General features: G+C 75.5%; 45 protein-coding genes. 24 read left to right on the forward strand and 21 right to left on the reverse strand.

All coding sequences use genetic code 11. The features are described 5' to 3' along the window. Positions 1–719: molybdopterin-binding protein (locus ACFSBI_RS14040; protein ID WP_377935983.1), on the forward strand; the 719-nt coding region annotated here is incomplete at its 5' end. 79 nt (positions 720–798) lie between these two features. Here ACFSBI_RS14040 and ACFSBI_RS14045 read toward each other — a convergent pair. After that, positions 799–3144: an FdhF/YdeP family oxidoreductase gene (locus ACFSBI_RS14045; RefSeq protein ID WP_377935985.1), complete on the reverse strand. Its 2346-nt coding sequence runs from the start codon at positions 3142–3144 to the stop codon at positions 799–801. Between the two features lie 69 nt (positions 3145–3213). On the opposite strand from ACFSBI_RS14045, the gene fdhD reads away from it, so the two are divergent. Next, complete coding sequence (gene fdhD, locus ACFSBI_RS14050) at positions 3214–4035, forward strand: formate dehydrogenase accessory sulfurtransferase FdhD (RefSeq protein ID WP_377935987.1); 822 nt, start codon at positions 3214–3216, stop codon at positions 4033–4035. 27 nt (positions 4036–4062) lie between these two features. Here the strand turns inward: fdhD and ACFSBI_RS14055 are convergent, their stop codons facing one another. From ACFSBI_RS14055 to rsmI, 8 genes are all read right to left on the reverse strand, one after another. Then, positions 4063–5310, reverse strand: coding sequence for an MFS transporter (locus ACFSBI_RS14055; RefSeq protein ID WP_377935989.1), 1248 nt, complete (start codon positions 5308–5310; stop codon positions 4063–4065). 61 nt (positions 5311–5371) lie between these two features. Next, the gene (locus ACFSBI_RS14060) at positions 5372–5866 is read right to left on the reverse strand and encodes a hypothetical protein (protein ID WP_377935991.1); all 495 of its coding nucleotides are present in this window, start codon (positions 5864–5866) and stop codon (positions 5372–5374) included. A gap of 66 nt (positions 5867–5932) precedes the next feature. Beyond that, positions 5933–6928: a class I mannose-6-phosphate isomerase gene (locus ACFSBI_RS14065; RefSeq protein WP_377935993.1), complete on the reverse strand. Its 996-nt coding sequence runs from the start codon at positions 6926–6928 to the stop codon at positions 5933–5935. A 5-nt stretch (positions 6929–6933) separates the two neighbouring features. Beyond that, entirely contained in the window at positions 6934–7098 is a 165-nt protein-coding gene (locus tag ACFSBI_RS14070) for a hypothetical protein (protein ID WP_377935995.1), read from the reverse strand. Between the two features lie 135 nt (positions 7099–7233). Next, positions 7234–8097: a TatD family hydrolase gene (locus ACFSBI_RS14075; RefSeq protein WP_377935997.1), complete on the reverse strand. Its 864-nt coding sequence runs from the start codon at positions 8095–8097 to the stop codon at positions 7234–7236. 59 nt (positions 8098–8156) lie between these two features. Next, positions 8157–9731 (reverse strand): methionine--tRNA ligase, encoded by a 1575-nt coding sequence (gene metG / locus ACFSBI_RS14080; protein WP_377935999.1) that lies wholly within the window; start codon positions 9729–9731, stop codon positions 8157–8159. Positions 9732–9773: 42 nt separating this feature from the next. Beyond that, positions 9774–10694 (reverse strand): NADP-dependent oxidoreductase, encoded by a 921-nt coding sequence (locus ACFSBI_RS14085; protein WP_465252519.1) that lies wholly within the window; start codon positions 10692–10694, stop codon positions 9774–9776. A gap of 121 nt (positions 10695–10815) precedes the next feature. Further along, complete coding sequence (gene rsmI, locus ACFSBI_RS14090) at positions 10816–11634, reverse strand: 16S rRNA (cytidine(1402)-2'-O)-methyltransferase (protein ID WP_377936003.1); 819 nt, start codon at positions 11632–11634, stop codon at positions 10816–10818. Positions 11635–11687: 53 nt separating this feature from the next. Between rsmI and ACFSBI_RS14095 the strand changes: the two genes are divergently transcribed. From ACFSBI_RS14095 to ACFSBI_RS14105, 3 genes are read left to right on the forward strand one after another with little or no spacing between them, the layout of a single operon-like run. Further along, a complete protein-coding gene (locus ACFSBI_RS14095; protein ID WP_377936005.1) occupies positions 11688–13301 on the forward strand; it encodes a dolichyl-phosphate-mannose--protein mannosyltransferase in 1614 nt (537 codons plus the stop codon). A 37-nt stretch (positions 13302–13338) separates the two neighbouring features. Next, positions 13339–14493 (forward strand): MalY/PatB family protein, encoded by a 1155-nt coding sequence (locus tag ACFSBI_RS14100; RefSeq protein ID WP_377936007.1) that lies wholly within the window; start codon positions 13339–13341, stop codon positions 14491–14493. A gap of 1 nt (position 14494) precedes the next feature. Continuing rightward, positions 14495–14752, forward strand: a complete 258-nt coding sequence (locus ACFSBI_RS14105) for a hypothetical protein (RefSeq protein ID WP_377936009.1) — start codon at positions 14495–14497, stop codon at positions 14750–14752. Between the two features lie 70 nt (positions 14753–14822). Here ACFSBI_RS14105 and add read toward each other — a convergent pair whose 3' ends face one another. Continuing rightward, positions 14823–15806 carry an adenosine deaminase gene (add, locus tag ACFSBI_RS14110; protein ID WP_377936011.1) on the reverse strand — a complete coding sequence of 328 codons (984 nt, stop codon included), beginning with the start codon at positions 15804–15806 and terminating at the stop codon, positions 14823–14825. A gap of 123 nt (positions 15807–15929) precedes the next feature. Between add and ACFSBI_RS14115 the strand changes: the two genes are divergently transcribed. The 5 genes from ACFSBI_RS14115 to ACFSBI_RS14135 all read left to right on the forward strand — a co-directional run bounded on the left by ACFSBI_RS14115 (position 15930) and on the right by ACFSBI_RS14135 (position 21148). Continuing rightward, a complete protein-coding gene (locus ACFSBI_RS14115) occupies positions 15930–16916 on the forward strand; it encodes an aldo/keto reductase (RefSeq protein ID WP_377936013.1) in 987 nt (328 codons plus the stop codon). 144 nt (positions 16917–17060) lie between these two features. After that, the gene (locus ACFSBI_RS14120; RefSeq protein ID WP_377936015.1) at positions 17061–18728 is read left to right on the forward strand and encodes an ABC-F family ATP-binding cassette domain-containing protein; all 1668 of its coding nucleotides are present in this window, start codon (positions 17061–17063) and stop codon (positions 18726–18728) included. Between the two features lie 106 nt (positions 18729–18834). Next, a complete protein-coding gene (locus ACFSBI_RS14125) occupies positions 18835–19170 on the forward strand; it encodes a TraR/DksA family transcriptional regulator (protein ID WP_377936017.1) in 336 nt (111 codons plus the stop codon). 101 nt (positions 19171–19271) lie between these two features. Then, positions 19272–20780: a sulfatase family protein gene (locus tag ACFSBI_RS14130; protein WP_377936021.1), complete on the forward strand. Its 1509-nt coding sequence runs from the start codon at positions 19272–19274 to the stop codon at positions 20778–20780. A gap of 50 nt (positions 20781–20830) precedes the next feature. Next, positions 20831–21148 (forward strand): hypothetical protein, encoded by a 318-nt coding sequence (locus ACFSBI_RS14135; RefSeq protein WP_377936023.1) that lies wholly within the window; start codon positions 20831–20833, stop codon positions 21146–21148. A gap of 129 nt (positions 21149–21277) precedes the next feature. On the opposite strand, the gene ACFSBI_RS14140 is transcribed toward ACFSBI_RS14135, so the two are convergent. After that, entirely contained in the window at positions 21278–22150 is an 873-nt protein-coding gene (locus ACFSBI_RS14140) for an alpha/beta fold hydrolase (protein WP_377936025.1), read from the reverse strand. Between the two features lie 95 nt (positions 22151–22245). Between ACFSBI_RS14140 and ACFSBI_RS14145 the strand changes: the two genes are divergently transcribed. The 8 genes from ACFSBI_RS14145 to ACFSBI_RS14180 all read left to right on the forward strand — a co-directional run bounded on the left by ACFSBI_RS14145 (position 22246) and on the right by ACFSBI_RS14180 (position 29103). Next, positions 22246–23427, forward strand: a complete 1182-nt coding sequence (locus ACFSBI_RS14145) for a sensor histidine kinase (RefSeq protein ID WP_377936027.1) — start codon at positions 22246–22248, stop codon at positions 23425–23427. A 1-nt stretch (position 23428) separates the two neighbouring features. Next, positions 23429–24091, forward strand: a complete 663-nt coding sequence (locus tag ACFSBI_RS14150) for a response regulator (protein WP_377936070.1) — start codon at positions 23429–23431, stop codon at positions 24089–24091. Positions 24092–24337: 246 nt separating this feature from the next. Continuing rightward, positions 24338–25123, forward strand: coding sequence for an ABC transporter ATP-binding protein (locus ACFSBI_RS14155; RefSeq protein WP_377936029.1), 786 nt, complete (start codon positions 24338–24340; stop codon positions 25121–25123). Continuing rightward, positions 25120–26517: an FtsX-like permease family protein gene (locus ACFSBI_RS14160; RefSeq protein WP_377936031.1), complete on the forward strand. Its 1398-nt coding sequence runs from the start codon at positions 25120–25122 to the stop codon at positions 26515–26517. The genes ACFSBI_RS14155 and ACFSBI_RS14160 overlap by 4 nt, the downstream gene beginning before the upstream one ends. Beyond that, the gene (locus tag ACFSBI_RS14165) at positions 26517–26942 is read left to right on the forward strand and encodes a hypothetical protein (RefSeq protein ID WP_377936033.1); all 426 of its coding nucleotides are present in this window, start codon (positions 26517–26519) and stop codon (positions 26940–26942) included. Before ACFSBI_RS14160 ends, ACFSBI_RS14165 begins: the two co-directional genes overlap by 1 nt. Positions 26943–26978: 36 nt before the next feature. After that, positions 26979–27332 carry a nuclear transport factor 2 family protein gene (locus tag ACFSBI_RS14170; RefSeq protein ID WP_377936035.1) on the forward strand — a complete coding sequence of 118 codons (354 nt, stop codon included), beginning with the start codon at positions 26979–26981 and terminating at the stop codon, positions 27330–27332. After that, the gene (locus tag ACFSBI_RS14175; RefSeq protein ID WP_377936037.1) at positions 27329–28540 is read left to right on the forward strand and encodes an FAD-dependent oxidoreductase; all 1212 of its coding nucleotides are present in this window, start codon (positions 27329–27331) and stop codon (positions 28538–28540) included. The genes ACFSBI_RS14170 and ACFSBI_RS14175 overlap by 4 nt, the downstream gene beginning before the upstream one ends. Positions 28541–28584: 44 nt before the next feature. Then, on the forward strand, positions 28585–29103 hold the full coding sequence (locus ACFSBI_RS14180; RefSeq protein WP_377936039.1) for a GNAT family N-acetyltransferase: 519 nt from the start codon (positions 28585–28587) through the stop codon (positions 29101–29103). Positions 29104–29131: 28 nt separating this feature from the next. Here the strand turns inward: ACFSBI_RS14180 and ACFSBI_RS14185 are convergent, their stop codons facing one another. From ACFSBI_RS14185 to surE, 5 genes are all read right to left on the reverse strand, one after another. Further along, a complete protein-coding gene (locus ACFSBI_RS14185) occupies positions 29132–29557 on the reverse strand; it encodes an organic hydroperoxide resistance protein (protein WP_377936040.1) in 426 nt (141 codons plus the stop codon). A gap of 83 nt (positions 29558–29640) precedes the next feature. Beyond that, positions 29641–31191 carry a DEAD/DEAH box helicase gene (locus tag ACFSBI_RS14190; protein ID WP_377936042.1) on the reverse strand — a complete coding sequence of 517 codons (1551 nt, stop codon included), beginning with the start codon at positions 31189–31191 and terminating at the stop codon, positions 29641–29643. A 165-nt stretch (positions 31192–31356) separates the two neighbouring features. Continuing rightward, entirely contained in the window at positions 31357–32295 is a 939-nt protein-coding gene (locus ACFSBI_RS14195) for a DUF389 domain-containing protein (RefSeq protein WP_377936044.1), read from the reverse strand. Between the two features lie 21 nt (positions 32296–32316). After that, the gene (locus ACFSBI_RS14200) at positions 32317–33159 is read right to left on the reverse strand and encodes an aminoglycoside phosphotransferase family protein (protein WP_377936046.1); all 843 of its coding nucleotides are present in this window, start codon (positions 33157–33159) and stop codon (positions 32317–32319) included. Between the two features lie 137 nt (positions 33160–33296). Further along, entirely contained in the window at positions 33297–34043 is a 747-nt protein-coding gene (gene surE / locus ACFSBI_RS14205) for a 5'/3'-nucleotidase SurE (RefSeq protein WP_377936047.1), read from the reverse strand. A gap of 73 nt (positions 34044–34116) precedes the next feature. Between surE and ACFSBI_RS14210 the strand changes: the two genes are divergently transcribed. Beyond that, positions 34117–34566 carry a GNAT family N-acetyltransferase gene (locus ACFSBI_RS14210; protein WP_377936049.1) on the forward strand — a complete coding sequence of 150 codons (450 nt, stop codon included), beginning with the start codon at positions 34117–34119 and terminating at the stop codon, positions 34564–34566. Positions 34567–34635: 69 nt separating this feature from the next. Next, entirely contained in the window at positions 34636–34830 is a 195-nt protein-coding gene (locus tag ACFSBI_RS14215; RefSeq protein WP_377936050.1) for a hypothetical protein, read from the forward strand. A 4-nt stretch (positions 34831–34834) separates the two neighbouring features. On the opposite strand, the gene ACFSBI_RS14220 is transcribed toward ACFSBI_RS14215, so the two are convergent. Further along, the gene (locus ACFSBI_RS14220; RefSeq protein WP_377936052.1) at positions 34835–35611 is read right to left on the reverse strand and encodes a dienelactone hydrolase family protein; all 777 of its coding nucleotides are present in this window, start codon (positions 35609–35611) and stop codon (positions 34835–34837) included. Between the two features lie 55 nt (positions 35612–35666). Next, positions 35667–36347 carry an SDR family oxidoreductase gene (locus tag ACFSBI_RS14225; protein WP_377936054.1) on the reverse strand — a complete coding sequence of 227 codons (681 nt, stop codon included), beginning with the start codon at positions 36345–36347 and terminating at the stop codon, positions 35667–35669. A 50-nt stretch (positions 36348–36397) separates the two neighbouring features. Here ACFSBI_RS14225 and ACFSBI_RS14230 point away from each other — a divergent pair, with 50 nt between their 5' ends. Beyond that, on the forward strand, positions 36398–37108 hold the full coding sequence (locus ACFSBI_RS14230) for a DUF427 domain-containing protein (RefSeq protein ID WP_377936056.1): 711 nt from the start codon (positions 36398–36400) through the stop codon (positions 37106–37108). A gap of 9 nt (positions 37109–37117) precedes the next feature. Here the strand turns inward: ACFSBI_RS14230 and ACFSBI_RS14235 are convergent, their stop codons facing one another. Both ACFSBI_RS14235 and ACFSBI_RS14240 read right to left on the reverse strand, forming a co-directional pair. Continuing rightward, a complete protein-coding gene (locus tag ACFSBI_RS14235; RefSeq protein WP_377936058.1) occupies positions 37118–37609 on the reverse strand; it encodes a hypothetical protein in 492 nt (163 codons plus the stop codon). A 37-nt stretch (positions 37610–37646) separates the two neighbouring features. After that, entirely contained in the window at positions 37647–38021 is a 375-nt protein-coding gene (locus ACFSBI_RS14240) for an HNH endonuclease (RefSeq protein WP_377936060.1), read from the reverse strand. A 205-nt stretch (positions 38022–38226) separates the two neighbouring features. On the opposite strand from ACFSBI_RS14240, the gene ACFSBI_RS14245 reads away from it, so the two are divergent. Genes ACFSBI_RS14245 through ACFSBI_RS14255 form a run of 3 tightly spaced genes read left to right on the forward strand, consistent with a single transcriptional unit; the run spans position 38227 to position 40951 of the window. Further along, a complete protein-coding gene (locus tag ACFSBI_RS14245; protein ID WP_377936062.1) occupies positions 38227–38874 on the forward strand; it encodes a M15 family metallopeptidase in 648 nt (215 codons plus the stop codon). Further along, a complete protein-coding gene (gene alr / locus ACFSBI_RS14250; RefSeq protein ID WP_377936064.1) occupies positions 38871–39962 on the forward strand; it encodes an alanine racemase in 1092 nt (363 codons plus the stop codon). The genes ACFSBI_RS14245 and alr overlap by 4 nt, the downstream gene beginning before the upstream one ends. Before the next feature lie 8 nt (positions 39963–39970). Further along, complete coding sequence (locus ACFSBI_RS14255; RefSeq protein WP_377936066.1) at positions 39971–40951, forward strand: D-alanine--D-alanine ligase family protein; 981 nt, start codon at positions 39971–39973, stop codon at positions 40949–40951. Here the strand turns inward: ACFSBI_RS14255 and ACFSBI_RS14260 are convergent. Further along, on the reverse strand, positions 40941–41645 hold a 705-nt coding region (locus ACFSBI_RS14260; RefSeq protein WP_377936068.1), incomplete at its 5' end, for a S1C family serine protease. The genes ACFSBI_RS14255 and ACFSBI_RS14260 overlap by 11 nt on opposite strands.

Raw genomic sequence — 41645 nt, forward strand, 5'->3', positions numbered from 1 at the left:
CCGCGGGCACGCGGCTCACGCCGGCGCACGTCGCCGTCCTGGGGGTGGCAGGGCTCGACGCGGTGCGGGTGCGGCGCCGGCCGACGGTCGCGCTCGTCCTCACGGGCGACGAGGTCGTGGGCGCCGGTCGCCCCACGCCGGGCCGGGTGCGGGACGCGTTCGACCCGATGCTGCCGGCCGCGGTGCACGCGCTCGGCGGCGACGTGGTGCGCGTCGTGCGCATCGGCGACGACCACGCCGCGATCGCCGCGGCGGTCGCGGGCCCGGAGGACGTGGTCGTGATCGTCGGCGGGACCGGCCGCAGCCGCGTCGACCTGCTGCGGCGGGCGCTGGGCGACGCGCCCGTCGCGTTCGACGGCGTCGCGATGCGGCCCGGGCACCCGACGCTGCTGACCGCGACCGTGCGGCCGGTGCTCGGCCTGCCCGGCAACCCGCTGGCGGCCGTCGCCGCGCTGCTGTCGTTCCTGCCGCCGATCCTCGACGGGCTCACCTCGGCGACGGCTGCCCCGCTGCCGACGGCGCCCGCGGCGGAGCCCCTGCTCGGCTGGCGCGGCACGTCGCTGGTGCCCTGCGCCCGCACCGCCGACGGCCTCGTGCCTGCGGCGGGTGCCCGCCCGAACATGCTGCGCGGGCTCGCCGCGAGCGACGTCCTCGCGGTCGTGCCGCCGGAGGGCGCCGAGCCGGGGACGAGCGTGCGGGTGCTGCCCCTCCCCTGGTAGCGCGGCCGGTGGTCCCGGGCTCGGCCGGCGGGCGGACGGCGCCCGCCGGTCGAGCCGGCCGAGCCGGCCGAGCCTGTGATCAGACCGCGGCGGGGACGGGCGCCTCCGACCGGGCCGGGACCTCGACGCGGATGACGACCGCCTTCGCCGCGGGGCTGTTCGACTCCTTCGCCGTGTGGTGCAGCGGCAGCAGCACGTTCGCCTCCGGGAAGTACGCGGCGGCGTTCCCGCTCGGCATGCGGTAGGGCACGGCCCGCCAGCCCACGGCGCGGCGCTCGACGCCGTCCGCGTCCGTCGAGACGAGGTCGACGACGTCGCCCTCGTGGAGGCCCCGCTTCACCATCTCCTTGCGGTTCATGAGCACGACGCGTCGGGCGTCGTGGATGCCGCGGTAGCGGTCCTCCTTGCCGTAGATGGTCGTGTTGAACTGGTCGTGCGAGCGGAGCGTCTGCAGCACCAGCCCGTCCTCCGGGATCTCCGGGTACTCCAGCTCGTTCACGGTGAACATCGCCTTGCCCGTCTTCGTCGGGAACTCGCGCTTGTCGCGCGGCGGGTGCGGCAGCACGAAGCCGCCCGGCACGTCGAGCTTCTCCTCGTAGGCCTGGAAGCCGTCGACCACGTGCTCGATGTGCTTGCGGATCAGGCGGTAGTCGTCCTTCAGCGCGCTCCAGTCGACCTGCGCCGAATTCTCCCGCCCCTCGAGCACCGCCTCCGCGATGCCGCAGATGATCGCGACCTCGCTGCGCAGGTGCGGCGACGCCGGCTCGAGGTGCCCGTGGGACTCGTGGACGGCGAGCACCGTGTCCTCGACGGAGACGCGCTGCGGCCCGGTGGCCTGCACGTCGCGCTCGGTGCGGCCGAGGCAGGGCAGGATCAGGGCCCGCTTGCCGTGCACGACGTGGCTGCGGTTCGGCTTCGTCGAGATCTGGACCGTCAGGTCGAGCTCGCGCATCGACGCCTCGGTGCGCTCGGTGTCCGGTGTCGCACGGGTGTAGTTGCCGCCGAGGCCCATGAAGACCTTGACCTTCCCGTCGCGCATCGCCTGCAGCGCCTTCACGGTGTCGTAGCCGTGCTCCTTCGGCGAGGTGAAGGAGAACTCCTCCGAGAGCCGGTCGTGGAACGCGTCCGGCATCTTCTCCCAGATGCCGACCGTGCGGTCGCCCTGCACGTTCGAGTGCCCGCGCACCGGCATCAGCCCGGCCCCCGGCCGGCCGACGTTGCCGGTCAGCCACGCGACCGAGGCCATGTCGCGGATCGTCGCGACGCCGTTCACGTGCTGCGTGATCCCCATCGCCCAGCAGATGATCATCGACTTCGCGTCCGCGATCATCCCGGCGAGCCTGCGGATCTGCGCCTCGGGCAGGCCGGTCGCGCGCTCGACCTCGGCCCAGTCGAGCCGCGCGACGTGGTCCCGGTAGTCCTCGAAGCCGGAGGTGTAGCGGGCGATGAAGTCGTGGTCGAGCACCGTGCCGCCGCGCTCCGCGTCCAGCTCGATCAGCGTCGCGCCGAGCGCCTGGAACAGCGCCTGGTCGCCCGCCAGCTTGATCTGGAGGAACTCGTCGGCGAGCTGCGTGCCGCGGAACACGAGGCCCTTGACGCTCTGCGGGTTGTCGAAGTGCAGCAGCCCCGCCTCGCGCAGCGGGTTGATCGCGACGATGCGGCCGCCGTTCTTCTTCGCGTTCTCGAGGCGGGTCAGCATCCGCGGCGCGTTGGTGCCCGGGTTCTGGCCGGCGATCAGGATCAGGTCGGCGTGCTCCAGGTCCGTGAGCGACACGGACGCCTTGCCGACGCCCATCACCTGCGCGAGACCGATGGAGGTCGACTCGTGGCACATGTTCGAGCAGTCCGGCAGGTTGTTCGTGCCGAAGGAGCGGGCGAACAGGCCGTAGGTGAAGGCGGCCTCGTTGGACGCGCGGCCGGAGGTGTAGAAGACCGCCTCGTCCGGGCTCTCGAGCTTCTGCAGCTCCTCCTTGACGATCGCGATCGCGCGGTCCCAGGTGACCGGCCGGTAGTGGGTGTCGCCCGCCTCGAGCAGCATCGGGTGGGTGATGCGGCCCTGCTTGCCGAGGGCGAAGTCGTCCCACGTCTCCAGCTCGGCGATCGAGTGCGCGGCGAAGAACTCGGGGGTCGCGCGCTGCTTCGTCGCCTCCTCGGCCACCGCCTTCGCGCCCGACTCGCAGAACTCCGCGGGGCTGCGGCGCTTGGGATCAGGGTCGGGCCAGGCGCAGCTCATGCAGTCGAAGCCGCGGGTCTGGTTGATGTCGAGCAGCGTCCGCATGGTGCGGACCGCGCCCATCTCCTCCTCGCCCATCACGAGCGACTGCCGGATCGCCGGCCAGCCGGTCGCGTGCGTGCGGGGCTTCGTCACCCGCAGCTGCGCGTCGTCGATGTTCTGCTCGGCGCGCGCCGTCGTGTCCTCGCCCATGAGGCCTCCCTCGATCCGTGAGCGGATCGTACGACCGGACCCTGACCGCGGCGGTGCGATCATCGGCGCGTGAGGGCGATCGCCAGACGACGGGTGCGGACCGTGCGGCCGGGCGACGCGCCGCGGGCGCGGGAGGACCTGCTGGCGGTCGAGGAGCCGCTCGAGGTGCGGGTGAACGGCTCCCGGTTCAGCGTCACCATGCGCACGCCCGGAGACGACTTCGACCTGGTCGCGGGCTTCCTCGTGTCGGAGGGGGTCGTCGCCGCGGTTGACGACCTGCCGGCGATGCGGGTGGTGACCGGACTCGCCGCCGACGGGGAGCCGACCTTCAACATCGTCGACGCGAGCGTCACGGGCCCGGGCGTCCGGGCGGCGGCCGATCGCGCGCGGACCCTGTACACGACGAGCGCCTGCGGCGTGTGCGGCCTCGCGTCGATCGACGCCGTCACCACGTCCTCCTCCTACCCGGTGCTGCCGGTCGGGCTGACCGTGCCGGAGGCGGTCGTCGCCGCGCTGCCGGACCGGCTGCGGGCGGCGCAGCGCCTGTTCGACTCCACCGGCGGCGTGCACGCGGCGGGGCTCTTCGACGCCGGCGGAGACCCGCTCGTCGTGCGGGAGGACGTGGGGCGCCACAACGCGGTCGACAAGGTGGTCGGGCACGCGCTGCGCGAGGGCCGCCTGCCGCTGTCGCACGCCGTGCTGCAGGTCTCCGGCCGCGCCTCGTTCGAGCTGGTGCAGAAGGCGCGGATGGCCGGGATCCCCGTGCTCGCCGCGGTCAGCGCGCCCTCCTCGCTCGCCGTCGAGCTGGCGCAGGAGGCCGGCATCACGCTCGTCGGCTTCAGCCGCGGCCGCTCCTTCAACATCTACGCGCACCCGCACCGCATCGTCTGAGCCGCGTCGGACCCGGCCGGGCGCCGCTCAGGTCGCCGCGGCGGGACGGGCGGCGCCGGGGTCGCTGTGCGCGATGTGCCCGAGCTGCCGCCACAGCACGACGACGAGCACGGCGGAGCCCGCGAAGCCGAACCAGAACGGCGCGACGACGCCGAACGCCTCCGCGAGCGCGCCGCCGACGCCCGAGCCGAGCACGAGGCCGCCGTAGGTCGCGACGGTGTTGACGCTGCCCACGCGCCCCTGGAGCGCCGCCGGCACGGCCCGCTGGCGGACGGTGATCGAGGTCGTGCCCCACACGAAGGCATGGGCGCCGAACACGAAGAACACCGCGAAGGCGACCCACGGCACGCGGGTCAGGGCGAGGGCGAGGTGGGTCAGCGTCTCGACGACGAGGCCCACCCGCATGAGCCCGGCGAGCGAGACGCGGCGGGTGAGGGCGCCGTAGCCGACGGTCGCCACGATGCCGCCCGCGGCGATGACGGCGGTGATCGCACCGTAGCCGACCGGGCCGAGGCCGAGCCGCTGCGAGGCGTACAGCACGAGCACCGACCAGGCGGCGCCGTAGGTGACGTTGAACAGCAGGATCGTGAGGACGAGGGTGCGCACGTTCGCGTGCGCCCAGGCCCACCGCAGCGCCTCCCCGACGTCCTGCAGCGGCGCGGATGCGGCCCGCGGGGCGGAGCGCGGCAGGACGATCCGGGCGAAGAGCACGGCGCCGCCGGCCAGCAGCACCGCCTGCGCCGCGAACGGCCAGAGGGCCCCGACCGCGAAGAGCAGGGCGCCGAGCGGCGGGCCGACGAGGTTCTGCATGGTGATGAACCCGCCGAGCAGACGCGCGTTGCCGATCACCAGGTCGTCACGCGCGACCAGCGCGGGTAGCAGGGTGGTCTCCGCGCTGTCCCCGAAGACCTCCGCGACGCCCAGCAGGAACAGGGCGACGAGGACCATCGCGATCCCGACGACGTCCGTCAGCACCGCCGCGACGAGCACGCCGAGCACGACGACCCGCACCGCCGCGGCCACGACGACGACCCGGCGCCGATCGAGCCGGTCCGCCACCACGCCCGCCGCCAGGCCGAGCGCGAGCGGAGGCAGCCACTGGAGCGTCGCCGCGAGCGCGACGAGGGCCGGCGAACCGGCCAGCCGCGCCACGAGCAGCGGCCCGGCGGCGAGCGCGAGGCCATCGCCGAGGTTGGACGTCCAGCTCGCGCCGAGCAGCCAGCGGAACGAGCCGCCGAGCCGCGCGGGGGCGACGACGTCCAGCACGCGGCCCACGGCCGGTCACCCTAGGACCGCCGGGCGACAGGCGTCCGCGGGTCGCCCGCGGCGGGTGGGCTCAGCCGCCCGTGACCGGTGCCGCGGGAGCGGTCGCGACCGGCGTGACCGTCCGGACGAAGGCGGTGGCCGTGACGGCGAGGGCGATCGCCTCGACCGCGATCGCGGCGGTGTGGACGGCGACCGGACCGCCGTCGTACATGGTGATCCCGACCGCGACGAGGCCGACGGCGTTCACGGCGACGGCGATCGGGTGCAGGCGCCGGATCCCGAAGAGCAGCACGGCGGCCGGCAGCACGTACAGGATCGCGCTGGCGACCCCGAGGTCGTTGATCACGGGCGCGAGCGCAACCCCGCCCGGGACCGCGCGACCGAGGTCCGGGAAGAACATCGTGACGCAGTGGAAGACGAGGGCGAGCGTGCCGATGTACGCGACGAGGGCGTCGACGCGGGTCAGCGGCCGCGCCGCGGCGAGCACCGGGAACAGGCCGATCAGCCGCAGCGCGACGAGCGCGAGGACGATGAGCGCGACGGAGACGACGAAGTACGGCGACACGACGCCCGACCGTAGAGGGCGCCCCTGCGCGGCCGGTGCTCGTCGAGGGCGCGGTCGTCCCCGTTCTCAGGCCGAGGGGTCGGGCGGCCGGCAGACGAGGAGGACGCCGTCGCCCTCCACGGGCAGCTCCCCTGCGGCGGCCGGCAGGACCGCGGTGGCGCCGCGGGCCAGCGCGTGGCCGCCGAGCACGATCGGCCCCTCCTCGACGAGGAGGACGCAGTACCCGCCGATCCGCGGGCCCGTCCCCGCCGGGCGCAGGCGCTCGACGCGGAAGAAGGGAGCGGCCTCCTCCGGCAGCACCGGGCCGTCGGAGCGGCCGCGCACGACGAGCCCGGCCAGCCGCTGCCGCGACATGGCCTCGTGCGCCACCGCGCCGAGCGCCCGGTCGAAGCCGAGGCCCAGGTGGCCGTCCGCGGCGCCGTCGAGCGCGAAGCCCGACCACTCCAGCAGGATCGAGAGGTCCTCCGGCTCCTGCACCTCGAGCAGCAGGACGCCCTCGCCGATCGCGTGCAGCTGGCCGGCCGGGACCAGCACGGCGTCGCCGGGCCGCACCTCGACGGCGTGGAGCAGCTCGAGCAGCTCGGTCGTGCGCTGGTCGTCGACCAGGGCGCGGAGGCGCTCTGGCGCGACGTCCTCCCGCAGCCCGAGGTGGACGGTGCCGGCCGTGAGCACGACCCACGCCTCCGTCTTCCCGTGCACGTGCCCGAGGTGCTGCTGCGCGAAGGCGCCGTCGGGGTGGGCGTGGACGGGCAGCCGCTGCCCGGCGTCGAGCAGCTTGGTCAGGAGCATCGCGTCGGCGCCCCAGCGCGCCGCGTGCGTCTCGCCGAGCCAGCCGACCGGATCGGCCGCGATCGCCTCGACCAGCCGTCGCCCGTCGGGCAGCACGGTCTCGCCGAGCCCGGGCCGGCCGAACACGTGCGTCGTGCTCGCGACCCAGTCCTCCGGCTCGTGCTCGGCCGCCGGGTCGTCGCCCCGCAGGTCGGTGATCCGCCGGCCGCCGCGGTAGAAGCGGTCCGCGGGCCGGTTCGAGGGCAGGAGGACGGGCTCGCGTGGCGCGGTCATGCGCCTCAGTCCCGGCGGCTGAAGCGGTCGCTGATCGCGAGGACGCCGAGCGCGATCAGGAAGGCGAGGACCGTCGAGAGCGCGACGACGCCGCCGGACACCCCCGCGATCAGCTGCGCGATCAGCACCAGCAGGGCGAGCAGGGCCGAGATGATCAGGTTGCGCTTCATGGCGGCACCAGTATGTCGGCGCGGCACGGGCGGGCTCGAGCGGCGCCCTCCCCTCGTGCGGTCCGCAGGTGCAGATGCGGCGCCGCGTGCGGCCGCAACTGCACCTGGGGGCCGCAGGAGCGCGTCGCCGGCTGCTCAGGGCAGGTCGGTGCTCCAGCTGCCGTAGACGGCCTCCGTGCTCGCGGCGACCTGCGCGCCCAACTCGCCGACGTCGACGCCGAGCTCCTGCGCGACGAGGCGGAGGGTGTGCGGCACCAGGTAGGGGCTGTTCGGGCGGCCGCGCACGGGCGTCGGCGCGAGCCACGGCGCGTCGGTCTCGACGAGGATCCGGTCGCGCGGCACGAGCGCGAGCGCCTCCCGCAGGCGCGTCGCGGACTTGAACGTCACGGTGCCGGCGAACGAGCAGTACCAGCCGTGCTCCGCCGCCGTGCGCGCGAGCTCCGGGCCGCCGCTGAAGCAGTGGAAGACGGTCCGCTCGGGCGCGCCGACCCGCAGCAGCGTCGCGACGACGTCGTCGTGCGCGTCGCGGTCGTGGATCTGCAGCGCGAGCCCGTGCCGCTTCGCGATCGCGATGTGCGCCTCGAAGGCGGCCAGCTGCTGCGCCCGGCCGTCCTCCGCGGTGCGGAAGAAGTCGAGCCCGGTCTCCCCCACCGCCCGCACCCGAGGCCGCGCGGCGAGGTCGTCGATCACCGCGAGCGCCTCGTCGAGCTCCGCGTCCGTCATCCGCGCCGCGTCGTTCGGGTGGATCGCCACGGCGGCGAGCATCCGCGGCTCGACCGCTGCGGTCTCGGCCGACCAGCGGCTCGACTCGACGTCGGTGCCGACCTGGACGACGCCCTGCACGCCCGCGGCCTCCGCCCGGTCCAGCTGCTCGCGCCAGTCGAGCGGCTCGCCCTCGTCGAACCAGCCCGCCGCGGAGTACGGGTCGATGTGCGTGTGGTCGTCGTAGACCGGCACCGGCAGTCGCTCGGGCAGGGGCGGATAGCTCACGTCGGGCACGGGACTTCATCTTGTAGGCAGATCTCGGCGCTGACCGCAGATCTGCCTACAAGATGAATTCAGGCGGGGTCGATGCGCGGGAACAGCGGGGCGAGCGCGGAGACGCGGGTGCCGGCGGGCAGCAGGCCCCACGCGCCGGCCTCGCGGAGCGGCTGCTCGTGCAGCGCGCCCAGTGCGCCCTCCGCGCCGAGCGCGGACCAGAGCAGCGCCGTCGTCCGGGTCAGCACCGGCGACAGCAGCACCGCGAGCGCGCGCAGCCCCTCGGCCGCGGTCGCCAGCACCGAGTCGAGGCGCTCCGCCTGGGCGGGATCTTTGGCGAGCGCCCAGGGCTCCTCGAGCGTCAGGTAGCCGTTCAGCTCCTCGACGATCCGCCAGATCGCCGCGATCGCCTCGTGCGGCGCCATCCGCTCGATCGCCGCGTCGGCGTCGCGGGCGGCGGACGCGACGACCTCGCGCACCGCCAGGTCGCGCTCCGTCGGCTCCCCTGCAGCCGGCACGACGCCGTCGCGGTAGCGGGTGATCATCGCGATCGTGCGGGAGGCGAGGTTGCCGAAGCCGTTCGCGAGCTCCGCCTGGTAGCGGGCCGCCAGGTCCTCCCACGAGAACGAGCCGTCCTGCCCGAACGGGATCGCGCGCATGAAGTAGTAGCGGAACGCGTCGGACCCGAAGGTGTCCGTGATCTGCGACGGCGCGATGCCGGTCAGCTTGGACTTCGACATCTTCTCGCCGCCGACGAGCAGCCACCCGTGCGCGAAGACCTGCTTCGGCACCTCCAGGCCCGCCGCCATGAGCATCGCCGGCCAGATCACCGCGTGGAAGCGGAGGATGTCCTTGCCGACCAGGTGCACCGCAGGCCAGCGCTTGGCCAGCGTCGCCTCGTCGGTGTCGAAGCCGATCGCGGTGATGTAGTTGAGCAGCGCGTCGAACCAGACGTAGACCACGTGCCGCTCGTCCCACGGCACGGGGACGCCCCAGTCGAAGGTGCTGCGGCTGATCGACAGGTCGTCGAGGCCGCGGCGCACGAACTGCACGACCTCGTTGCGGGCGCTCTCCGGCTGCACGAAGTCCGGCCGCTCCTCGTAGAGGCGCAGCAGGTCCTCGGCGAACCGGCTCATCCGGAAGAAGTAGTTGCGCTCCTTCAGCAGCTCCACCGGGATGGAGTGGATCGCGCAGACCAGCTCGCCGTCGTACTTCCCGGTGCCGGTGACGAGGTCGGCGGTCTGCTTGTACTCCTCGCAGCCGACGCAGTAGAAGCCCTCGTAGTCGCCCGCCTCGATGAAGCCGGTGTCGTAGAGGCGCTGGATGAAGGCGGCGACGCCCTGCTCGTGGCGGGGCTGCGTGGTGCGGATGAAGTCGTCGTTCGCGATGTCGAGGGTCTCGAGCAGCGGGATCCACGACTCGCGCACGAGCTTGTCCGCCCACTCGCGCGGCCCCATGTCGTTGGCCGTGGCGGTGCGGAGCATCTTCTGCCCGTGCTCGTCCGTGCCGGTCAGCGACCAGGTCTCGTCGCCCGACTGGCGGTGCCAGCGGGCGAGCACGTCGGCCGCGACCTCCGTGTAGCCGTGGCCGATGTGGGGCACGTCGGACGGGTAGAAGATCGGCGTGGTGATGGTGAACGACCGGTCCTCGGGCACGACCGGCGAGTGTAGTGAAGCGCCCGCCGACGCCCCGCCCTGTTACGGCGCGGAGACCTCGAGCACGACCTCCCCGAGCCCCGAGCGGCCGGACAGCGCGCGATACGCCTCCTGCACCTGCTCGAGCGGGAAGCGCCCCTTGATCGGCACCTCGAAGCCGCCCTGCGAGGCGATGGACGCCAGCTCGCGGACGGCCTCGGCCGGGTCGTCCAGCGCCGCCATGCCCGCGCCCTGGACGCCGAGCCGCTCGACCGCGCCGAAGTCGATGATCGTGTCGACCCGCTGCGGATCGACGCCGAGCGCGACCGCGAGGTCCGTGTACCCGCCGCCGAAGCAGTCGTAGAAGGCGCTGATCCCGTCCGGGGCGGCCTCGCGGAGGCGCTGCTCCAGCCCGTCGCCGTACGCGACCGGCTCGGCGCCGTGGGCGCGGAGCCAGTCGTGGTTCGCCTCGCTCGCGACCGCGATCACGCGGGCGCCGGTGCCGACGGCGAGCTGCGTCAGGAGCGCGCCCACGCCGCCCGCCGCACCCGCGACCACCGCGACGTCGCCCCGCTGGACCGGCACGGCGCGCAGCATCGCGACCGCCGTGGTCCCCGCGACGTAGAGGGAGCCGGCTGCGGCCCAGTCGAGCGCCTCCGGCTTCGGCACGATCCGCCCGACGGGCAGCACCGCCAGCTCGGCCTGCGCGTTCCGGCCGTCGGAGAGCCCGATGACCGGGTCGCCGACCTCCGCCGTCGAGACGCCGGGACCGACCGCGGCGACGACGCCCGCGAGGTCGCTGCCCTGCCCCTCCGGGAGGTCGGCGGGGAACATCTCGTGCATCGCGCCGGAGCGGATGGCCGCCTCCCCCGGGTTGAGGCCAGCGGTGACGACGCGGACCAGGACCTCGCCGTCGCCGGGTGCCGGGTCCGGCACCTCCTCGATCCGCAGGACCGACTCGTCGCCGTACTCGTGGAACCGCACCGCTCGCATCAGAAGGAGAACGCGGAGGAGCGGGCCGGTGTTCCGCGGGTGGGGGGGGGGTGGTCTCGAGGCTCGCTGCGCTCGCACCTCGACCAGCGGCGGTGGTGGGTGCGGGTCGGGGTCAGGAGCGCGCGGCGAGGGCGGCGTCGTACAGGGCCTTGCGGGAGAGGCCCGTCGCCGCCGCGACCTCCGCCGTCGCCTCCTTCAGCCGCGCGCCGCCCGCCACCCGGTCGCGCACCGCCGCGAGCGCGTCGTCGAAGGAGGCCGGCGCCGGCTCCGCGCCCGCGAGCACCACCACGACCTCGCCGCGCACGCCGTCCGCCGCCCAGGCCGCGAGCTCGGCGACCGTGCCGCGGACGACCTCCTCGTGCAGCTTCGTCAGCTCGCGCGCGACCACAGCCCGCCGGTCCGGCCCGAACGCCTCGATCATCGCGTCCAGGAGCGCCGCGGTGCGGTTCGGGGACTCGAACAGCACGACGGTGCGCGGCTCGGCCGCGAGGGCGCCGAGGAAGCGGGCCCGCTCCCCCGCCTTCCGCGGCGCGAAGCCCTCGAAGACGAAGCGGTCGGTCGGGAGGCCCGAGAGCGCGAGCGCCGTGAGCACCGCCGACGGGCCCGGCACGGCGGTGACCTGCACGCCCGCGTCGATCGCGGCGCGCACCAGCGCGTAGCCCGGGTCCGACACCGTCGGCATCCCGGCGTCGGTGACGAGCACCACGTCCTGCTCGCGCGCGGCCGCCACCAGCTCGTCGACGCGCCCGCGCTCCGTGTGCTCGTTCACGACGACCACGCGGGGGCGCGCCTCCACGCCGAGCCCGGCGAGCAGCCGGTGCGCCACCCGGGTGTCCTCGGCGGCGAGCAGCGCCGCGCCCGTCAGCGCCTCCACGAGCCGCCTGCTCGCGTCGCCGAGGTTGCCGATCGGGGTTCCGGCGAGCACGAGCACGGACCCCAGTCTGCCGCCGCGGCAGGACGCCGCCGCCTGCGTATCCTTCCCCCGTGACGCGCGCCACGGACCTCCTCGAGCGCGCGCGCCCGGTCCACCGCCGGGTCCTCGACCGCCTGGCGGCGCTGCCGTGGATCGGCCCGGCCGTCGTGCTGGTGATCGCCGCGCTGACCCGGCTCATCGGGCTCGCCTACCCGCCGGTGCTCGCGTTCGACGAGACCTACTACGTCAAGGACGCGTGGACCATCTGGCACCTCGGCTACGAGGGCACGTGGAACCAGGCGGACGTCCCCAAGGGCTACACCGATGTGAACGCGGCCTTCCAGGCCGGCCTCGTGAACTTCTACTCGCACCAGGCCCAGTACGTCGCGCACCCGCCGCTCGGCAAGTGGATCATCGGCTTCGGCGAGCTGCTCGCCGGCGGCGCGCAGAACCCCTACGGCTGGCGGCTGTCCGTCGCCGTCGTCGGGATCCTCGCCGTCGCGCTCGTGATGGTCGTCGCGCACCGGATGTTCGCGACGACCTCCGTCACCGTCATCGCCGGCGGCCTGTTCGCGATCGAGAACCAGGCGATCACGATGTCGCGCATCGGGCTGCTCGACAACATGGTGATGCTGTTCGCGCTCGCCGCCTTCGCCTGCGTGCTGGAGGACCGGTTCTGGACCGAGCGCCGCCTCGGCGAGTGGCTGATGCGCCGACGACGCGGCATCGGCGACTGGGGGCCGGCGTTCCTCTGGCGCCCGTGGCTGATCGCCGCGGGCGTCGCCTTCGGCCTGTGCTGCGGCGTGAAGTGGTCCGGCCTCTACTTCATCGCGGCGTTCGGCCTCTACGTCGTCGGCACGGAGGTGCTGCTGCGGCGCCGCGCGGGCGTGCGGTTCTGGCTGCCCGCGGGCCTGCTGAAGCAGGGGCCCGTCACCGCGATCCTCCTGCTCGTGCCCGCGCTCGGGACCTACCTGGCCACCTGGACCGGCTGGTTCGTCACCACCGGCGGCTGGAACCGGGAGGGCGGGCAGGACGGCACGCGGCTCACCGGGGTGCTCGCCTGGCTGCCGGCGCCGCTGAAGAACCTGTGGGACTGGCACCACGACATCTACATCTTCCACACGACGCTCGACAGCCCCCACGCCTACGCCGCGCCGGCGATCGGCTGGCCGATCATCGCCCGGCCGACGTCGATCTTCTACGACGGCGACATCAAGGGCTGCCCGTGGGCCGGCCAGTGCGTCTCCGCGATCACCGACCTGCCGAACCCGCTGATCTGGTACGCGGGATGGGCCGCGGCGGTCTACCTCGTCGTGCGCTTCGTGCGGCACCGCGAGTGGCAGGCCGCGCTGATCCTCATGGGGTTCGTCGCCGGCTACCTGCCCTGGCTGCTGTACCCGAAGCGGACGATGTTCTTCTTCTACACGATCGCCTTCGAGCCCTACCTGCTGCTCGCGCTCGCCGCGACGATCGGGCTGATGCTCGTGCGGCCGCCCGCGCTCGACGGACCCGACGAGCTCGCCGCCGCGGAGGCGGCGTACGGGCTCCGCGTCCGCCGGCGGATCGTGGTCGGCTTCCTCGCCGTGGCGGTGCTGCTGAGCATCTTCTACCTGCCCCTGTCGACCGGCATCCCGACCCCGCAGTGGTTCTGGCAGATCCACATGTGGTCGCGCTCCTGGATCTGATTCGTCGTCCGTCGGAGCCGCGCGGCACGATGGCTGCGTGACCCGGCTGTTCGAGACCCCGTCCGTCGACGAGCTGCGGCGGCGCGGCAGCGCCAAGTGGACCGCGTTCCCCGGCGCGATCGGCGCCTTCGTCGCGGAGACCGACTTCGGCCTCGCCCCCGTCATCCAGGAGGTGCTGCGCGACGCGATCGCCGACGGCCGCCTCGGCTACCTGCCGCAGTCCGTCGTGCGGGACCTGCAGCTGGCGACGGCCGGCTTCGTGGAGGACCGCTACGGCTGGTCGGTGCCGCCCGAGCACGTCCGGCCGGTCGGCGACGTGCTGACCGGCCTCGACGTCTTCCTGAAGCAGTGGACCGACCTCGCCCGGCCGGCGATCGTGCCGACCCCCGCGTACATGCCGTTCCTGCGGCTGCCGCAGGCGGTCGGCAAGCCGATCGTCGAGGTGCCGAGCCCCGTGGTCGACGGCCGCTACGAGCTGGACCTGGACGGGATCGCGGCCGCGTTCGAGGCCGGCGCCGACACGCTGATCCTCTGCAACCCGTGGAACCCGACCGGCCGCGTGCTGACCCGCGAGGAGCTGCTGGCGGTCGCCGAGGTCGTGTCGGCGCACGGCGGCCGCGTCTACTCCGACGAGATCCACGCGCCGATCGTCTTCCCCGGCCACAGCCACGTCCCGTACGCCTCGGTCAGCGAGGCGGCGGCCGCCCACACCGTCACGGCGGTGAGCGCCTCGAAGGCCTTCAACCTGCCCGGCCTCAAGTGCGCGCAGCTGCTGTTCACCTCGGACGACGACGCGGAGCGCTGGGACCGGCAGGCGGGGTTCGCAGCGCACGGCGCCGGCATCCTCGGCGTGCTCGCGAACACCGCCGCCTACACCGACGGCGGCCCCTGGCTGGACCAGGTGCTCGCCTACCTCGACGAGGGCAGGCGCCTGGTCGAGCGGCGCCTCGCCGAGCGGCTGCCGCAGGTCGGCTTCCGAGCGCCGGAGGGCACCTACATCGGCTGGCTCGACGTCACCGCGCTCGACCTCGGCGAGCAGGCCTCGACCGCGGTCGTGGAGCGCACGGGCGTCGCCCTCACCGACGGGCTCGCGTGCGGCGCGGCCGGCGCGGGGCACCTGCGGCTGATCATGGCGACGCCGCACCCGGTGCTCGACGAGATCGTCGACCGCCTCGCGGGCGCCTACGCCTGAGATGGTCGTGCTGACCAGCCGCCGCGCGGTGCTGGTCGGCGCCGAGGCGAGGCCGGGACGGCTGCGCCTCAGCGAACGCAGCCTCCGCTTCGAGCCGCTGGAGGGCGACGGGCTCGCGATCCCGCTCGCGGACGTGCGCCGCGTCGCGCTGCGCCGCCGGGTGCTCGTGGTCGAGCACGCGGGCGGGGAGGTGCGGCTGCGCTGCTTCGGCGTCCGCGGCGTCGCCGGGCTGCTCGTGCAGGCGTGCGCGCGCCGCTGAGCGCACCCTGAGCAGCCCGCAGCATCACGGGCGGCGTTGCGCAACGCCGCCCGTGATGCTCAGGGCTGCACTACGCGGCGAGCCAGGCGTCGATGTCCGCGAGCGCGCGCCGCTTCACCTCGTCGGGGGCGCCGGAGGCGGTGAAGGAGGCGCGGGCGCAGGCGGCGAGCCGCTCGTCGTCGAGCCCGAGCGCCGAGCGGCACAGCTCGTACTCCTCGAGCAGGCCCGGCCCGAACTGCAGCGGGTCGTCGGCGTTGATCGAGCAGGTGACGCCGGCGGCGAGCAGCGCGGGCAGCGGGTGGTGCTCGAGGTCCGGCACGACGTGCAGCCGGAGGTTCGAGGACGGGCACACGTCGAGGCAGGTGCCGAGCTCCGCGAGCCGCGCGACGAGGCCCTCGTCCTCGATCGCCCGGACGCCGTGCAGGATCCGGTCCGCGTGCAGCAGCTCGACCGCCTCCCGCACCGACTCCGCGCCGACCAGCTCGCCCGCGTGCGGGGTGATCAGCAGCCCGGCGTCCCGCGCGATCGCGAAGGCGTCCCCGAAGGGCGCGGCGGGCGCGCCGCGCTCGTCGGCGTGCAGCCCGAAGGAGACGACCCCGCTGCCCGCCCACGCCGCCGCGAGGCGGGCGTCCTCGAGCGCGAGCTCCACCGGGAACGTGCGCGCGGAGGCGATCATCGCCCGGATCGTGACGCCGGTCCGCACCTCCGCCTCGGCGGCGAGCTGCAGGAGGTGCTGCAGCGCCGCCTCCACGTCGCCGTCGAAGAGCGCCGCGTGGAGCACGGGCGCGAGGGTGACCTCGACGTAGCGGGCGCCCTGCGCGGCCGCGTCGTCGGCGAGGTCGTCCATGATGCGCGCGAGGTGCCGCCGCGACCGGATCAGGCCGAGCACGTCGCCGTACGCCGCCTCGAAGTCCTGGAAGTCGTCGAACGGCGCCCACCGCGGCACCGGCTGGTCCGCCTCCGCGGCGAGCTCGGCGAGCGTCGAGGGGCGCATGGCCGCCTCGAAGTGCAGGTGCAGGTGGGCCTTCGGCAGGGCGGCGAGATCGCGGGTCACGGCACCATCCTCCCGACTCGACGTGTCGCGCGGATGACGGAGTCCTCGAGGCGGTCGCCCCCGGCCTCCGCGCATCGCGGCGCGCTCAGCCCGCACGCACGACCGCGGCGCAGTCTGGCGACCATGCAGTACACGCATCTGGGCCGCTCGGGCCTGTCCGTCTCCCGCCTGGTGCTCGGCACCATGAACTTCGGGATGGAGGCGGAGGAGGCCGACAGCCACGCGATCATGGACGCCGCGCACGACGCCGGCATCAACTTCTTCGACACCGCGAACCGGTACGGCGGGAGGACCGGACCGGGCGGCACCGAGTCGATCATCGGCCGCTGGTTCGCGCAGGGCGGCGGCCGCCGCGAGCGCACGGTGCTCGCGACGAAGCTCTATGGCGACATGCCGCTCGGTGAGCGGGACTCGTGGCCGAACGGCGGGAAGCTCTCGGCGCTGAACATCCGGCGCGCGCTCGACGAGAGCCTGCAGCGCCTGCAGACCGACCACGTCGACCTGTACCAGTTCCACCACGTCGACCGGGACACCCCGTGGGACGAGATCTGGCAGGCGATGGAGGTCGCGGTCGCCCAGGGCAAGGTGCTCTACGCGGGCAGCAGCAACTTCGCCGGCTGGCACCTCGCGACCGCGCAGGAGGCCGCGCGGAAGCGCGGCTTCACCGGGCTCGTCTCGGAGCAGTCGCTGTACAACCTCCTGGCGCGCACCGTCGAGCTCGAGGTGATCCCGGCCGCGGAGCACAACGGCATCGGGATCATCCCGTGGTCGCCGCTGCAGGGCGGGCTGCTCGGCGGGGTGCTGAGGAAGGAGCGCGACTCGAGCCGACGCACCTCCGGCCGCGCGAAGGAGTCGCTCGAGGCGCACCGCGAGCAGATCGAGCAGTACGAGGACTTCGCGGACGAGCTCGGCCACGAGCCCGGCGACGTCGCGCTCGCCTGGCTGCTGCACCAGCCCGCGGTGACCGGGCCGATCATCGGGCCCCGCACCCGCGAGCAGCTCGACGCCGGGGTCCGCGCGCTCGACGTGCACCTCGACGCGGACGCGCTCGCCCGCCTCGACGAGATCTTCCCCGGCCACAAGCCCGCGCCGGAGGACTACGCCTGGTAGCCCCTTCCATCTCGTAGGCACATCCCTCGCCGGAGGCGGGGGTGTGCCTACGAGATGAAGAGTTGCAGGGCTGGTCGCTGCTCGGGCACCCTGGCCGGCTGCGATCTGCGGCCGGCCACCGCGCCGCGACTTCCGGAGGCCCCCGTGGCGCACCTCGAGCTCGCGCACGTCGACCACGCCCTCGACGACGGGCGGCCGCTGCTGCGCGACGTGTCGCTCCGAATCGGCGAGGGCGCGAAGGTCGCGCTCGTCGGCCCGAACGGCATCGGCAAGACGACCCTGCTCGGGCTGCTCGACGGGCGGATCCCGCTGCAGGAGGGCACCCGCGGCCTGTCCGGCCGCCTCGGGGTGATGCGCCAGTTCATCGGCTCCGTCGGCGGCGACGCGACCGTGCGGGACCTGCTGCTCACGACCAGCCCGGCCGCGATCCGCGCCGCCGCCGAGGCGGTCGACGCGGCCGAGGAGAGCGTGGTGCTCGACGACTCCGAGCGGACGCAGATGGCGTACGCCCGCGCGCTCGCCGACTGGGGCGACGCGGGCGGGTACGACGAGGAGGTCCGCTGGGACGCGGCCACCGTGCAGGCCCTGCACGTCCCGTTCGAGCAGGCCCGGTACCGCCGGGCGTCGACGCTGTCGGGCGGCGAGCAGAAGCGCCTCGTGCTCGAGTGCCTCTTCAGCGGCCCGGACGACGTGCTGCTGCTCGACGAGCCCGACAACTACCTCGACGTGCCCGGCAAGGAGTGGCTGGAGCAGCAGGTGCGGGACTCGGCGAAGACCGTGCTGCTCGTCACCCACGACCGCGAGGTGATCGCCCGCTGCGCGACCGCGATCGCGACGCTCGAGCGCGGCGGCGCGGGCGCGACCCTCTGGCTCCACGGCGGCGGTCTCGACACGTACCGGCAGGCACGGGTCGACCGCAACGACCGGCTCGACGAGGTGCGGCGCCGCTGGCTCGAGGAGGAGCAGAAGCTGAAGGACCTCGTCGCGATGTACAAGGTGAAGGCCGCGTACAACTCGGACATGGCCTCGCGGCTGCAGGCGGCCCGCTCCCGGCTGGACCGGTTCCGCGCCGAGGGCATGCCGGAGGCGGCACCCGTGCCCGAGAAGGTCGCGATGCGCCTCACCGGCGGCCGCACCGCGAAGCGGGCGATCACCTGCGAGCGCCTCGAGCTGACCGGGCTGATGCGCCCGTTCTCGACCGAGGTGTGGTTCGGCGACCGCGTCGCGGTGCTCGGCAGCAACGGTTCCGGCAAGAGCCACTTCCTGCGCCTGCTGCGGCAGCTCGACGACGCCCGCGTCGACCAGGAGTCCGTCGGCGACCCCGTCGCGCACACCGGGGTCGTCCGGCTCGGCAGCCGCGTGCGCACGGGCTACTTCAACCAGACGCACGACCAGCCGCAGTTCACCGGCCGGACGCTGCTGCAGATCCTGGACGCCGGCGACGCCGACCGCGCCGGGATGGACCGGGGCGCGGCGAGCGCGGTGCTGAACCGCTACGGGCTCGTGAAGAGCGCCGAGCAGCGGTTCGAGAGCCTGTCGGGCGGCCAGCAGGCGCGCTTCCAGATCCTGCTGCTGGAGCTGGAGGGCGCGACGCTGCTGCTGCTGGACGAGCCGACCGACAACCTCGACTTCGAGTCCGCTGAGGCGCTGGAGCAGGCCCTCGACCGCTTCGAGGGAGCCGTCCTCACGGTCACCCACGACCGCTGGTTCGCGCGCACCTTCGACCGCTTCCTCGTGTTCGACTCGGACGGGCGGGTGCGGCAGTCGGACGTGCCGGTCTGGGACGCCGGTTTCGTGCAGCGGGCCCGTTGACCACCTCCGTCTCCAGGGCCTTGCCGCTCTCGTCCCCGTCCGCGGCCCGGAGGGGGACGGAAGCGGCAAGGCCCGACCGGAGGTGCGCCGGAGGCATGCTGGAGGCGTGGAGGACGAGGCGCGGCGCCGGGTGCTCGCGGTGCGCGAGGACGCGCTGCGCACCGTCGCCGAGCTCGACCGGCGAATCCACGACGTCGTGACCGCTCGGGCGGACGCGAACTCGGACGACGAGCACGATCCCGAGGGCGCGACGCTCGCGTTCGAGCGGTCGCAGGCGGACGCGATCCGCGCGGCGGCCCTCCGCCGGCTGGACGACGCGGAGCAGGCGATGCGGCGGCTCGACTCGGGCGAGTACGGGCGCTGCGCCGTCTGCGGGGAGCCGATCCCCGAGGGGCGGCTCGAGGCCCGGCCGCTGACGGACCGCTGCGTCCGGCACGCCTGAGCGACACTCCCCCGGCCGGCGTCCCCGGATCGCGCGCCGATGATGCAGAATCCCCCGGTGATCGCGCCCCGCCGCCTCCCCGCACCATTCGGATCCGAGGCGTGAGGCGCGCGATCGCCACGGTCGCCGCGCTCGCGTCCGTGCTGCTCCTCGGCGCCTGCTCGAGCCCGACGCCCGGCCCGTCGACGACCGCGGCGCCCGTGACGATGTCCGCGCCGCAGCAGGTGCAGCGCCCCGTGATCAAGGCCGGTGCCGAGCACCCGAACTTCGTCTTCGTGCTGGCGGACGACTACGCGATGAACCTCGTGAAGCACATGCCGCAGCTGCAGAAGATGCAGGTCGACGGCCGGACGATGAACAAGCACTTCGTCGTCAACTCGCTGTGCTGCCCGTCGCGCTCCTCGATCTTCACGGGCCGCTACCCGCACAGCACGGGCGTGTTCACGAACGCGGGCACCGACGGCGGCATCTCGGGCTTCCACCACTACGGCGACCAGAAGCACTGCTTCGCGGTCGCGATGCAGAAGGCGGGCTACCGCACCGCCTTCATGGGCAAGTACCTGAACGGCTACATCCCCCAGACGATGAAGCCGGAGCCCGGCTGGGACGAGTGGGTCACCGGCGGGGGCGGCGGCTACGCCGAGCTCGGCTACACCCTGAACGAGAACGGCGTCCCGCGCCACTACGGGCACCGCCCGCAGGACTACATGGTCGACGTGCTGAGCCGGAAGGCGGCGGGCTTCATCCGCGACACCGCCCCGACCGGTCAACCCTTCATGCTCGAGGTCGCGACCTACGCGCCGCACGACCCCTACGTGCCGCCGAAGCGGTACGTCGGCACGATGGCGCACGTCCCGTACCCGCGGACGCCCGCGTGGAACGCGACCGTGCAGGACGCCCCGAAGTGGCTGCGCGGCCACTACCCCCTGACCAGCCGCGAGAAGGCCGAGATCCGCCGCGACTGGGAGCGGCGGCTCGAGGCCGACCTCGCGATCGACGACCTGATCGGGAACCTCCGCAAGCAGGTCGCCGCGTCGGGCATCGAGCGGGACACCTACGTCGTCTTCACCTCCGACAACGGGCTCCACATGGGCGAGTACCGCCTGACGCCCGGCAAGGAGACCGCGTTCGACACGGACGTGCAGGTGCCGCTCGTCGTCACCGGGCCCCGGGTGCCCGCCGGCACGAGCACGGACCTGATGTCGTCGAGCATCGACATCGCGCCGACCTTCCTCGACCTCTCCGGCGTCGGGACGGACCCGAAGGCGGACGGGGTCAGCGCCGCGCCGCTCTGGCTCGGCCAGCAGCCGAAGCACTGGCAGCAGGCCGTGCTGCTCGAGCACCACCACCGGCAGGGCGTGCCGGGCGACCCCGACCTGCAGAACAAGCGCGGCGCGGACCCGCCCGGGTACGCCGCCGTGCGGACGAAGGACTCGCTCTACGTGCGCTACGCGGACGGCGAGCAGGAGTACTACGACCTGCGGCACGACCCGTACGAGCTGCACGACCGGGTGAAGGCAGGGGTGCCGTCGAACCTCGTGCGCGCGCTGCACCGGTTGACGACGTGCAGCGGCCGGGCCCAGTGCCAGGCCGCCGCCAGGCTGGGTTAGGCAGGATCGCTGCAGGCCGCACCCCGCGGCGTCGAGGGAAGGAGCCCTGCATGCTGCGTGCGATCTACGTGAGGACGCTGAAGGAAGGCGTCAGCGACGACGACTACATCGCCGCCTGGATGCCGGAGGGGGTCTCCCGCGAGGACTACCAGGCGAAGGTGACCGTCTCGCACTCCACGGTCCACGAGCGCCAGACGGTGACCGTGTTCGAGTTCGAGGGCGACCCCGACGACGTGCTGGAGGAGCTGGGCGGGCTGGTCCGCCCCGACTGGCGCGACCGCGTCGCCGAGGTCGTCGAGGGCACGGACGTCGAGACGATCTACGTCGACACCACGTCCTACGGCACGGCGGGCCGCCCGCAGGGCTGACGCCGCCGCGAGCCTCGCGACCGCCCCCACGCGCGATCCGGGGCGGTCGCGAGGCTCCTCGCCGCACGTCGACCGCCCCGCTGGTCGAGGTGCGAGCGCAGCGAGCCTCGAGACCGCTCCCGCAGACCGCTACTTCGCGCGGAGCAGGTCGTCCAGCATGCGGCCGATGCCGCTCTGCACGAGCGACATGTGGCCCTCGCCCGGCACGATCCGCAGCTTCGCGCCCGGGACGTGGGCGCCGAGCCACGTGGCGTGGTCGGCGGGCACGGACTTGTCCAGCTCGCCCTGCCAGAGGTGCACCGGCACCGCGATGTCGTCCATCGCGAAGCCCCACTCGTCGATGAAGGCCAGGTCGTCGTCGATCCAGCCCTCGACGCCGTGCCGCAGCGCCTCCTTGAACGAGGCGGCCGTGTCGTCCCCGAACTCGCCGGAGAGCGCCTCGCGGTCGACCGCCGGCAGCAGCGACGACAGCGCGTTCGTGATGCCGCCCGCGTCCGTGTTGCTCAGCTGCTCCCCCGCCTCGAGCAGGTAGGCGCGGAGGGCGGACTCGCCGCCCCGGGCGGCGCCGAACTCCTGCAGGTTGTCGGTGCCCATGCCGGCGTAGAAGTCGAGGTCGGCCGCCGAGTGCGGCCCGACGCCCGCCATCACGAGCGCCGCCTGCACGCCCGGCAGCAGCGCGGCGCACGCCAGCGCGTGCGGGCCGCCGCCGGACCAGCCGGCGACGAGGCTGCGATCGGCCTTCAGGTGCTGGAGCACCTGCGTGGTGTCCTCGACCACCTGGGCGACCGCGCGGTCGGGCCGCCGGGTCGAGTCGCCGTAGCCCGGCCGGGAGAACGACACGAGGCGCAGCCCGCGGCCCGTCACCTCGCGCTCGAGGAAGCGCGGCGGGGTGGCGCCGCCCGGGGTGCCGTGGTGGTACACGAGCGGCAGGCCCCGTGCGGGCCCGAGGACGCTGACCTCGAGGACGCGGCCGTCGGCGAGGGTGAGGTGCTCGATGGACATGCGGCGAGTCTCGCAGCGTCCCCCGGACTCATCCTGCAGACGGAACTCCGCCCGGATCCGTCGCTGCTGCGCCGGGCCGCCCCTACCGTGGTGCCGTGCTGCGCGACCTGACCCGGACGGAGCGCGCCGTCGACCTGCTGATCGCGCTGGCCTACGCCGTCGTGTTCGCCGCCGGGCCCGTCACGAGCGGCGCGTGGGATCCGGGCGCGGTGGTGCCGGCCCTGCTGCTGGCCGGTGCGCTCGCGCTCCGGCGCCTGTCGCCGCCCGTCGCCCTCGGGATCGCGTGGGCCGCGGCCCTGGTCCAGATGGCGCTCGACACCGACCCGAACCTCCTCGACGCGGCGATCCCGCCCGTCGTCTACGCCTGCGCCGCCTACGGGTCCCGCGCCACCCGATGGAGCGCCTTCGTCTCCGCCCTCGTCGGCGGCGGGATCGCGGGCGCGTTCGCCGCACGGCACTCCCTCGGCCAGCTGCTGCGGGGCGACCCGACCGAGGCGCTGCGCTCCTTCCTGATCATCGGCTCCCTCGCGGCCGTCACGCTGCTGCTGGCTTGGACGATCGGCGTGCTCGTCGCGACCAGCCGGCAGTCCCGCAGCAACCGGCAGCGGGCGGTCGAGGCCGACCAGCAGACCGCGGCGGAGCAGGAGCGGACCCGGATCGCCCGCGACATGCACGACGTCGTCGCCCACTCGCTGGCCGTGGTCATCGCGCAGTCCGACGGCGCGCGGCTGCTGCGCCGCACCGACCCGGAGGCGGTCGACGAGGCGCTCGAGACGATCGGCGGCGTCTCGCGGGCGGCGCTCGCCGACGTGCGGGTGCTGCTGCAGCAGCTGCGGTACGAGGGGACGACGAGCGTGCAGCCGGGGCTCGCGGACCTGCCGGCGCTGCTCGACCAGTTCCGGACCTCCGGGCTCGACGTGGAGGCGCACCTGGACGAGGCCGCGTCGCAGACCTCCACCTCGGTGCAGCTCGCGGCGTTCCGCATCGTGCAGGAGTCGCTGACGAACGCGCTGCGGCACGGCGACCGCGGCCGGCCCGCATCCGTCGTGCTGACCCGCACCGGGCACGGCCTCGAGGTCGAGGTGCGCTCCGCCCTCGACCCGGAGCGCCCGCCGCGACCGTCCTCCGGCGGTCACGGCCTGATCGGGATGCGGGAGCGCGCCTCCGCGGTGCAGGGCGACCTGAAGGCGGGGCCGGACGGCGAGCACTTCCGGGTGCGGGCCTTCCTGCCCGCCGGGGCGACCGCCGCGCTGCCCGTGGTGGGCGCCCGTGGCTGACGTGATCCGGGTCGTCCTCGTCGACGACCAGGCGATGTTCCGGCGCGGGGTCTCGATGATCGTGCGGTCGCAGCCCGACCTGCAGGTCGTCGGCGAGGCCGGGAACGGCGAGGAGGCGATCGCGCTGGTGGAGCGCGAGCGGCCGGACGTCGTGCTGATGGACGTGCGCATGCCGGTGCTCGACGGGGTGCGGGCGACGGAGCGGATCCTCGAGGCCGCGCGCCGCCGCGGCGAGCCCGGCCCCCGGGTGATCGTCGTCACGACCTTCGACCTGGACGCCGACGCGGCCGCGGCGATCCGCGCGGGCGCGAGCGGGTTCGTGCTGAAGGACGCCGACCCCGACTTCCTGATCGCCGCGATCCGCACCGTGCACGCGGGCACCGCGGTGGTCGCCGCGTCGGCGACGCGAGCGCTGCTCGAGCACTACGAGCCGCGCCGGTCGCGACCGGTCCCGGAGGAGTTCGAGTCGCTCACCCAGCGGGAGCGCGACGTCTTCGCGCTGGCGGCGAAGGGCCTGTCGAACAGCGAGATCGCCCGCACGGAGTACGTGTCCGAGGCGACCGTGAAGACGCACATCAGCAACGTGCTCGCGAAGCTCGGCCTGCGCGACCGCGTGCAGCTGGTGGTCTTCGCCTACGAGAACGACCTCACCGACCGCGCGTAGTCCGTTTCGAAGGTGATCCGGCGCAACCGGATCACCTTCGAAACGGACTACGCGGGTGGTCTCGAGGCTCCTCCGTCGCACCTCGACCGGCGGAGCAGGTGGCCGGTGGTCTCGAGGCTGCTCCGTCGCACCTCGACCGGCGGAGTCGGCCTGGCGGGGTGCGGGGTGCGACTCCGCCGGGAGGCGGAGGCGGTTCAGCCGCTCGCGGGACGCGCGCTGAGGATGCCCGTTCCTAGCGTCGAGCGCATGACCACCGCACTCCCGATCCCGCCCGGCGCCGAGGCGCCGTCCGCGCACCCCGTCGTCGCCGCGCGAGGGCTCACGAAGCACTACGGCGCCGGCGACGGCACCGTCCACGCGCTCCGCGGCGTCGACCTGACGGTCGCGCGCGGCGAGTTCGTCGCGATCATGGGCCCGTCCGGCAGCGGCAAGAGCACTTTGATGCACCTGCTCGCCGGGCTGGACGCCCCGAGCGGCGGCGACATCCGCCTCGGCGGCCGCGACATCCGCGGGCTGGACGACGACGCGCTGACCGAGCTGCGCCGCGAGCGCATCGGCTTCGTGTTCCAGGCCTTCAACCTCGTGCCGACGCTCGACGTGATCGGCAACGCGCTGCTGCCGTTCGAGCTGCGCGGCCGGAAGCCGTCGCGGGAGGAGCGCGCCTTCATCGGTGCCCTGCTCGACGAGCTCGGCCTCGCCGACCGGCTCGGCCACCGGCCGCGCGAGCTGTCCGGCGGACAGCAGCAGCGCGTCGCGATCGCCCGCGCGCTCGCCGGACGGCCCGAGCTGGTCGTCGCGGACGAGCCGACCGGCAACCTCGACGGCCGCACCGGCCGCGAGGTGCTCTGCCTGCTCGAGGGCGCCTCGGCCCGGTACGGGCAGGCGATCGTCATGGTCACCCACGACCCGGTCGCCGCGTCCTTCGCGGACCGCGTCGTGTTCCTCGCCGACGGGCGCCTGGTCGCCGAGCAGGGCCGCATGTCGCCCGAGGCCGTCGCCGGCTTCATGCTCTCGCTCGAGGCCGGACGATGAGCGCCGGGTCGCGGCTGCCGGTCTCCGGCGTCCTGGTGACGTCGCTCGCCGCCGCCTTCGGCGTCGCGCTGCTGCAGGGCGTCGGCCTGCTCGCCGCGACGCTGCGGGCGGATCCCGTCGCGGGCGGCAGCGGCACCGTCGCCGTGCTGCTGCAGACGGTCGGGCTCGTCTTCGTCGTCGTCGCGGTCTACGCGAGCGCGGTCGTGACGACCAACACCTTCGCGGTCGTCGTCGCGGGCCGCGTGCGGCAGATCGCCCTGCACCGCCTGCTCGGCGCGACGGCGCGGGCGGAGCGGCGGGCCGTGACGCGGGACGGCCTCGTCGTCGGCGCCCTCGGCGCCGGGATCGGGCTCGTCACGGGCACGGCGCTCGTCGCCGCGCTGCTCGGCGCCGGGCGGGCGCTCGGGCGGTTCGAGTCCGTGACCTACTCGTTCGCGAACCCGGTCGTGCTCGTCCCCGCCGCGGCGGTGCTGCTGACCACCTGGCTCGCCGCGCGCATCGGCTCGCGCCGCGTCCTCGACGTCACGCCCGTGCAGGCGCTCGGCGGCGCGGAGGAGGCGTCCGAGGAGGAGACCCGCGCCTCGAGGGTGCGCAGCGCCGCCGCTGCCGCGCTCGTCGGCGTCGGCGCGCTGCTGCTCGGCGGCGGCGTCGTGCTCGGGACCGTGTCGGAGCAGGGCCTGCTGGTCGCGTTCTGCGGCGGCGTCACCTCGTTCACCGGGATCGTGCTCGGCGCGCACCTCGTGATCCCCCGCGCGCTGCGGCTCACCGGGCGGCTGCTCGGCACCTCGCCGACCGCGCGGCTCGCGGCGGAGAACGCCGTCCGCCACCCGCTGCGCAGCACCCGCTCGACCGTCGGCCTGCTCGTGTCGGTCACGCTCGTCGTCACCTTCGGCACGGCGCTGACCACGTTCAGCGCGATGGTGAAGGCCGCGGCGGGCGACGACCCCGCCTACTACGCGGGCATCGACGCCGCCCTCGCGACCACCATCGCGGTGTTCTCGGCCCTCATCGGCTTCAGCGCCGTGATCGCGGGCGCGGGCCTCGTCAGCTCGCTCTCGCTCGGCGTGCTCCAGCGCACCCGCGAGCTCGGGCTGCTGCGCGCCCTCGGGTTCAGCGCCCGGCAGCTGCGGCGGATGGTGCTGGCCGAGGCCGGCCAGCTGGTGATGACCGCGGCCGCGCTGGGCCTGCTGCTCGGCACCGTGTACGGGTGGGCCGGCGCGCACGCGCTGCTCGGGTCGGCGCCGGAGATGCCGGGCCCGTGGTTCGTCGCGGTGCCGTGGGGCGTGCTCGTCGCGGTCGTCGGCGGCGGCCTGCTGCTCACGCTCGTCGCCTCCGTCGCGCCCGCCGGCCGTGCGACCCGCGTGTCGCCGGTCGAGGCGCTGGGGGCGGAGTGATGCGCGCCGCACCCGTCGCCGCGGCCCTCGCCCTGGCGGTGGCGCTCGCCGGCTGCAGCGCCTCGCCCCTCGTCGCGCACCGGCGGGGCGGCACCGCGGCCGATCCCGCCGCGCTGCTGAAGGCGTGGAGCACGCCCGCGACCCAGCCCGGGTGGCTGCCGGAGGACGCGACGCGGATCCGCTGGGTCGCGTCCACCCGCGGCGGCGCGGACCGGGCGGCCGCCGTGCTCGAGGCGCGTTCCGCCGGGCCGCTGCCCGACTCCTGCACCGCGCTGCCGGACGGTCGCGGGGCGGCCATCGGCGCCGCCTGGGCGCCGCAGCGGGTGCCTGCGGAGGTCCGGCGGTGCGGCAACTGGGCCGTCACGGCGATCGACGGCGGCTACTACGGCTGGACCCCGGTCGACGCCGCGGCCGCGACCGGCTGACACCCCGCGCACAACCCCCGCCGCCACGATGGCGGCATGAGCGACGCGAACGGCATGAGCCTCTCGGCCGACGTCCCGACCCCGGTGCGCCGCTTCGTCGACACGACGAACGCCGGCGACGGCGAGGGGCTCGTGCAGGTGTTCACGGAGGACGCCTTCCTGTCGGACTGCGGCCGCGAGCACCACGGCCGTCAGGGCGTCGCCGAGTGGGACCGCACCGGCAACATCGGCGAGCAGGCGCACTTCGACCTGCTCGGCTGCAAGCCGGGCGCGACGCCGCAGGAGGTGGTCGCCACCGTGCTCGTGTCCGGCGACGGCTACAACGGCACGAGCGAGCTCGCCTTCACGCTGCGGGGCGAGGCGATCAGCCGGCTCGTCATCACGCCGTGAGCGGCCGCGTCCTGGTCGTCGGCGCGGGGCTCGCCGGGCTCGCGGCCGCGCTGCGCCTCGTCGACGCGGGTCGCGAGGTGGAGGTGCTCGAGGCGTCGGACGCGCCGGGCGGGCGGATGCGCAGCGACCGGGTCGACGGCTTCACGATCGACCGCGGGTTCCAGGTGCTGAACACCGCGTACCCGGAGCTGCGCCGCCTCGGCGTCCTGGACGCCCTGCCGCTGCGCGCCTTCGACAGCGGCGCCTACCTCCGCGACGCCCGCGGGCTGCACCTGGTCGCCGACCCGCGGCGGGTGCCCGCGGGCGCTGCCGGCCTCGTGACCGCGCCGCTCGGGACGCCGCTCGAGCGGGCGCGGCTCGGCGCGCTGCTCGCGGTCGCCGCCTACGGCCCCGCCGACGCGCTGCGGCGCGCGCATGACGAGCCGTTCCAGGCCGTGCTCGAGCGCTGGGGCGCCGCGGGGGCGCCGACGGAGCACTTCCTGCGCCCCTTCCTCGCCGGGGTGCTGCTCGACGACCGCCTGACGACGTCGAGCCGGTTCGCGACCGCCGTCCTCCGCACCTTCGTCCGCGGCGACGTCGTCGTGCCGGACGGCGGGATGGGCGCGCTGCCTGCGCTGCTCGCCGCCCGGCTCGGCGGCCGGGTCCGCTACGGCGCCCGGGTCGACGCCGTGCGCCCCGGCGAGGTCGACGTCGACGGCGCGACGGAGCGCGCGGACGAGGTCGTCGCCGCCGCGGACCCGCGCGCCGCCGCGCGGCTGCTCGGACTGCCGGAGCCCGCGATGCACGCGGTGACGACCGTCTGGCACGCGGTCGCGTCGCCGCCGGTCGACCGCCCCCTGCTCGTGCTCGACACGGAGGGCGGACCGGTGGTGAACAGCGTCGTCATGACGAACGCGGCGCCGTCGTACGGGGCCGGCGGTCGCGCCCTCGTCGCCTCCAGCGTCCTCGCGCCCGAGCCGCTGCCGGACGCCGTGCTGCGCCGGACCCTCGCCCGGCTCTGGGGCGTGCCGACCGCGGACTGGGAGGAGGTCGCGACGACGCGGGTGCCGCACGCGCTGCCGGCGCTGCCCGGCGGCTCGCGCCTGCGGAAGCCCGAGCGGCTCGCGCCGGGCCTGCGCGGCGCGGGCGACCACCGGGCGGCGCCGTCGAGCCAGGGCGCGCTCGCGAGCGGGCGCCGCGCGGCCGAGGCGGTGCTCGCGGCGCGCTGAGCCGCCGCCTGGAGCGGCCCTCGGTCCAGGAGCAGACTGTCGGCATGGGATCGCTCGTCGTGCCCCACGTCCGCCACCACGCCTCCTGGCTCGTCGCCGCCGCCGAGTTCGGGTCAGGGCACATCGACGGCGCCGGGCTGCCGGACGGCTTCGAGGTCGCGTCGGTGGCCGACGAGCAGGCGTTCGCGGCCCTCGTCGCGCAGCTGGTCGGGAACGTGCAGGAGGACTTCCCGCGCCCCGAGGGGTACGTGCCGGCGACGGCGCTCTGGATCGTGGACGGCGACCAGGTCGTCGGGTCGCTGCAGATCCGGCACCGCCTGACGCCGTTCCTGCTCGAGCAGGGCGGGCACATCGGCTACAGCGTGCGCCCCTCCGCACGCCGCCGCGGGCACGCCTCCGCCGCGCTCCGCGACGCGCTGCCGATCGCCCGCGACCTCGGCATCGAGCGCGTGCTCATCACGTGCGACGAGGACAACGCGGGCTCCCGCGCCGTGATCGAGCGCAACGGCGGCGAGTACGAGGACAGCCGGGTCGGCAAGCGCCGCTACTGGATCGCCACCTGACCCTCGCGGATCCGCAGTTCCTGCGCGATCAGTCGTCGACGACGGAGACCCGGACCTCGATGTTGCCGCGGGTCGCCTTCGAGTACGGGCACGCCTGGTGGGCGAGGTCCGCGAGCTCCTGGGCCTCGTCGCGCGGCAGCTCGGGGATCACGACCTCCAGCTCGACGGCGAGGCCGACCCCGCCGTCGTCGGTGCGGTGGAGGGAGACCCGGGCCCCGACGCTCGAGTCGCCGAGCGAGGCGTTCCGCTGCCGGGCGACGCCCTGCAGCGCGGAGTGGAAGCAGGCGGCGTAGCCCGCGGCGAACAGCTGCTCCGGGTTCGTGCCGGCGCCCGATCCGCCCATCTGGGGCGGCGTCGCCAGATCGAGGTCGATCAGGCCGTCCGTCGTGCGGACGTGCCCGTTGCGTCCTCCGCCCGTCGAGAGCGCCTCGGTCGAGTACATCGTCTCCGCCATGCGCCCAGGCTAGGCAGCGGCCGCTGAGCGGCCGGGCGCGGGCAGGACCGACCGGTGCGGTCCGCCCTGCCCGATCCCTCCGCTCAGGGGCGGGAGGCGCGGCGCGGGCCGCGGCGGCTCTGCGGCCGCTCCGGCTGCTGGTCCGCGTGGAGGGGCGCGATGCCGCTGCCCGGCGTCGCGGTGCTGAAGCGCACGGTCGTGGGCGCGCTGCGCCGCGGCCCCTGCTGGCCGCCGCGGGCGGGCTGCTGACGCCCCGAGCGCTGCGGCTCGCCGCTCCGGCGGGACTCGCCCTGCCGGCGCTGACCGCCCTGGCCCGCATCGCCCTGCCGGCGCTGGCCGCCCTGCCCGGGCTCCGCCTGCCGACGCGCGCCGCCCTGGCCGCGACCCTCCCCCGTGCGCCGGGGCTCGCCCTGCCGGGCGGGCTTCCGCTGCGGCTGCACAGGCGCGGCGACCGCCGTCGGCGCGACCTTCGGCGCGACCTCGCCGAGCAGCGCCTCGACCTCCTGCCTGGTCGCCGTCACGGACGTCGGGGTCGCCTTGATGCCCGCGGCGCGGAGCAGGGCGGCGACGTCGCGGCGCTGCTCGGGCAGCACCAGCGTGACGACGGTGCCGCTCGCGCCGGCCCGCGCGGTGCGGCCGCTGCGGTGCAGGTACGCCTTGTGCTCGGTCGGCGGGTCCACGTGGACGACGAGCGCGACGTCGTCGACGTGCACGCCGCGCGCGGCGACGTCGGTCGCCACCAGCACGCGGATGCCGCCGGTGGAGAACGCGGCGAGGTTCCGCTCGCGGGCGTTCTGCGACAGGTTGCCCTGCAGGTCCGCGGCGGGGATCCCGGCCGCGGTCAGCTGCTTGGCGAGCCGCTTCGCGACGTGCTTCGTGCGCACGAACAGGATGCGCCGGTCGGTGCCGGAGGCGAGCGCCTCCATCACGTGCTTCTTCGCGTCCGCGTCGGCGACCTCGAGCACCGCGTGCTCCATCGTCTCGACGGCGGACCGGCCGTCGTCGACGGAGTGCGTGACGGGGCGGTGGAGGAAGCGCTGCACCAGCTTGTCCACGCCGTTGTCGAGCGTCGCGGAGAAGAGCAGCCGCTGACCGCGCTCCGGCGTCTTGGACAGGATGCGCGTGACGCCGGGCAGGAAGCCCATGTCGGCCATGTGGTCGGCCTCGTCCAGCACGGTGACCTGCACGTCGTCGAGGGTGAGCACGCGCTGGCTCAGCAGGTCCTCGAGCCGGCCGGGGCAGGCGACGACGATGTCGACGCCGCCCTTCAGCGCGGTCTCCTGCGGGCGCTGCGAGACGCCGCCGAAGACGGTCGTGATGCGCATGCCGGCGGCCGCGGCGAGCGGCTCGAGCACCGCGGCGATCTGCGTCGCGAGCTCGCGGGTCGGGGCGAGCACGAGCCCGCGGGGCCGGCCGGAGCGGCGCTGACCGCCCGAGAGGCGGGCGACGAGCGGCAGCGAAAAGGCGAGGGTCTTGCCGCTGCCGGTGCGGCCGCGGCCGAGCACGTCGCGGCCCGCGAGGGAGTCCGGCAGCGTGGCGGACTGGATCGGGAAGGGCTCCGTGATGCCGCGCTCGGTCAGCGCGGGCAGCAGGGAGGAGGGGACGCCGAGATCGGCGAAGGACTGGGTGGGCATGGGAGTGCTCTCGGGTTCGAGCGGCTTCGGTCGCCGCGGCGGCGGTGCGTTCGGTGCACCTCGTGCGCCGCACGCGCCTCGCTCGACCGACCTGGATGGGCCGGGAGATCTGGGCGCTCCGACGCAGGCGCCCGACGGGCGCACCACGAAGCGTACCGGAGGGGATCAGGGGTTCCGCGCAGCGGCCGCCCGACGGCGTCGCGCGGCGAGCCGCTGGAGCAGCAGCACCGCGACCGCCGAGACGAGGATGCAGGCGATGTTCACGACCAGCTGCACCGCGGCGCCGAGCGCCTCGCCCGGCAGCCCGGCGACGAGGGCGGCGCCCGTGTTCGCGGCCGCCGGGATCGTCGTGACGCTGATGAAGACGCCGACGATCGCGCTCGACTTCGCGGAGGTGAGCGACAGGGTGCCGGCGGCTCCCGCGAGCAGGGCGACGATCACGCTCCAGGCGTCCGGGTGCGAGACGAAGGAGGTCAGCGGCCGGTTCCCGTCGAGGTAGCCCTTCGGCAGCCCCATGGTCGCGGCGACGAGCGCGGTGCCCGCGGCCGTGATCGCCACGCCGATGGGGAAGCCGACGAGCAGCGCCCGCATCGAGCGCCAGGCGAGCCGCCACCGCCTGCTGACGAGGCCCACCGCGATCGCGGCGAGCGGCCCGAACTCCGGCCCGAGCACCATGCCGCCGACGACCAGCACCGAGCTGTCGGTGATGACGCCGACCGCGGAGATCAGCATCGCGATGACGAGGAAGGCGAGGAACGTGACCGACAGCGACGACTCCTCGCTGGTGCGCTGGGCCACCTCCTCCCAGACGACCGCGTCGTCCCCCTGGCCGGGCGCGTCGGCCTCCGCCTGCCGGATCGGCGCGCCGAGCGCGGTGTCGACCTGCAGCAGCGTCACCGTGCCGCCCGCGTCGAGCACCGCGGGCCGCAGCGCGTCGAGCAGGCCGTCCGCCGCCTCGCGGGCCACGTCGGCCTCCACGACGTCGCCGGAGGGTTCGACGGCGGCGCGCCGGTGCTGCACGTTCGTCACCCCGGGGACGCCGCGCATCGCGGCGATCGCCGCCTCCGCGCGCTCGGGGCGGACGACGACGGTGGCGTGGAGCACGCGTGGATCCTGCCCGAGGCCCTACGCGAGGACCTGCGACAGCGCGGCCCGGCCGATCGCGGCGGTGGTCGGGCCGCCGTCGATCACGTGGGCCGCCGCCATGCAGAGGGCCCAGCCGCGCGCCCTTGTCCAGGTCGCCGCGTCGGGCGCGAGCGCGGCGCGGAACCGCTCGCGCGCGCCGGGCCCGAAGGTGAGCCAGGCCGTCGCGACGTCCGTCGCCGGGTCGCCGCCGCCGGTGTCGCCGAAGTCGACGACGGCGGTGAGGCGGCCGTCCCGCTGCACGAGGTTCGCGGGGTGCAGGTCGCCGTGCAGCCGGAGGCGCGGCCCGGACCACGGCGCCGCGTCGAGCGCCTCCCTCCACCGCGCGTCGAGCCGCGGGTCGTCCAGCGCCGCGAGCCGCTCGGTCATCGCCGTCGCCCGCGCGGCGAGCGGGACGCCGCGCACCGGGTTCTCGGGCGCGGCCTCGTCGGGCACGTGGAGGGCGGCGAGGAAGGCCGCGAGCGCCTCGGCGAGCCCGGCGTCCTCCCGCATCCCCGCGTCGGCGACGGTGCCGCCCGCGAACCAGGGCACCACGGACCAGGGGAAGGGGAAGCGGTCCGTCGGCGTCCCGACGCGGACCGGCGCGGGCACCGCGACGGGAACCCGCGCCGCGATCGCGGGCAGGGCCAGCTGCTCGTGGCGGATCAGCGCGGCCGCGACGCGCCGGCGCGGCAGCCGCACGGCGAGGTCGTCCCCGAGCCGCAGCACGACGTTGTCCCAGCCCTCGGCCACGGGCACCAGCGGCAGGCGGGCGAGGTCGGGGTGCTGCTCCTCGAGCAGCGCCCGCGCGATCTCGGGTCCGGCTTCGATGTCGGCGGCGGGCACGCGCTCCACCCTGGCGCAGCGCGGGCCTCCCGAACGACGGAGTTCCGGCCGCCCGGGTCGATCAGCGCGGCGTGTCGCTCCGTCGTTCGGGGAACTGTCCGTCGATCGAGCGGGGATCCGTCGTTCGGGAGGGGGCGTCAGGGCAGGGCGCCCTGCAGGGCGACGGCGCCGGGCGGGGTGATCGCGGTCACGGTCGCGTACCCCTGCGCGAGCAGGTCGAGGTCGCTGCCCGCGTCCGCCGCCCCGGCGCGGCCGAGCGCCGCCCGCAGCTCCTCCTCGTCGCCGCCGTCCGCGGACGAGGTGCGTACGACGCCGCCGGTGGCGAGCGGCGCCTCGCGGAACTCGAAGGCACCGGGCCGGTTCGGTGCGTTCAGGTTCAGCACGGTCGCCGCCGGCTGCGCCTGCAGCAGCGGCAGCAGGGTGACGGCGGCCGCGGCCGCGTCCTCCCAGTGCAGCGCGTCGGAGGGCTGGTCCACGTCCAGCGAGACCGCGAGCGCCCGGAGCCCGCCCACCCCGGCGGTCAGCGCGGCGCCCGCGGTGCCGGAGTGCAGCAGCACGCGGCCGGTGTTCGCGCCGTAGTTGATGCCGGAGAGCACCACGTCGGGGCGGGGGCCGAACGAGCCGCGGAGCGCCAGCAGCACGCACATCGCGGGTGCGGCGTGGACGGCGAAGGCCTCCGGCACGCCGGGCACCTGCCGCCGGTCGACCGCGACCTGGTCCGCGTCGTCGTCGACGAGGATCGCGGCGCTCGCGCCCGACCACTGCCGCGCGGGCGCGGCGATCACGACCTCGTGGCCCGCCGCCACGGCGGCGACGGCGAGCGGCCGGATGCCGGGGGCGTCGATCCCGTCGTCGTTGACGACCAGGATGCGGAGGCTCGGCACGTCCTCGACGCTACGGCACCCGCATCGGCGGGAGCCGAAGCCCTCAGGCGTCCGCTCCCCTAGCGTGGAGCGGGTGCCTCCCGAGCCGCACCGGTCGACCGCCGCCGCGATGGACCCCGTCGTCCTCTACCGCCTCATGGCGCTGCGCAACGCCGTCTTCGTCGTCGAGCAGCGCGCCGCGTACGACGACCTGGACGGCCGGGACGTCGAGCCGGGAGCCGAGCAGCTGTGGATCGAGGAGGACGGCGCGGTGCTCGCGACGCTGCGGATCCTCGAGGAGCGCGGGGCCTGGCGGATCGGGCGCGTCGCGACGGCGGCGGCGGCGCGAGGGCGCGGGCTCGGCGCGGACCTGATGCGGACGGCCGTCGCGCGGTGCCGGGAGCGGGACGCCGCGCTGCCGGTGGTGCTCGGTGCGCAGGAGCACCTGGCCGGCTGGTACGGCCGCTTCGGCTTCGCGCTCGACGGCCCCGGCTGGGTCGAGGACGGGATCCCGCACGTGCCGATGCGGCTGCCGGCCGCCTGATCGCGCCCGTCGCCTGGCCGGTTCGCGCATCCGCGCGACGGTGTCCGAGCCCTGCCCTACGTTCGCCCCATGCACCTCTTCCCCGCCCCCGCCCGCACGGCACCGGCGGAGTGGCGGCGGCTCGGCCGGTTCCTCTGGTCCGGGCGACGCGACGGACGGCCGGTCGGCACGATCGAGCACGGCCGCCGCTTCGTCGTGCTCGGGCTCGAGGGCGACCTGCTCGGCCGCTTCCGCACCTTGGCCGAGGCGCAGGCGGCGGTCTGACCGCTCAGCCGACCGGCAGCGCCTCGACGAGGAGGTCCTTCATCGCCGTCCAGCTGCGCCGCTCGGCGGTCGCCTGGAACTGGGCGCCGTGGTCGGGGGCGTCCGTGCCCGGCACCGTGAAGGCGTGCATCGCGCCGGCGTAGGTGACCACCTGCCAGTCCAGGTCGGGCACGCCCCGCAGCTCGTCCTCGAGCGCCGCGACGTCCTCGGGCGGCACCACCGGGTCGACGGCGCCGGTCAGCACGAGCAGCGACGCGCGGATGCGCTCCGCCTCCCCCTCCGGCCCCGCCTGCAGGCCGCCGTGGAAGCTGATGACCGCGGAGAGGTCGGCCCCGGTGCGGGCGAGCTGCAGCACCGAGGAGCCCCCGAAGCAGTAGCCGATCGCGGCGGTGCGGTCCTCGGCGACCTCCGGCAGCGCCCGCATCGCCTCGAACGCGCCCGTCACGCGGCGCCGCCAGAGGTCCTGGTCGCCGTAGTAGGAGCCGGCGACCTGCGCCGCCTCCGCCTGCGAGGGACGGACGTTCGCGCCGTAGACGTCGCCGCCGAACGCGGCGTAGCCGAGCCGCGCGAGCATCTCGCAGCGCATCCGCACCATGTCGGACACGCCGATCCAGTCGTGGATCACGAGCACGGCCGGGTGCGGGCCGTCGCCCGCGGGCACCGCGAGGACGCCGCGGCAGGCCGTCCCGTCGACGTCGTAGTCCACGTCGCGCAGCGTCACCCCGCCGCTCGGCTCGGGCTCGCGGTCGAGGATCTGCTGCAGCTCGGGGGCGTACGTCATGTCCGCGAGTCTGCGCCCGCCCTCCTCATCGCCGGCTGTCCGTCGCCGCCGGGCCTCAGCGCACGCGGGCCGGGCGCACCGAGGCGGTGTCGAGCGAGGCGCCGGCCGGCAGGTCGACCGCGGTGCGCACGACCGCGGCGACGTCCTCCGGCGCGAGCAGGTACCGCAGGTCGTACTCGGCGCCCTCGCGCGCGACCTTCGCCCGCTGCATGTCCGAATCGGTGCGCCCGGGATGGACGGCGGTGACCCGGACGCCCGCGCCGCGCTCCTCCTCCCTGAGCGCGTCGCCGAACGCGCGGAGCGCGAACTTCGAGGCCGCGTAGACCGCCCCGCCCGCCGACGCGGTGAAGCCGGCGCCGCTGTTGACGAGCACGACGAGCCCGCCCGCGGCACGCAGCGCCGGGAGCGCGGCGCGCGTGAGGTCCGCGACGGCGAAGAGGTTCGCCGCGAAGACCCGCTCCCACGTCGCCCGGTCGGTGCCGGCGACCGTGGTCCCGTCCTCGACCCCGGCGGAGTGCACGAGCACGTCGAGGCGCTCCGGCACGGGCGGCAGCGGACCTGCGGCCAGGTCGGCGACGAACGGCTCGGCCGACGGCAGCCCGTCCACGACCGCCTGCACACCGCCGGCGTCCCGGCCGCCGACCAGGACGTGGTGGGTGCGCCCGAGGTCCGCCGCGATCGCGCGGCCGATGCCGCGGCTGCCGCCGGTGACGAGGGCGACCCTGCGCTGCTCCATGCCGCCAGGCTAGGAGCGCCTCCCAGGGCGCCCGCCTACCGTCTGCGCGCATGGCACTCGGCGTCGGCACCGGCCCCCTCTCCCCCGACTGCGACGGGGCCGTGCTGCCCGCGCGGCCGGACGCCTTCCTGCAGCCCTACCCGAGGCGCGTGCGCGCGATCGTCGGCGACCGGACCGTGCTCGACACCGAGGGCGCCGTGATGCTGCACGCCGCGGGCCGGATGCCGCAGCTGTGGTTCCCGGCCGGCGACGTGAGCGCCGACCTGCTGCCGGAGGGCGCGACGGCCCGGCCCGGTGCGGACGATCCCGCCGACGCGATCGGCGACCGCGTGTCGATCCGGTTCAGCGCGGCGGACCGCTGGCTCGTCGAGGACGAGCCCGTGTACGCGCACTTCAAGGACCCGTACCACCGGGTCGACGTGCTGACCGCGTCCCGCTCGGTCGTCGTGCGCGTCGGCGGCGAGGTCGTGGCCGAGAGCCTGCGGCCGAAGCTGCTGTTCGAGACCGGGCTGCCCGTGCGCTACTACGTGCCGTGGGCGGACACCGCCATCGGCGCCTTCGAGCGGAGCGGCACGGTCTCCGAGTGCCCCTACAAGGGCGACGGGCAGCACTGGCACGTCACGGCCGGCGGGCAGCGGGTCGAGGACGCGGCATGGAGCCTGCCCCGCCCGCTGCCGGAGGGCTTCCCGGCGCTCGAGCACGTCGCGTTCTACGCCGAGAAGGTGGAGCTGGAGGTCGACGGCCGCCGCGTCACCGCCTGACCGCGCTGGTCAGAGGTTCGCGACGATCGCCTCCGCCAGCGCCTCGTAGGCGGCCTGGTCGCCGCCGTCGAAGCCCACGGTCTTCAGCAGCAGCCCGCGGCGGTCCTTCACCACGAGGACCGTGCCCGACTCCCCGGCCGCGAAGCCGCGGGTCGCGCCCCGCACCTCGGTCGCCGACCGGGGTCTCGGCACGACGCCCTCCGGCAGGAAGACGTCCGGCTGCGGCGTGTACTGGGCGAGCACCCGCCGGGTCGTGGAGACGGTCCAGACGCACTGCCCGCCGTTCAAGGGCCCCTTCGACGGGACGCCCGCGCCGGGGTCCGCGCCGATCGCCGCCCGCAGCCGCGCGACCGGCACGAGCGCGCAGACGTCGTCCACGGCGCGGGTGCTCGCCGCGGGCGGCCCGGCGGGACGGCTCGCGGTCTCCTCCGGCTGCCCGGAGCAGCCCGTCAGCGCGACGAGCAGCGCGAGGCCGACGGCGGCGGGGCGGAGGCGGGGCACCGTCGCATCATGGCGCCGGCACCTGGACGGTGCGGCCTCAGGCGGCGCGCCTGCGCAGGCGCCGCAGCTGGGCCGCCAGCTCGGGCCGGGCGCGGCGCTGCCCGCCGCGCTCGGCGATCGCCCGCTTCAGGTCGACGAGCACGCGCTCGAGCCGCGGCACGTCCGGGTGCCAGCCGCGGCGCTCGCACTCGTCCAGCCACTCCACGAGCGCCCGATGGCCGCGCTCGCCGTTGCACCGGCGGCAGGCCGCGACCTCGTTCTCGAGCCACGACGGCCCGCCCTTCGCCCGCGGCACGACGTGCTCCGTGGTCGGCCGCGACAGCCGGTCGAACCCGCCGCCGCACCACACGCAGGTGGCGCCGTCGCGCTCGAGCGCCGCCGCCAGCCGCTCCGCCCGGTCCAGCTGTGCCATCGTCCTCGCGACAACGCTGGAGGCCGCAGCCCTGTTCCACCGCCTGGCCCTTCATCTTGTAGGCAGATCTCGCCTCCACGGCCAGATCTGCCTACAAGATGCAGACCGCTCCGCCCCGAGGATGAGGGAGGACCCGCCTCGCGGCGGAGGATGCGTCGACCCGGGGCCGATCCGCGGCGGGCACCCGCCGCGGGACGCTGCACCCATGACCGTCCTGCTCGCGGATCCCGAGATCCGCGCCGTGCCCGTCCGCGAGTGCGGCGAGCCGCTCGTCCCCGTCCCCCACGGCGTCGAGGCCCTCGGCGAGCGCCCGCTCGTCCGCGCCGGCCTCGCCGCCCGGCTCGCCGCCGCGGGGCTGCTGCTGCCGCCCGGGCGCCGGCTGCTCGTCGTGGAGGGGCACCGGTCGCCCGGCGACCAGACCGCGATCTGGGACCGCTACGCGGCCGCGGTCGAGCGGGACCACCCGTTCGAGTCCGCGGGCGAGCGCCGCCGGCTCATCAGCCGCTTCGTCGCCCCGCTCGAGGTCGCGCCGCACGTCGCGGGCGCCGCGGTCGACGTCACCCTGGTCGACCGCCTGGGCCGACCGCTCGACCTCGGCACCCCGATCGACGCGACGCCGGAGGAGAGCGGCGGCGCCTGCTTCCTCGACGCCGCCGTCCCGGCCGAGGCGAGGATCGAGCGGCGCACCCTCGCCGAGGCGCTGCGCGGTGCGGGGCTCGTGAACTACCCGACCGAGTGGTGGCACTGGAGCCACGGCGACCGGTACTGGGCCTGGGCGACCCGCTCGCCCGCCGCGCGCTACGGGCCGGTCGAGGCGCCCGCCCGTCTCGTCGGATCGGCGTCGGGACGGTGATCGCCCTCGCCGAGGCGGGCCGGGTCGCCGCCCGCCCGATGCTGCGGCTCGACCCCGCGGCCGTCGCTCACAACGTCCGCGTGCTCCGCCGCACCGCCGGCGTCCCCGTGCTCGCCGCCGTGAAAGCGGACGGCTTCGGCTGCGGCGCGGAGGCGGTCGCCCGAGCCGCGCTCGGCGCGGGGGCCACCTGGCTCGGCACCACGACGCTCGCCGAGGCGGTCGCGCTGCGCCGCGCCGGGCTCGCCGCGCGCACCCTCGCCTGGCTGCACCCGGTCGACGCGGACTGGGAGACCGCGCTGCGCCTGCGCATCGACGTCGCGGTCCCGTCGGCCGACCACCTCGCGGCGCTCGCCGCGGCCGCCCGCCGCCTCGGCGTCCGCGCCGCCGCGCACCTGCACGTCGACACGGGGATGGCGCGCGACGGCGCCTCGGTGCCGGAGTGGCGGCGGCTGGTGCGCGCCGCGGCCGGGGCCCGCGACGCGGTCGAGGTCGTCGGCGTGATGGGGCACCTGCCCTGCGCCGACCTGCCCGGGCACCCGAGCACCGCGGCGGGGATCCGCGCCTTCGCGGGGGCGGTCGCCGCGGCCCGCGCGGCCGGGCTGCGCCCCGCGCTCAGGCACCTCGCCGCGACGGAGGCGGCGCTGCACGTGCCCGCGGCCCGCTTCGACCTCGTGCGCGTCGGGGCGGGCCTCTACGGGATCGGCGAGGGGCTCAGGGAGGTGGCGACGCTGACCGCCCCCGTCGTGCTGACCCGCCGCGTCCGCGCCGGCACGCCGGTCGGCTACGGCCACACGGCGACGGCCCCGCGCGACACCGTCCTCGCGACGCTGCCGGTCGGCTTCGCGGACGGGCTGCCGCGGTCCGCGGTCGGGGCCGAGGTGCTGCTCGGCGGCGCGCGCCGGCCGGTGCTCGGCCGGATCTCGATGGACCAGGTCGTGGTCGACGCGGGACCGGCCGGCGTGCCCCTCGGCAGCGTGGCGACCGTGTTCGGCGACGGCGGCCCGAGCGTCGCGGAGTGGGCCGCGTGGGCGGGCACCAACCCGCACGAGGTCCTCACCGGCGTCGGCGCGCGGGTGGTGCGCTCTTGAGGCGCCGGGTGGCGGTCGTCGGCGGCGGGGCGAACCCGGAGCACGAGGTGGCGCTCCGCGGCGCGGCGGCGGTGTCGGCGGCGCTCGCGGAGGCCGGGCACGATCCGGTGCCGCTGACGATCGGCCGCGACGGCGTCTGGCACGACGCCGCAGGCCCGCTCGGCGACTCCCCCGCGGCCTCCCTCGCGACGGCGCTCGGTCTGCTCGCCGGCTGCGACGCGGCGTTCCCGGTGCTGCACGGCACCCGCGGGGAGGACGGCAGCGCCGCGGCGCTGCTCGACCTCGCCGGGGTACCGGCGGTCGGCTGCGGCGTGCGGGCCGGGGCGATCGCGATGGACAAGCACGCGACGAAGGCCCTCGCGCGCTCCCTCGGCATCGGCGTCGTCGAGGCGGCGCTCGTCCTGCCGGGCGCCCCAGTGCCGCAGGTCGCCCTGCCGGCCGTGGTGAAGCCGACGACCGCGGGCTCGAGCTTCGGCGTCGCCCTCGTGGAGCGCGCCGCCGACCTGCCGGGTGCCGTCGCGGCGGCCGCCGCGCTCGGCGACGCGGTGCTGGTGGAGCGGTACGTGCGGGCGCGGGAGGTGCACGTGGCGGTGCTGCAGCGGCCGGACGGCACCCTGCTGGTGCCGCCGGTGCTCGAGTTCGCGAAGCCGGACGGGGTCCTGTTCGACACCTCGCGGAAGTACGAGACGGGCGTCGTGCCGCTGCTGCCCGCGCCGCTTGCGGACGGGCTGCGGCCGCGGCTCGAGGCGGCCGCGCTCGCGCTGTTCCGGGCGCTCGGCTGCGCGGGGCTGTCCCGGTTCGACTTCTTCCTCACCGACGACGGGTTCCTGCTGAACGAGGTGAACACGATGCCGGGCATGACGGCGCAGTCCGGCTTCCCGATGATGTGCGCCGCCGCGGGCCTGCCCTACCCTGCCCTCGTCGCCGAGCTGGTCGAGACCGCCCTCGCCGCGACGCCGGCCGCGTCCGGGGCGGCGCTCAGCCGATGATGCGCTCCGCGACCGACACGGCCCGGTCGACGGGGACGGCGAAGCCAATCCCGATGTTGCCGGAGCCGAGGGTCGCGATCGACGTGTTCACGCCGACCACGCGGCCGTCGAGGTCGACGAGCGGCCCGCCCGAGTTGCCGGGGTTGATCGACGCGTCGGTCTGCACCATCGGCAGCCGCTGGCTGCCGCCGCGGTCGACGGCGCTGACGATGCCGGAGGTGACGGTGCCGTTCAGCCCGAGCGGCGATCCGACCGCGATCACCGGCTGCCCGATCGCGAGGGTGGCGCTGCGGCCGGTCCGCGCGGGCGGCAGGGCGTCGGCCTCGGTCCGCAGCACCGCGATGTCGTTCTCCTCGTCGCTGCCGACGACCGAGGCCGACACGGTGCGGCCGGTCGAGGTGAGCAGCTGCACCCGCGTCGCGCCGTCGACCACGTGATGGTTCGTGATCACGTGCCCGTCGCCGTCGAGCACCCAGCCCGACCCGCTGCCGCGCTGCGTGCGCACCTGCACGACCGAGGGGAGGATCGACTGCGCGGCGGCCTCGGTCTCGGTGCCCGGCGCGCTCGTGGCGCCCGGGATCGCGAGCGGCGGCGACACGGGCGTGCGCACCTCCGCGACCGCCCACGCCGTCGCCCCGCCGCCGAGCGCGCCGACGAGCAGCGTGACGAGCAGCACGAGCCCGCCCGACGCGCC

It is taken from the genome of Amnibacterium endophyticum (genome assembly GCF_042680685.1).
Classification (GTDB): Bacteria; Actinomycetota; Actinomycetes; order Actinomycetales; family Microbacteriaceae; genus Amnibacterium; species Amnibacterium endophyticum.

What these genes read in the sequence shown, in the direction of transcription:
- ACFSBI_RS14170 (WP_377936035.1), top strand. Translation starts at nt 26,979, where the DNA reads ATGAGCGACGCGAACGGCATGAGCCTCTCGGCCGACGTCCCGACCCCG.
- ACFSBI_RS14215 (WP_377936050.1), top strand. Translation starts at nt 34,636, where the DNA reads ATGCACCTCTTCCCCGCCCCCGCCCGCACGGCACCGGCGGAGTGGCGG.
- ACFSBI_RS14225 (WP_377936054.1), bottom strand. Translation starts at nt 36,347, where the DNA reads ATGGAGCAGCGCAGGGTCGCCCTCGTCACCGGCGGCAGCCGCGGCATC.
- ACFSBI_RS14245 (WP_377936062.1), top strand. Translation starts at nt 38,227, where the DNA reads ATGACCGTCCTGCTCGCGGATCCCGAGATCCGCGCCGTGCCCGTCCGC.
- ACFSBI_RS14160 (WP_377936031.1), top strand. Translation starts at nt 25,120, where the DNA reads ATGAGCGCCGGGTCGCGGCTGCCGGTCTCCGGCGTCCTGGTGACGTCG.
- ACFSBI_RS14140 (WP_377936025.1), bottom strand. Translation starts at nt 22,150, where the DNA reads ATGTCCATCGAGCACCTCACCCTCGCCGACGGCCGCGTCCTCGAGGTC.
- ACFSBI_RS14155 (WP_377936029.1), top strand. Translation starts at nt 24,338, where the DNA reads ATGACCACCGCACTCCCGATCCCGCCCGGCGCCGAGGCGCCGTCCGCG.
- ACFSBI_RS14165 (WP_377936033.1), top strand. Translation starts at nt 26,517, where the DNA reads ATGCGCGCCGCACCCGTCGCCGCGGCCCTCGCCCTGGCGGTGGCGCTC.
- ACFSBI_RS14070 (WP_377935995.1), bottom strand. Translation starts at nt 7,098, where the DNA reads ATGAAGCGCAACCTGATCATCTCGGCCCTGCTCGCCCTGCTGGTGCTG.
- ACFSBI_RS14190 (WP_377936042.1), bottom strand. Translation starts at nt 31,191, where the DNA reads ATGCCCACCCAGTCCTTCGCCGATCTCGGCGTCCCCTCCTCCCTGCTG.
- ACFSBI_RS14105 (WP_377936009.1), top strand. Translation starts at nt 14,495, where the DNA reads ATGGTCGTGCTGACCAGCCGCCGCGCGGTGCTGGTCGGCGCCGAGGCG.
- ACFSBI_RS14045 (WP_377935985.1), bottom strand. Translation starts at nt 3,144, where the DNA reads ATGGGCGAGGACACGACGGCGCGCGCCGAGCAGAACATCGACGACGCG.
- ACFSBI_RS14135 (WP_377936023.1), top strand. Translation starts at nt 20,831, where the DNA reads ATGCTGCGTGCGATCTACGTGAGGACGCTGAAGGAAGGCGTCAGCGAC.
- ACFSBI_RS14185 (WP_377936040.1), bottom strand. Translation starts at nt 29,557, where the DNA reads ATGGCGGAGACGATGTACTCGACCGAGGCGCTCTCGACGGGCGGAGGA.
- ACFSBI_RS14220 (WP_377936052.1), bottom strand. Translation starts at nt 35,611, where the DNA reads ATGACGTACGCCCCCGAGCTGCAGCAGATCCTCGACCGCGAGCCCGAG.
- ACFSBI_RS14180 (WP_377936039.1), top strand. Translation starts at nt 28,585, where the DNA reads ATGGGATCGCTCGTCGTGCCCCACGTCCGCCACCACGCCTCCTGGCTC.
- ACFSBI_RS14065 (WP_377935993.1), bottom strand. Translation starts at nt 6,928, where the DNA reads ATGACCGCGCCACGCGAGCCCGTCCTCCTGCCCTCGAACCGGCCCGCG.
- ACFSBI_RS14230 (WP_377936056.1), top strand. Translation starts at nt 36,398, where the DNA reads ATGGCACTCGGCGTCGGCACCGGCCCCCTCTCCCCCGACTGCGACGGG.
- ACFSBI_RS14240 (WP_377936060.1), bottom strand. Translation starts at nt 38,021, where the DNA reads ATGGCACAGCTGGACCGGGCGGAGCGGCTGGCGGCGGCGCTCGAGCGC.
- ACFSBI_RS14115 (WP_377936013.1), top strand. Translation starts at nt 15,930, where the DNA reads ATGCAGTACACGCATCTGGGCCGCTCGGGCCTGTCCGTCTCCCGCCTG.